We start from the raw sequence: 56,631 nt of genomic DNA on the forward strand, positions 1-56,631 counted from the left end.
GAACCACTCGCGCAGGTCGTCGATCGTGACCCGATCGAAGAGGTACCCGCAGCCGAGCAGCAGCCCGGGGTGGTCCAGCCGGGCACGGACGTTCCGCACCAGGGCGGGCAGGCCCGCGCGGATCGGGTCGCCTGCGGGCAGTTCGGCGTACACGGTCGGTACGAGTGCGGCCAGGTCCGCCAGCAACGCCACCATCCGATACGGCGCGGTGACCGAGCCGGTGGCGTCGACGAGCCCGATGCCACCGTCGTGCGGGGCGTTCGGCCAGGTGTCGAGGTTCTCGGCGAGCAGCGGGTGGGCGGCGGAGTCGGCCATCGCCTCGCATAGTTCGGCCACGGGCGACTCCGGCTGCCGCTCGGCGATCAGCGCGCGCGAGGTATCCGGGATCGGGAGCTGTCGGCCGTGGCGTTCGTGCCACGCGGCGGCGATCCGCTCGGCCAGCAGGCGCGGGGCGTCCGGCGCCCACAGGTCGGCGGGGTCCGCCGGGAGCACCTGTGCGAGCAGGCCGAGCCAGCCCGCGGGGCCGAGCCGGGCCGACTCGACCCGGGCCGGATCGACCTCGCCGGCCTTCAGGCCCAGCACCCGACGCTCGTCGGGGTCCAGGAACGGCTTGCGGAACATGGCCGTCCCGGGCGTGCCGGCCAGCGCGAGCGCGGCGGCGGCGCGGGACATCCCGGTGTCGGCGGCGAGTCGCGCCACCGCGTCCGAATCCCACGGCATCGGCCCGCGCTCGCGCACCAGGGCGACCAGTTCGCGCAGTTGCCGGGCGCTGCCCCAACCGCCGTGCGGCAGGTCGGTGGGTTCCTCGATCGGGCCCAGCGCGGGTGGTTCGGCGTCCCCGGTGCGCACTTCGAGCACGTTGGCGCCGTCCCGGACGTGGCCGACCAGGAGAGTGGCGCCGCGCTCGTCCCGGACGGCGCCACGCTGCGGCTCGCGCACCGTGCCGACGCGCATCCGCACCGTCGGGTCGACGAACACGCCGTCCGCCCAGATCTCCAGCAGCGCGAGCAGCCGTTCGCGGCGTTCGGGCCGGGTCGACGGCGCCGCCGCGCGCAGCGCGAGCGCGCCGGTTCGACCGATGAACCCGGTCCACTGGCCGCCGCCGACCCGCGCCGGGGCGTCCCGCCCGGCGGGCGGGTCCGCGCGGCCGGCCAGGTAGGCGCCGATGTGTTCGAGCCCGGCGAGCGCGCCGGGCTCCCAGTAGAGGAAGTGCTCGATGAATCCGCAGAGGGCGGGCGGGACATCCCGGTCGTCGAGCGCGTCGAACCTTGCTGTCATGTGCTCTTCGTATCGCCCCGCGACGACATCACGACGACCGCCCCCCGTCATCAACTTTTGTTGACGAGCCGATCTGCCATCAACTAAAGTTGATACGTGATCGAGGCCAAAGACGTTCCCTCGCCCGAGCATCCCGAGGATGCGTTCGCGGCCGTGGTCGCACTGCGCAACCTCGCGGCCGCGCTGGAGCGATCCGCAGTGGACCACGCACTCGCCCAGGGCTGGACCTGGAACCACATCGGTCAGGCCCTGGGCATGAGCGCCCAGGCCGCCCACAAGCGACTGTCACCGAACCGACGAGCCCCGGAACAGGACCGGTAACCCACCGGACCAGGCAAGGAGAACCCACGTGGGCATTCGAAGCGCGATACACGACATGGGTGCGATGAAGCGCCTGCTCACCGGCACCGAGGAGGAGGCCCGCACCCTCGGCGAGGAATCCCCCGGCCCCGAACACCTGCTGATCGCCGCCCTCACCGTGCCGGACGACTCCGCCCGCACCGCGCTGGCCGGCGTCGGCGCCGGCGTCGAGGACGTGCGCCGCGCGCTCGCCGAGTGCCATGCCGCGGCGCTGCGTTCGGTCGGCATCGACGCCGACGCGCTCCCCGCCGCCCCACCCGCCCCCGCCCCGCGCGGGCCCTACCGCGCCACCGGCAGCGCGAACGAGGTGTTCCGGCGCGCCGTTTCCCTCGCCAAGGCCGAACACCCCGGGAAACTGCGCACCGCACACGTGCTGATCGCCGTCGCCGAACTCGAACACGGCACGGCCACCCGGGTGTTGCGCAACCTGGCGATCGACCGTCCGACGCTGATCGAGGCCGCCCGCGCGAGCGTTCGCGACGCCGGCCGCACCGGCCGGTGAGCCCCCGATGACCACCGTGCATCGCGAGACCTTCCGCCTCGTCCCCAAGCCGTGGGACTCCATGGCGTGGGTGCGAATCCCCGACGGACTGGAATTCACCCTGTACGCGATCACCCGACTCGAAGGACGTCATCCCGTCCTCCCCGCCGATCCCGACGAGGAGGCCCGTTGGTGGTGGGCCCACGACGGCTTCGAGAAGGAACTGAAGGCCGCCCAGTCCGAGGTCCGCCTGGCCCACGGGATCCGCACCAGGCCCGGCTTCATGGTCGACGTCCGCACCGTACGGTTGCGCCGCTACGACCTGATCCCCGGCCGCGGCCGACGCTCCCGACGCGCCTGGGAGCACTGTGCGGCCCGGATGCACGCCGCCGACGCCGCCTATCGCCCGGTCCGCGAGGAGATCGAGGCCCGCCTGGCCCGCGTCGCCGGCCGCGAGCCCTGAACCGCTCCGGCGCACACGCCGAAGGCCGCCCTCTCTCCGGGCCGGGGAGGGCGGCCTTCGGCCTTCGGTGCGAGCATCCGGGTCAGCCGCGCAGGCGGGCCATCCAGGACTCGATCTCGTCGGCCGCGCGCGGCAGACCGGCCGACAGGTTCCGGTTGCCGTCCTCGGTGACCAGGATGTCGTCCTCGATCCGCACGCCGATGCCGCGGTACTCCTCGGGCACCGTCAGGTCGTCGGCCTGGAAGTAGAGCCCGGGCTCCACGGTCAGGCACATGCCCGGCTCCAGCGCACCGTCCACGTACGACTCGGTCCGCGCCACCGCGCAGTCGTGCACGTCCAGACCGAGCATGTGGCCGGTGCCGTGCAGCGTCCAGCGGCGCTGCAGGCCCAGTTCGAGCACCCGCTCCACCGGCCCCTCGACGATGCCCCAGGCCACCAGGTGCTCGGCGAGCACCCGCTGCGCCTCGTCGTGGAACTCGCGGTACTTGGCGCCGGGGCGCACGGCGGCGATACCCGCCTCCTGCGCGGCGAACACCGCGTCGTAGATGCGCCGCTGGATCTCGGTGAACCGGCCCGTGATCGGCAACGTCCGGGTCACGTCCGCCGTGTAGAGGGTGTGCGTCTCCACGCCCGCGTCCAGCAGCAGCAGGTCGCCGGCGCGCACCGGGCCGTCGTTGCGGACCCAGTGCAGCGTGGTCGCGTGCGGTCCGGCCGCGCAGATCGAGCCGTAGCCCACGTCGTTGCCCTCGACCCGCGCCCGCAGGAAGAAGGTGCCCTCGATGTAGCGCTCGGAGGTCGCCTCGGCCCGGTCCAGCACCCGTACGACGTCCTCGAAGCCGCGCACCGTGGAGTCCACCGCGGCCTGGAGTCGGCCGATCTCGAACTCGTCCTTGACCAGCCGCGCGTCGGCCAGGAAGACCCGCAGTTCCTCGTCCCGCTCGACGTTCGACCGCTCGCCGAGCGCACGCTCCAGCCCGGCGTCGTGCCCGCGCACGATGCGCACGTTCGCGCCGTCCCGCGCCACCTCGGTCGCGGCCTCGCGCACGTCGCGACACGGCAGCCCGTACAGCGCCTCGCCCTCGCGCAGCCCCGGCCGCCGGCCGACCCACAACTCGCCCTGGCCGTCCAGCCAGAACTCGCCGTTCTCCCGGTTCGACCGCGGCAGCAGGTACAACACCGCCTCGTGTCCGTCGGCGACCGGTTCCAGGACCAGGACCCCGTCCTGGGTCAGGTCGCCGGTCAGGTAGGCGTACTCGCTCGACGCCCGGAAGGAGTATTCGGTGTCGTTGGATCGGGTCTTGAGGTTGCCTGCCGGGATCACCAGGCGCTCGCCCGGGAAGCGGGCCGACAGCGCGGCCCGGCGGCGGGCGGTGTTCGGGGCCTGTTCGATCGGCGCGAGGTCGTCGCGCGCGGTGTCGGCCCAGCCGGCGCGCATGTTCGCGGCCAGTTCCTCCGAGACACCCCGGTACAGGCCGTTCTTGCGCTGCTTGATCGGCTGCGCCTGCTCTGCGGACTGCCCGTTCTCGGCACCCACGCCTGCCTCCTCGGCTCGACTCTCGGCTACGTTGCGATCGTGCGTGCGTCGTGTGCACTTCGATCGTGTGTACGCGCCCATTCTTGCCGACCCTGGTTCGGCGGCGGGCACGGCGGGGCGAACGATCACGCCGCGGTCGGTTCGGCGGCGGCAACTCCCGGTACCGGCCGACCCGATCGGAGCACACCCGCGCGCCGCCGGCACGCGGTCGACCGGCCCGCCGACCGCGATCGAACGAATGTCCTGGTTCGGATCGGGCCGGGAATGGGCACCAGACGCCGCCATGGGCTGTGTGGAATCGATGACGTCGCGCTCGCGTCGAGTGCTCACCCGCTGCGGTGTCGCGCTGGGCCTGTGCCTGTGCCTGGCCACCGCCGGATGCGCCGACTCGGCGACTCCGGTCGAGGCGGCGCGGCCGGCCCCGCAGCGACCGCAGGCGGCGGGTGGCATGGCGCCGGAACGGGCGGCGGCCGAGTTGCCGGCGCAGGAAGGCGCACAGGGCCGGGGCACACGTCCGGACCTGGCCCAACGCGAGGCGGCCGCCCGCCGCGAACGGGCCGGCGTGGTCGCCGCCGCGCGCAGGTGGGGCCTGGCCGACGCCCCGATCGCCGCGCCCGCGCCGCCCGCCACCCGGCCGGTGTTGCGGCCCGGCCCCGGGGTGAGGTTCCACGGCGACCTGCCGGCCGTGGTCCATCGGGTGCCCACCGACGAACGGGTGGTCTTCCTCACCATCGACGACGGCGCGGAGAAGGACCCGGACTTCGCCCGGATGGTCCGCGAACTCAAGGTGCCGTTCAGCGCGTTCGTCAGCGGCTACCTGGCGCGCCAGGACTACGGCTACTTTCGCGGGCTGCACGAACAGGGCGTGTCGGTGAACAACCACACGCTCAACCACCCGGATCTGCGCACGCTCGGCTACGCCCGCCAGCAGCAGGAGATCTGCCGCCAACAAGACGAGCTGACCCGCGAGATCGGCGAGACGCCCCGCCTGTTCCGGCCGCCGTACGGCGAGTTCAACGAGGACACCCTGCGCGCCGCGCGGTCCTGCGGGATCGTCGCCTTCCCGATCTGGAACCAGGAAGCCTTCCCGGATCACCTGGAGTATCGCTACGACCACGTCTTCAAGCCGGGCGACATCATCCTCACCCACTTCCGCGGCCCCGGGCAGTGGAAGGGCGACATGACCCAGATGCTCCGCCGGGTCCTGGACGCGGTCACCCGCGAGGGCTTCGCCCTCGCCCGCCTGGACGACTACCTGTAGTCGACGACCGCGTGGCCTCGGCGCGGCTCCGGACGGATCCGCCCTCGGGGGCACCGTCGAAGCGGTTCACCGCGCCCGGTGCTCACACCGCGGTCACCACGACGCCCGCCTGTTCGATCGCGGCCAGTTCCTCCGGTGCGGCGTCCCGGTCGGTGACCAGGTGGCCGATCCGGCTCAGCGGGCAGATCCTGGCCAGCGTCACCTTGCCGATCTTGGAGTTGTCCGCCACCACGACGGTGTGGCTGCTGCGGTCGGTGAAGACCCGGTCGGTGGCGGCTTCGAGCTGGTCGTGGGTGGTGCAGCCGTGCGCGGCGCTGATGCCGTCCACGCCCAGGAAGGTCACGTCGGTGAAGTAGTCCGCGAGGGTCTTCTCGGCGATCGGGCCGACCAGCTCGTAGCTTTCGTTGCGCGCGGTGCCACCGATGACGACCAGGGTGACGTCCTTGTGCAGGACCATCTCGGCCGCGATGTTCACCGCGTTGGTGACGATGGTGACGGGACCCCGGTCGGCGAGGATGCGGGCGATCTCGGTCGCGGTGGACCCGCCGGTCAGTCCGACCACGGCCTTGTCCGGCACCAACGCGGCGGCGGCTCGGGCGATGGCCAGCTTCTCCGGTCGGCGGCGCTCGCTGCGGTACTGCATCGGCGTCTCCAGGCCGATGTTGCCCACGGAGGCACCGCCGTGGGTGCGGCGCAGCAGGTTCATCGCGTCCAGGTGCTGGAGGTCGCGCCGCACGGTGGCTCCCGAGACCGCCAGGGTCTCGGCCAACTCCTCGACGCTCACGCTGCCTTTCGCACAGACGTGTTCGAGAATGCGCGCATGACGCTCGGTTCTCAACATGTGCGCAGCATATCCATGCGCATTCGCGCAGTCACGGGTTCGCGAAACGGGTTCGCAAAACAGGTTCGACAGCCGCTATTTCGGCGTCGGAGCGGACATCTCCGGTGCGCACCCCGCGCACGGATGGTCTCTTGACATGACGAAAGTTGCTCGATTTACTGCTGCGACGCCGAGGGCAGTGCAATCGGCGTCAAAGGTACGCCCAGCCGGTAGGCGGCGGAAGCCGCAAGCCCGGACAATGTCGCCAGGACGCCCGCGAACCCCGCGGACCTCCGAGGCGGGGACGTATCCTCCGCATCTGGAGTTCGATGATGAACACCTTCCTCCCGCGCAGATCGGCCCGACGCCTCGCCGCGCTCACGGCGACCACCGCGGCGATCGCGGGCACCCTGTTCCTCTCGACGTCCGCCGACGCGAGCAACGACCCGGGCGCCGGCACCCGGGCGGCCGGCGCGGCGAGCACGACCACCGCCGCGAACGCGAACGCCGGCGCGATCACCCTGCCGCCGACACACGCCGGCTTCGACTACCAGATCGGCGGCGCCTACGCCCCGCCGACCGGGGTCCGGGTGGTCACCCGCGACCACGGCGCCACGCCGGCCCCCGGGCTCTACAACATCTGTTACGTCAACGCCTTCCAGGCCCAGCCCAAGGCGGAGGGCGACTGGCCGGCCGACCTGTTGCTGCGCCGCTCGGACGGCTCGATCGTCTACGACGGCAAATGGAAGGAAGCCCTGCTCGACCTGCGCACCCCCGACAAGCGCACCGCGGTCGCCGCGAAGGTGAACGCCCTGGTCGACGAATGCGCGAGCAAGGGCTTCCAGGCCGTCGAGCCGGACAACTACGACAGCTACACCCGCTCCGAGGGCCTGCTCACCGACGACAACGCCCGCGACTACATCACGCTGCTCTCCGCCCACGCGCACCGACGCGGCCTGGCGATCGCGCAGAAGAACACCTCCGACCTGGCCGAGCACCGCACGGCCCTGGGGCTCGACTTCGCCGTCGCCGAGGAATGCGGCGAGTGGAAAGAGTGCAACGACTACACGAAATACTTCGGCAACAACGTGATCGTGATCGAGTACACCGCCAAGGGCATGGCCAACGCCTGCTCGAAGTGGGGCGGGCAACTGAGCATCGTGCGCCGTGACCTCGACGTCAGTCCGATCGGGGCCGGCAAGTACCTGCGCAAGACCTGCTGACCCCGCACCGCCCGCGGCCCGGCGCACCGTTCGTTCGCCCTTCGGCGCCGGGCCCGCGGGTCCGGTCCGCCGCGCGCACCCGTCGCGAGTGTGCCCCGCCCGTCCGGTGTCGGCAACCCGCGTCCCGGGGCCGGCCGTGCCCGCCGCTTCCCCACGCGGCCCCGCCTGCATCCGTATCCGCCCCGGCGTGAGTGGCCCCTTCCCTCACCCGGTGCGCGCCCGCGCGCACCGCGGGGTCCGCCTCGCACGTTTCGAAGTCTCCTGGAGGTCCAGTGGTTTTCGGCCGACACCATCCCGCGGGTCTCTCCCGCCGCAGCGTGCTGCGCGTCGGCGCCGGTGCCGCGGCCGCCGCGGCGCTGTCCGCGTGCGCCGGCACGAACGACGGTGTGGGTGCCGACGGGCGCGTCACCATCGAGATGTGGCACGGCCAGACCGACACCGGCCTCGCGGCCCTGAAGACCCTGGTGGACAGGTTCCACCTCGCCCAGTCGGGCATCCGGGTCGACCTCGGCGGCGGGGCGCCGGCCGACGCGATGTTGCAGAAGATCACCGCCGCGCTCGCCGCCGGTTCCTACCCGGACATCGCCTACATCTTCGGTTCCGACCTGGCCGGGGTCGCCCGCAGTCCCAAGGTGGTCGACCTGAGCGAGAGCGTGCACTCCTCCCCCACACCGTGGGACGACTACTGGGAACCGGCCCGGGCGGCCGTGACGATCAACGGCAAGGTGCGCGCGGCCCCGGCCGTGATGGACGCGCTCGCGATCATCTGCAACAAACGCCTGTTCCGTGACGCCGGCCTCCCGCTGCCGCAACCGGGCTGGACCTGGAACGACTTCCTGGCCACGGCGCAGCGGTTGACCGACCTGCGGCGCGGCGTGTTCGGCACCGGCTGGCCGGGCGTGGGCGACGAGGACACCGTGTGGCGGTTGTGGCCGATGGTGTGGGACCTGGGCGGCGACGTGGTCGCCGCGGACGGGCGCAACATCGGCTTCAAGGACGTCGGGGTGCGCGCGCTGGAGACCGTGGAGGCGCTGGCCCGGAGCAAGAGCGTCTACCTCGACCCCAAGCCCGGCAGCGAGCAGATGTACCAGGTCTTCGCGTCCGGCCGGATGGGCATGGTGGCGACCGGCCCGTGGCAGATCCCGGACATCACCCAGGCGGAGATCGACTACCACGTGGTGCCGCTGCCCAGCTACAGCGGACGGCCGATGACCATCTGCGCGCCGGACACCTGGACGGTCTTCGACAACGGCAACGCCCGGGTGCGGGCGGCACGCACGTTCGTGTCCTGGTTGGCCCAGCCGGATCAGGACGTGATCTGGGACGCCGAGGTCGGCAGCCTGCCGCTGAGTCGGACCGCCGAGGCGCGGCCCGAGTGGCGCGAGCACTCCGCGGGGACCGAGGGCCTGGCCGTGTTCACCACCGCCCTGGAGACCGCCCGCGTGCGTCCCGCGCATCCCGCCTACCCACAGATCTCGATGGCGCTGGGCGAGGCCATCGTCTCCGTGCTGCTCGGCAAGAGCAGTCCGACCCGGGCATTGAACCGCTGCGCCGCCGCGGCCAGGGCCGCCCTCGTGATCCCGCGTTGAGGAGCCTTCCATGTCATCACTGCCCGCTCCACTCACGCTCTCGGACCAGGACCGACAACGGCGCACGCTGCGCCGCAGACGCCGGCGCGAGTCGGCGACCGCCTGGACGTACATCCTTCCGGCCGTCGTGGTCATCCTGGGTCTGAGCGTGGTGCCCTTCGTCTGGTCGCTGCTGCTCTCCTTCCGGGCCGACGACCTGGTCACGCCCAGCCGCTGGGTCGGTCTGGACAACTACGACGCCCTGACCCAGGATCCGAACTTCGGCCAGGCCGTGCGCAACACGCTGCTGTACACGGTGTTGTACGTACCGCTGAGCATGGCCTTCGGGCTGTTCCTGGCCCAGGTGCTGAACCGGCGGATCCGGCTGGTGGGCGTGTATCGCACGCTGATCTTCGTGCCGTTCGTCATTTCGGCCACGGCCCAGGGGGTGTTGTTCTCCTTCATCCTGGATCCGGAGTTCGGCGCGGCCAACTCGGTCCTGCACGAGTTGGGGATCGGGCGGCAGGGCTTCCTCACCGACCCCGGGCAGGCCCTGTTGGTGCTGGTGGCGATCTCGGTGTGGAGCGGTACCGGATTCTGCGTGGTGATCTACCTCGCGGCGCTCCAGGACGTGCCGCCGTCACTGCTGGAGGCGGCCCGTCTCGACGGCGCCGGGCGATGGCAACTGCTGCGCCACGTGGTGCTGCCCACGCTCACCCCGGTCACCGTCTTCCTGTTGTTGTGGCAGACCATCCAGGCGCTCCAGGTCTTCGACCTGGTCTATGTGACCACCAAGGGCGGGCCGTTGGGCTCGACCACCGTCATCGTCTACTTCATCTGGGAGCAGGCGTTCAAGAACTTCACCGCCGGCTACGGCGCGGCGGCGGCCTACGTGCTCGCCGTCGCCCTGTTGGTGATCGGGGTGGGCATGCGGTTCGTGCGCGGCCGCAAGCCCGTCACCGTCGAGGGGGCGACACGATGACCGCAACGACCACCGCACCCGTGGAGGCGACCCGGGCGCGCGACACCGCGCGGCCCACGCCGGGCCGGCGCCGACTGTTGCCGTTCAGCCCGTGGCATCTGCTGCTCGCGCCGTTGTCCCTGCTGTTCGCGTTGCCGCTGGTGTGGCTCGCGCTCAGTTCGGTGATGACCAACGCGGAGATCAACCGGTTCCCACCGGCGTTGTGGCCCTCCGGGATCCATCTGGGCGGCTACCGCTACGTCCTGGGCAACGCGATGTTCCCGCGCTGGTTCATGAATTCGCTGATCGTCTCGGCGGTCGCGGTGGCCTCGAACCTGGTCTTCGGGGCGTTGGGCGGCTACGCGTTCGCCAGGATGCGCTTCGCGGGTTCGCGCACCCTGATGGTGGCGATGCTGGCCACGATGGCGATCCCGTTCCAGCTCACCATGATCCCGACCTTTTTGATCATGAAGCGGCTCGGGTTGATCGACACCCTCGGCGCGCTGATCATCCCGTCCCTGGTGACGCCGTTCGCGGTGTTCATGCTGCGGCAGTTCTTCCTGTCGCTGCCCCGGGAGTTGGAGGAGGCCGCCTGGATCGACGGCTGTTCCCGGTTGCGGGTGCTGATCCTGATCGTATTGCCGCTGTCCCGGCCCGCGTTGAGCACCGTCGCCGTGCTCACCTTCCTGACCACCTGGAACGACCTGACCTGGCCGCTGATCGCGATCAACCACGACACCCAATACACCCTGCAACTGGGCCTGACCACCTTCCAGGGCCAGCACCACACCCAGTGGGCGGCGGTGATGGCGGGCAACGTGATCACCGTGTTCCCGGTCCTGCTGGCCTTCCTGGGCGCGCAGAAGGCGTTCATCCAGTCGATCACCTCCAGCGGGCTCAAGGGCTGACGCCGTCACGGGAGTTCGACCCTCCCGGGGACAGCCGCCGCTCGCCTGCGGATCGACCCACCCCGCTCCACCGACAGGAAGCCCGATGTCGCACACCTTCGACCTGCTGGTCATCGGCGACGCCAATCCCGACGTCGTCCTCGGTCCCCTCGACGAGCCGTTGGCCTTCGGGCAACGCGAACAACTCGTGCCCACCGGCCTGCTCACCCTCGGCGGATCCGCCGCGATCACCGCGTGCGGCGCGGCCCGACTCGGGTTGCGCGTGGCCATCGCCGGCCGGGTCGGCGACGACGACGCGGGCCGTTTCGTGCGCGCCGCGCTGACCGCCCGGGGCGTGCACACCGACGCACTGCGCACCGACCCGCACCTGGCGACGCCGTTGACCGCGGTGCTCACCCGCGGCGACGGCGACCGCGCCATCCTCACCGCCGCCGGCACCCTGGCCGACACCGGACCCGAGGACGTACCCGAGGAGTTGCTCACCCACAGCAGACACGTACACGCCGCGTCCTACTTCCTGATGCCCCGACTCGCGGCGGCGCTGCCCGAGTTGCTGGGCATCGCCCGCGCCCACGGCGCCGGCACCTCGCTGGACACCAACGACGACCCGACCGGTCGCTGGGACCCCACCGGGCTCGCCGCCGTCCTGCCCGTCGTCGACATCCTGCTGCCCAACGCCCAGGAGGCGAGGGCGCTGGCCCGACTCGGCGCCGACACCGGCCCCGACGCCACCGAGGAGGCCGCCGCGCGACTGGCCGCGCACGGACCGTCGGTGGTGGTCAAGGACGGCGGCGCGGGCGCCTTCGTGCACGACGGTCGCCGCGTGCTGCGCACCGCGGGCATCGCGGCCCGGCCGCTGGACACCGTCGGCGCCGGCGACAGCTTCGACGCCGGCTACCTGGCCGCCCTGCTCGCCGGCGAACCGCCCGCCCGAGCCCTCGAATTCGCCGCCGCGTGCGGCGCCCTGTCCACCCGGGCGCACGGCGGCACCCCGGCCCAACCCACCTGGGACGAGGCTGTCGCAGCCCTCGCCCGCAACGGAAAGAACCAGTGATGACCCGCACCAAGATCGTTTTCGTCGGCGCCGGCAGCGTCGTGTTCACCCAGGGGCTGCTCGCCGACCTGTTCGCCTTCCCCGAGTTGCGGCAGGCACACATCGCGCTGCACGACATCGACCCGGAGCGGCTGGCCACCGCGCAGGGCGCGGCCCGGCTGATCGCCGTCGAGCGCGGCGCGGACCCGCGGATCAGCACCCACCTCGACCGCCGCGAGGCGCTCGCCGGCGCCGACTTCGTGATCAACATCATCCAGGTCGGCATGCGCGAGGCCACCCGCACCGACTTCGAGGTGCCCGCCCGCTACGGACTGCGCCAGACCATCGGCGACACCCTCGGCATCGGCGGCATCTTCCGCGCCCTGCGCACCTTCCCGGTGCTCCGGGCGCTCGGCGAGGACATCGCCGAGATCTGCCCGAACGCCTGGCTGCTGAACTACACCAACCCGATGGCGATGAACGTCGGTTACCTCACCCGCGCCACCGGCCTGACCCGCGTGGTGGGCCTGTGCCACTCGGTCTACTGGACCATGCAGGGCCTCGCGGACCTGGTCGGGATCCCCTACGAGGAGATCGACTACCGCGCCGCCGGCGTCAACCACCAGGCATGGGTGCTGCGCTTCGAACACGACGGCACGGACCTGTACCCGAAGCTGGACGAGCTGATCGCCCGGGACGGCGAACTGCGGCGCCGGGTACGGGTGGACATGTACCGCCGGCTGGGCTACTACCCGACCGAGACGAGCGAGCACTCCAGCGAGTACGTGCCCTGGTACCTGGGTCACGACAGCGAGATCACCCGACTGCGGCTGCCGGTGGGCGCCTATCTCGGCATCGTGGACGAGAACATGGCCGCCTACGAGGAGACCCGCCGGGCGCTGGCGGCCGGCGACCCGGTCCCGGTCGAATCCACCATGGAGTACGCACCGCAGATCATCCACAGCATCGTCACCGGCACCCCGCGCACGGTCTACGGCAACGTGCCCAACCACGGCCTGATCGACAACCTGCCCACCGACGGCGTGGTCGAAGTCCCGTGCCTGGTCGACGCGTTGGGGGTACAGCCGACCCGGGTCGGCGCGCTGCCGGCACAGTGCGCCGCACTCAACCGCGCCTACCTGAGCATGAACGACCTGGTCGTGCGCGCCGCCCTCGAGGACGATCCGCGACACATCCGGCACGCCGCGATGGCCGACCCGGCCACCGCCGCCGCGCTGCCGGTCGAGCGCATCTGGGACCTGTGCGACGACATGGCCCGCGCCCACGGCGACCTGCTCCAGCCCGCGCTGCGCGCCACGCTCGGGAACTGATCCGATGAGCGAACTGCGCGTGGGCGTGGTCGGGGTCGGGCAGCGGGCCGCCCTGGCCGTCGAAGCGCATCGGCCGGGTCGGTCGCGGGTGGTCTCCTGCGCCGACCCCGCCGCGCGCGGTCGGGCGTACGCCGTGGACCTGTTCGGGCCGGACGTCGCCGTGCACACCGACTTTCGACGGATGCTCGACGATCGACTCGACGCGGTCTTCGTGCTGACCCCGGACGATCGGCACGTCGAGCCCGCCCTGTTCTTCCTCGCCGCCGGCGTACCGGTGTTCGTGGAGAAACCGCTGGCCATCACGCTGTCCGACTGCGACCGACTGCTGCGCGCCGCCCGCGCGTCGCGGACCCGGTTGTACGTCGGGCACAACCTGCGCCATCTGCCGATGTTGCGGCGGATGCGCGAGTTGATCGACGAGGGCGCGATCGGCCGGGTCCGGTCGGTGTGGTGCCGGCACTTCGTCGGGCACGGCGGCGACTTCTACTTCAAGGACTGGCACGCCGAACGCGCGCGCACCACCGGCCTGTTGCTGCAAAAGGGCGCGCACGACCTGGACGTGATCCACTGGTTGGCCGGCGGCTGGTCCCGGGACGTGGTCGCGATGGGCGACCTGGCGGTGTACGGCGGCAACCCCCGGCGCGAGCCGGTGTTCGCCGGCGCCGGCCCGGACGCGGGCGGCCGGGTCGAGGAGGAGGTTCGGGCCCAGGACGGGTTCGCGCCCGAGGTGTGGCCGCCGACGGCGATGACCGGGCTCAATCCGATCGTCGATGTCGAGGACATCAGCATGATGCTCACCCGGCTCGACAACGGCGTCCTGGCCAGCTACCAGCAGTGCCACTTCACGCCCGACTACTGGCGCAACTACACGGTGATCGGCGACGAGGGCCGGCTGGAGAACTTCGGCGACGGCCTGGAGGACGCCCATCCCTCGATCAAGTTGTGGAACCGGCGCCGTTCCGGCTACCGGGCGGACGCCGACCGCAGCGAGTCGGTGCGCGGCGGCGGCCTGCACGGCGGCGCGGACCGGGCCCTGGTGGAGGAGTTCCTGCGCTTCGCGGTCGAGGGCGGGCCCACCCGCACGTCGCCGATCGCCGCCCGCGAGGCGGTGGCCGCGGGCGTCGCCGCCACCGCCTCGCTGCGGGCGGGGGGTGTGCGCACCGTGGTCCCGCCGTTGGATCCGGACCTGGTGCGCTACTTCACCGCGCATCAGAGCGAACCGCCCGGCCCGCCCTCGGGGGTGGCGGCGCCCCCCTGACCGGGGGCGTCGCCGCCGGTCCGCCCGGCCGATCCACGCGGGCGGGCGGACCGGGAACCGACGGCATCGCCGCGCGTGGGCTCAGTAGTCCTCGTGGGCGAACGGCAGCAGGTCCGTGCGCAGCGCCGCGTCCAGCCGGGCCGCCGCACCCGGGACGTGTTCCGCCACCAGTCCCGCCGCCACCAGCCGGGCCACCGGGGTGCCGCCGAGGTAGCCGGCCGAGAGTTCGCGTACGTCCAGGGTGAGTTCGGCCGGGTCCTCGGTCGGCGTGCAGGTCGCGCCGTCGGGGCCGGCGGTGAGGCGGAACCTGCCGTCGTTGCCGGGCACCGCCCCGTCGCGGACCTCCAGGACCAGATCGACCGGCGCCGCCCACGATCGTGCCGTCAGCGCGCCGCGCACGTCCACCAGCCGGATCCACAACGCCGGGAACTGCCTGGTCACCCGCACCTGGTCCCGATCCGCGGCGAACAGCAACAGCGGATCGTCCGGCGGTCGAACCCAGGCCGCCACCTTGCCGGTCAGGTCGATCGAGGCAAGGTAGTGCCACAGCGCGGCGGCCACCGGGGCGCTGTCCGCCTCCAGTTCCTGTACCTGGACCATACGCGGCGCATCGGTCGCGGCGTTGCCGGACTCGACGTGGTAGATGGCGTATCCGGCCGGGACGGCGCCGTCCTCGCCGAGCACCACGATCCGCACCGGCGAGTCGTCGTCGTCCTCGTCCCAGGCCAGTACGTTCTCGGCCCACCACTGTTCGGTCCGGGCGAAGCGACCCGGGCGCAGCGCGCGCGCCGCGTCGTAGACGGGACCCAGCAGGGCCGGTCCCTGTGCCGCGTCGACCAGCCGCAGCGGGCGCGGATCCGGGGCGATCCGCAGCGCGAGCGGGCGTCGGCTGTCGATCTCGACGGAGTAGCCCTCCGTCCCGGGCGCGTAGCCGAAGCGGCCGTAGATCGCGTTCTCGGAGGCCCACAGACAGGACAGCACCTGGCCGGCCTCGGCGCACCGGCGCCACTGCTCGGCCATCATCCGCGCGAGCAGCCCGCGCCGGCGGTGGGTCGGCGCGACGGCGACGAAGTCCAGCCCGGCGCAGGCCAGATCGCCGCCGGGCACGGACAGCTCGAAGCGATGTGCGGCGATCTGGCCGACCAGGGTGGCGCCGTCGTACGCACCGATGCGGTCGCAATCGGTGAGCACCTTGCGGTAGTGCTCGCGTTTGTCGGCCGACTCCTTCTCGTGGAAGGCCAGATCGGCCAGATCCAGTATCCGGTCCAGGTGCTCTTCGGGGATCTCCCGGATGTCGAGGCTCACCGTCGTGACGCTAATGCGGTCGTGGGCGCATGGCCATCGAGTTTCGGAGCGCCCGCTCGCCCGCGACCGGGACCGACCCGCGTTCGGGTGAACGTCGACACCGACCGGTTGCCCGCGCCGGTTCGCCTCGTTGCACCACGAGAACGCGCCGCATCCGGGCGGCGCGAGGTTCGATACGGAGATACCCAAGTGAGCTCGTTCAAGAAGGCAACCGTGCTGGCCGCCGGCACCGCCGCCCTGGTGATGGCCGGCGCCGGTGCCGCGAGTGCCGCCGCCGACGCCGACGGCGCCGCGGTGGGCTCGCCCGGTGTGGCGTCCGGCCTAAACGTGCAGATCCCGGTCCACGTGCCGGTCAACATCTGCGGCAACACCCTCGACATCGTCGGCATCCTCAACCCGACGTTCGGCAACTTCTGCGGCAACTTCGACGGCGACCACGGCCACGACCACGCCAAGGGCGGCCACCACGGCGCGGACCCGGCCGGCGGCCACCACGGCTGACCCGTCATACCCCGGTTCGGCCTCCTCCCCGACCGGGACCCGGGGGCTCCGCGTGTGTGTCCGCGGAGCCCCTGTCCGCTGTCCGAGCCCTGTCCGCCGTCCGAAACCGCCGGCGAGCGCATGGCCGCCGAGCGCACCACCGGATCACCGCGTCGGGCGAAGAGCGTGACCATCACCACACCCCGACGAGCGGCAGCGGCCGACCGACCCGTGCCGAGCTCGGCACGGCGCTGCGGCGCAAGCCCTCGGCCGCCCCCTCTCCGGACCCTCACCCGGCCGCCCTCCCCGTGCCGGCACCGCAACACCGCTCCGCCGGAAGGGCGTTCGTCCGCAGGCCACCGGGTCGGCCGAACAAGCGTGCCCGTCGCAACGGTTGACAGTGGAACCGAGATCACCTCTATTATTCTATCCGGAATCATATACGTTCCGAGATGGCATCGCTGATCCAAGGCGCAAAGGGGTGGCGGAGTGACGCATGACGCGGTGACCGCATCGACGGGACGGCGACCCGGCAAAGTGCTGGCCGTACACCTCAACTATCCCTCCCGCGCCCGGCAACGCGGGCGGGTCCCCGACCACGCCTCGTACTTCCTCAAACCGAGCAGCTCGCTCACCGGATCCGGCCCGGTCGAGCGGCCGACCGGGGTCGAACTGCTGGGCTTCGAGGGCGAGATAGCCCTCGTGATCGGCCGCGCCGCACATCGCGTGTCCCCCGCCCGGGCCTGGGCGCACGTCGGCTGGGTGACCGCGGCGAACGACCTGGGGCTGTACGACCTGCGCTACGCGGACCTCGGATCCAACGTCCGGGCCAAGGGCGGCGACGGGTTCACCCCGCTCGGGCCGACCCTGCTGCCGGCGGCCGACCTGCGCCCCGAGGCGCTGCGCGTGCGCACCTGGCTGGACGGGGCCCTGGTCCAGGAGGACACCACCGCGACGCTGCTGTTCGGCTTCGCCGAGTTGATCGCGGACCTGTCCCGGCTGCTCACCCTGGAGGTCGGCGACGTCATCCTGACCGGCACCCCCGCCGGTGCCTCGGTGGCCGAGGTGGGCCAGCGGATCGAGGTCGAGGTGGACAGCCTGGACCACCCCGCCCACAACACCGGCCGGCTGCGCACCGACGTGGTCGCCGGCCCCGTACTCCCCGCCTGGGGCTCCCCACCCAGGGTGGACCCGGCCACCCGCGCGGACGCCACCGGCATCCGCCCGGAATCGGCCGACGCCGCCGGGACCACCGCCCCCGGCGTGCTCACGGACGACCTGCGCGCCCGCCTCGCCCGCGTCGCCGTGGCCACGCTCAGCGTGCAACTGCGCGCCCGCGGCTTCGACACCGTCAGCATCGACGGCGTGCGCGCGCTGACCCCGGGCACCCGCCTGGTCGGCACCGCCCGCACGTTGCGCTTCGTCCCGTTCCGCAAGGACCTGTTCGCCACCCACGGCGGCGGCTTCAACGCGCAAAAACGTGCCGTCGACTCGCTCGAACCCGGCCAGGTCCTGGTGATGGAGGCCCGCGGCCGAACCGTCGCCGGCACGCTGGGCGACATCCTCGCGCTGCGCGCCAAGACCCTGGGCGCCGCGGGCATCATCACCGACGGCGCCGTGCGCGACAGCGCCGCCGTGGCCGCACTGGGCCTGCCCGTGCTGGCCGCCGGCACCCATCCCGCCGTGCTCGGCCGCCGGCACGTGCCCTGGGACACCGACGTCACGATCGCCTGCGGCGGCGCCACCGTCCAGGTCGGCGACGTCGTGGTCGCCGACGACGACGGCGCCGTGGTCATCCCGCCCGCGCTGGTCGCCGAGGTGGTCCGAGACGCCGAGGAGCAGGAGTCCCGCGAGCGGTTCATCGCCGAACAGGTCGCGGCCGGCGCCGGGTTGGCCGGCCTGTACCCGCTGGGTCCGGACTGGGAACCCGCCTACCGCGCGTGGGCCGCGACCGACCCCGAGCCCGTCTCCGCATCCATCGCCCCGACCACCCCTCGCGAGGAGCACCGATGAAGTACCGCGCCGACCCGTCCCTGATCTGCGGCTCGATCGCCCCGCTGGTCACCCCCTTCACCGCGACGGGCGCGGTCGACCACGCCGCGCTGCGCCGCCTGGTCCGCTGGCAGCTCGCGGCGGGCTCGCACGGCATCTCGCTCGGCGGCTCCACCGGCGAGCCGTCCGCACAGACCCTGGCCGAGCGCGCCGAGGCGATCCGGGTGGTCGCCGCCGAGATCGACGACCGGGTGCCGTTCCTGCCGGGCACCGGATCGACCAAGTTGGACGAGACCCTGGAGCTGACCGGGATCGCCCGGGACGCGGGCGCCGACGCGGTGCTGATCATCACGCCGTACTACGCGCGCCCCACCCAGGAGGCGCTGTTCACGTGGTACTCGACGGTCGCCCGCGAGTATCCGGACCTGCCCGTGGTGATCTACAACGTGCCGAGTCGAACCGCCGTGGAGATCGACCCGCAGACCGTGGCCCGACTCTTCCGGGCACACGAGAACATCGTCGGCATCAAGGAGACCACCAAGGACTTCGAGCACTTCTCCCGGGTGATCGAGGCGGCCGGTCCCGAGTTGCTGGTGTGGTCCGGCATCGAGCTGTTGTGTCTGCCGGTACTCACCCTGGGCGGCGCGGGCTTCGTCTCCGCACTCGCCAACATCGCCCCGCGCGCGGTCGCGGGGATGTACGAGGCCTACCAGGCGGGTGACCTGGGCCGGGCCCGCGAACTGCACTACGCGGTACAGCCGTTGGTGGACCTGCTGTTCGTCGAGACCAACCCGGCGCCGGCCAAGTGGTTGATGCACCGACGCGGCCTGATCGGCTCCGACTTCGTCCGGCCGCCGCTGCTGCCGCTGTCCGAAAGCGGCCGGGCGCGGGTGACCGCCCTGGCCGAGAGCCGACTCGAACTGCTGACCGACCCCGCCCTTGGAGAAGAAGCCATATGAGCACCACCACGACGACGCCCGTCGAGCACTCCGGGGTGCCCACCGCGCTGCCGACCCGGTTGCGCCACTTCATCGACGGCCGGCACGTCGACTCGTTGGACGGCGCCACCTTCGAGGTCTGCGCACCCGCGTCCAACCTGCCCTACGCCACCGCCGCGGCGGGCAAGGCCGCCGATGTGGACGCCGCCGTCGCCGCCGCCCGCCGTGCGTTCACCGCGGGGCCGTGGCCGCACCTGCCCGCCAAGGACCGGGCCCGGGTGCTGAACCGCATCGCCGACGAGGTCGAGCGCCGGGACGCGCGACTGGCCGAGTTGGAGACCTTCGACACCGGCCTGCCGATCACCCAGGCACTGGGCCAGGCGCAGCGCGCGGCGGAGAACTTCCGCTTCTTCGCGGACCTGATCGTCGGTCAGACCGACGAGGCGTACCAGGTGCCCGGTCGCCAGCTCAACTACGTCAATCGCCGGCCGATCGGCGTCGCCGGGCTGATCACGCCGTGGAACACGCCGTTCATGCTGGAGTCGTGGAAGCTCGCGCCGGCGCTCGCGTCCGGCTGCACGGTGGTGCTCAAGCCGGCCGAATTCACCCCGTTGTCCGCGTCCTTGTGGGCGGACATCCTGACCGAGGCGGGCCTGCCGCAGGGCGTGTTCAACCTGGTCGGCGGGATCGGCGAGGAGGCGGGCGCGGCCCTGGTCGAGCACCCGGACGTGCCACTGATCTCGTTCACCGGCGAGACCACCACCGGCCGGACCATCTTCGGCTCCGCCGCCCGGCACCTCAAGGGCCTGTCGATGGAACTCGGCGGCAAGTCCCCGGTGATCGTGTTCGCCGACGCCGACCTGGACGAGGCGATCGATGCCGCGCTGTTCGGCGTGTTCTCGCTCAACGGCGAGCGCTGCACCGCCGGTTCGCGGATCCTGGTGCAACGCGCCGTCTACGACGAGTTCGTCGAGCGGTTCGCCGCCCGGGCCGAGCGCATCGTGGTGGGCCCGCCGCAGGATCCGGCCACCGAGGTGGGCGCACTGGTGCACCCCGAGCACTACGAACGGGTCCTCGCCTACGTCGAGACGGGCCGACGCGAGGCGCGGCTGGTCGCGGGCGGCACCCGGCCCGCGCACCTGCCGGTCGGCAACTACCTGGCGCCGACCGTCTTTTGCGATGTGCCGGCCGACGCGCGGATCTTCCAGGAGGAGATCTTCGGACCGGTGGTGGCGCTGACCCCGTTCACGGACGAGGCCGAGGCGATCGAACTGGCCAATGCGGTCCCCTACGGCCTGGCCGGCTACGTATGGACCAACGATCTGCGCCGGGCGCACCGGGTGGCGCACAGCGTCGAGTCCGGCATGGTGTGGATCAACTCGCACAACGTGCGCGATCTGCGCACTCCGTTCGGCGGGATCAAGGCTTCGGGGCTGGGTCACGAGGGCGGCTACCGCTCGATCGACTTCTACACGTCCCAGCAGGCGGTGCACGTGGCCATGGCACCGCTGCACACCGCCCGGTTCGGTGCCGCGTGACGTGGCACCCCGTGCGCTCGAACCATAGCCCCGGCCCGGGGCCGGGCACTAGTTTCCGAATCGGACCCGGGTGACCGGGCCCGCCCGCGCCGGCCGGATCCGGTGCCTCGAACAGGAGGAGAGTCCGATGCCCACTCCGTCCGTTCCGCCCCTGCCGCCGCTGCCCACCACCCGCCCCGGCGGGTCCGCCCCCGAACCCGGACCGTTGCCGTGCCCGGACATCGTGCGCGCCGCGTACGCCGAGCTGGTGGTCACCGACCTGGCCGCGTCCCGGGAGTTCTACGTCGACCTGCTGGGGTTGGTGGTCACCCACGAGGACGAGGACGCGGTGTATCTGCGCGCCTTCGAGGAGTACCTGCACCATTCGTTGGTGCTCCGGCGCGGCGCGTCCGGCGCCCTGGCCGCGCTGGCGTACCGGGTGCGCGCACCGGGGGAGGTCGACGTCGCCGAGCGCTACTACCGGGCGCTGGGCGTGCCGGTGGAGCGCCGGGCGGCGGGCGCCACCCGGGGCATCGGGCCGGCCGTACGGGTGCTGGACCCGCTGGGGTTCCCGCTGGAGTTCTTCTACGAGGCCGAGCACGTGCCACGCCTGCATCAGCGCTACGACCTGCACGGTGCGGGCGCGATCGCCCGGCTGGACCACTTCAACATCGTGGTGCCGGACGTGGCGCGGGCCGAACGCTACTACCGCGACCTGGGTTTTCGGGTGACCGAGGACATCCGCGGCGAGGACGAGACGTTGTACGCGTCCTGGCTGCATCGCAAGGACACCGTGCACGACATCGCGCTGACCGGCGGCGACGGGCCGCGGCTCCACCACATCGCGTTCAGCACGCACGAACGCGGCCAGGTGCTGCACGTGTGCGACCTGCTCGGCGCGCGCCGCCGGTCCGCGCACATCGAGCGCGGACCGGGGCGGCACGGGGTCTCCAACGCGTTCTACGTCTACGTGCGCGATCCCGACCTGCATCGGGTGGAGATCTACACGACCGACTACTACACGGGAGACCCCGACCACCCGGTGTTGTCCTGGGACGTGCGGGACAACCAGCGCCGGGACTGGTGGGGCAACCCGGTGGTGCCGTCCTGGTACGCCGAGGCGTCCCCCGTCCTGGACCTGGCCGGGAGCCCGCAACCGGTGTTGGCCCGGCAGGAGAACCACGAGGCGGACGTGACCGTCGGCGCCGACGGTTTCTCCTTCGCGCGGGACGCGGCCGGCGACGGATTCCGGATCGGGTCGCAGCTCTGAGTATTCGCCCCTGGTGTACGATCTGAAATCGTATCCGAAATAGCTGAGTGGAGAAGTAGGATGCGCCTGCGGCAGCCCCTCGCCGTCACCACCTATCCGAGCGCCGAGCGCTCCGAGCAGCCCCCCGTGCTGCTCGTGCACGGATTCTGTTCCAGCGCGCGCCGCACCTGGCTGGAAACCGGCCTCGTCCAGGCCCTGCTCGATGCCGGCCACACCCTGCTCGCGCCGGATCTGCGCGGCCACGGCGCCAGCCCGGCACCGACGAGCGCCGCGGAGGTGGACGCGGTCGCCTCCGCGCAGGACCTGTTGGCCGTGGTCGACGCGTACGGCGCGGACCGGTTCGACGTCCTGGCGTACTCGCTCGGCGCCCGCCTGGTCTGGGAGCTGGCCGAACTGGCTCCGGACCGGATCGGCCGGGTGGTGCTCGGCGGGTTGAGCCCGACCGAGCCGTTCGCCGCCGTGGACGTGCCGGAGCTGCGCCGGGCGGTGCACGACGAGGCCCACCCGCCCGCCGATCCGCTCACCGGGATGATCGCGGGCCTGATCCGGGCCGAGGGTGCGCGTGCGGACGGGTTGGTGACCTGTGTCGAGGGTCTGCGCAGCACCCCGTTCGCGCCGAAGGCGTGGGCCGGCGGCACGCCGCCGTGGTTCCTGGTCGGCGCGGACGACCTGATGGTCCACGGCTCCGAGGAACTGGTCGCGCTGGTCCCGGGAGCGCAACTCGTCTGCATGGCCGGCGACCACCACGGCGTGCTGGTCAACCCGTACTTCGGCGAAGTCGCCCTACGGGTCCTCCACCGCTGACCCACCGCGGCGCACCACGCCCACCGAACACGCCGGACCACGCCGGGCCGGGACGCCTCGTCCCGGCCCGCGACCGTGTCCGGTCCAGACTGAGGAGACCGTAGTTGAGTCCCGCAAAGGCAACCACCGCCGCGAGCAAGGCCGCCAAGGCGTCGAAGTCGGAGATGTGTTACGAGCTGCTGCGCAGCCGCATCCTCGACGGCACCTACGGGCCCGGGTATCGGCTGGTGTTCGACCAGCTCGCCCGGGAGGCGGGGGTCAGCACCATCCCGCTGCGCGAGGCGGTGCGCCGACTCCAGTCCGACGGCCTGGTGGAGATCGTGCGCAACGTCGGCGCCCGGGTGGCGGTCTTCGACCGGTCGCAGGTCGAGCACTCGCTGAACGTGCTGGCCCGTCTGGAGGGTTACGCGACGGCGATCTCGGCGCCGCTGATGAGCGCCGCGAACATCGCCGAGGCCCGGGCGATCAACGACCGCATGGTCGAGGCGCTGGCCGACTTCGATCCCACCGCGTTCACCGCGCTCAACCGGAAGTTTCACTTCTCGCTCTACGCGCATTGCCCCGACAAGCACCTGAACGCGCTGCTCGAATCGGAGTGGGCCCGGCTGGACCACATGCGCCGGTCGACCTTCACCTACGTGCCGGGGCGGGCGCGCACCTCGGTGCGCGAACACGAGAACCTGCTCGACCTGATCGGTGCGGGCGCCGACCCGCAGCTGATCGAGAAGGCCGCGTGCGCACACAAGATCGCCACGGCCGCCGCGCTGCACCAGGCCAAGGCGGGAACGCCGTAGCGACGACGGCACACGGGGAAGGGCGGGCTCGGTCGAGCCCGCCCTTCCGTGTCCGCGCCGGTCACCCTCCGGCGCCGCTCAGCCCAGCAGTTGGCCGCCGTCCACCGGTACCACCGTCCCGGTGATGTGTGCCGCGGCCGGCGAGGCCAGGAACACCGCGAGCGGCGCGACGTCCTCGGGCACCGCGATCCGGCCCAGCGGGATCCGCGCCTCCCAGACCTGCCGGGCCTGCGGGTCGGACATCAGGCCGGCGGTCATCGGCGTGTGCACCGGTCCGGGCGCGACGCCGTTGACCCGGATCCGGTGCGGGGCCAGTTCGATCGCGCCGGTGCGGGTGAGCGCGTCCACCGCCGCCTTGGTGGCCTCGTAGTGCCCCAGGCCCGCAGTGGGTTGGCGGGCGCCGATCGAGCTGATGTTGACGATGGCGCCACCCGCCCCCTCGGCGATCATCCGCCGGGCGGCGGCCGCCGTGACGGTGAAGGTGCCGCGCAGGTTGACCGCGACCACGGTGTCGAAGACCTCGATGGGGAGTTCGACGAGCAGGCCGCCGCCCGCGACCAGGCCGGCGTTGTTGACCAGCACCGCGAGCGGGCCGAGTTCGGCGACGACCCGGTCCAGGGCCGAGGCCACCGACGCGGGGTCGGTGATGTCCATCGCGACCGGGGTGCCGTCGAGTTCGCGGGCGACCTTCGCGGCCGCGTCGGCGTCCACGTCGGCGATCACCACCCGGTCGCCGTTCTCGGCGAAGGCTCGGGCGACGGCCGCGCCGATGCCGCTCGCGCCGCCGGTGACCACCACGACCCGGCCGGTGCTCATCGGGCCTCCGCCACGATCACCCGCGGGCTGCCCGGGAGTTCGAGCAGGTCCACCGGGTGCCAACCGGCCTCGACCAGCCACTCCTCGACCTCGCCGCGCGGGTAGACCGTGGTGCCGTCGATGACCAGGTACTCCCCCGCGTGCAGGCTGTCGATCAGCCGCGGTGTGCCGTCCGGCTCCAGGAAGAAGTCGAGCAGCAGCAGCCGGGCCCCGGGGGCGGCGGCCTTGCGCGCCGCCGCCACGATCCGCCGGTTGTGCTCGGCGTCGAAGCGGTGCACGACATGCTCCAGGAGCACCAGGTCGAAGCCGGTGGGCACCTCGTCGGTCAGCGGGTCGCCGGTGACCACCTCGACTCGTTCCTCGACGCCGGCTCCGGCCAGGGTCTGCTCGGCGTGGCCGACCAGATCGCCGCCGGACAGGAAGGTGGCCCGCAACTCGGGGTGCAGACGCAGCGCTTCGGCCAGGAAGGACCCGGACAGCCCGCCCAGATCCAGCACGCGTCGATGCGCGCCGAAGTCGTAGGCGTGGGCCAACTGCCGTGCGTGCAGGGCGTTGTAGGTCATCACGCCACCGAGGAAGACGCCGAACCGGTCGCCGCCAAGGTCGAGCGGGGCCGGCCGCGCGGTGCGCGAGGTCTCGGCGAAGCCGAGCCAGTGCGGGTAGCTGACGGTGTCCAGGAAGCTCAGGAACGGGCGCAGGTCCACATCCGATCCGCACCCGCCGAGGTGGCGCAGGGTGGCGGGCGAGTTGGCGTAGCCGTCCGCGTCGCGCTCCAGCAGCCCCAGGGCGACCATCGTGTCGGCCAGGATCAGCGTGGTCCGGGTGGGCAGTGCGATCCGGGTCGCGAGTTCTTCCAACGGGGTGCGGCCGTCGGCCAGCGCGGCGAACAGGCCCGCCTCGTTGGCCGCGAACAACTGCTTGGCGGCCATGTAGCCGATCGCGACATCGACGATGGGATCGGGGCCGACCTCGGCCTGGGCGTCCGAGGGAAGTGACATCGGATCTCCTCGCGGGACAGGAAGTTGGTATCTGGAATGCTATATGATTACCGATGCCGTCAACAATGGCGATCGATGGGGATCCGCCGATCCCGCCGATCAGGTCGACCCCCGCTTCCCAGGAGGACCCGTGGTGCACTCCCCCGCCGGCAGTCCGGTGCCCCGTCGTCGACTCGGCGCGCACGGTCCCGAGGTGCCCGTGCTGGGCCTCGGTTCGTGGAACACGTGGGACAGGATGAGCATGGCGGACGCCGTCGCGCTGATCCGCGACGCGCTCGCGCACGGCGTCGAACTCTTCGACGTGGCGCACTACGACATGGGCCCGCACGCGGAGAACGCGCGCACCGATCTGATCTTCGGGCAGGCGATCCGCGAGGCGGGCGTGGCCCGCGACCAGTACCTGCTGTGCGGCAAGTTGTGGTTGTGGGAGTACCCGAAGAAGGGCTTCGCCGAGCAGTTGGCCGTCTCGCTCGACCGGATCGGCACCGACCGGGCCGACCTGGTCGTGGTCGGCGACTTCTTCGGCGAACTGGACGTCCCCGCCGTGGTCGGCGACGTCGCCGAGCAGATCGCGGCCGGCCGGTTCACCGCGTGGGGCGTCAACAACTGGTCCGCCGCGGACGTGTGGCGGGCCCGGCGATTCGCCGCGGAGCAGGGGCTGACGCCGCCCACCTTCGCCCAACTCAAGTACAGCCCGGCCCGGCGGACCGTGCCCGAGGGCGAACCCTTCGCCGAACTGTTCGCCGACGGGCTGGCCATGCAGGCGTCCGACGTCCTGGAGGGCGGCATCCTGGCCGGCAACCTCCACCCGCAACGCAAGATCGGCGCCGACCCCGGCAACATCCGCGACCGCATCCGCGCCGCGTATCCCCTCGTCGCCAAGGTCGCCGCCGACTTCGACGCCACACCCGCCCAGGTGGCCATCGCCTTCTGCCTGGCCAATCCCACCGTCGCCACGGTCCTCTTCGGCGCCAGCCGCATGAGCCAATGGCAGGACAACCTGAAGGCCCTGGCCCTACTCACCCATCACGGAAGCGCCCTCCGCACGGCCCTGACCGACGCCTGGGCCGACAAGGACGTCATGGACCCGGCGGCCTCGGGAGCCTGACCGACACGGCCGCCTCGGCCCGGCCGGCACCGGAGAGCACCTCGGCCCGGCCGGCGTTCGAGACCCACCCCGGCCCGGCCGGCGCCGGAGGCCACCCTCCGCCCCGGCCGGGCGCGTGAGGCCGAATCAGCCCGACCGGCCTTCGAGGTCACCGCGCTGAGGCCCTCTCAAGGACCCGCGGGGTCCACTACACCCCCGTCCGCGAAGAACGGCACCAACCGCGCCCGCAACACGCTCGCCCCGACCCGGTCCAGCAGTCGCAACCCCCCGATGTTGTCCATCAGTTGCTCCCGCCGCGTCGCCCCGAACAACACGCTCGCGGTAGCCGGATGCGACAGCGCGAACGCCACACACACCTGCGCGGCGCTCGCGTCCAGTTCGGCAGCCACCGCCGCCAGGCCCGGCGCGGACGCGATGATCCGCTCCCGCACCCCACCCGGATCCCGCCCGATCTCCCGCGCCGGTGCGACCTTGCCGGCCAGGATGCCGCCCTCCAGGACGTCGGACGCCTGCATCGACAACCCGGCCGAGAACAACTCGGCGAACGGCGCCCCGTCCGCGATCGCCCGCCGACACGGGCTGTACTTGAGCTGCGCGACCTGCGGCCCCGGCGACCCCGCGATCAGCGCGTGCGCACGAATCGTGGTGATCGCCTGCGCCGACCAGTTGTTGACCCCCCAGTGCCCGATCAGCCCGTCCTTCTCCAACTCGGCCAGGTCGCCCGCGAGTTGTTCGAGATCCAGGTCGGCACTGCGAATGTCGCCCAGGATCGCCAGATCCGCGTACTCCGTCCCGGCCCGGAACATCGCCCGCTCCACCTGCTCGCGCAACGGCTGCGCCGGATAGCCCTCCAGCCACACCTTGGTCGACAACAGGTATTGCTCCCGCGCCAACCCCGCCGCCCGCACGATCGCCGAGAACAACACGTCGGTGAACACCGGCTTCTGTCCCGGAATCCCGTACACCGCCACGTCGAAGAGGTTGATCCCCGCCTCGACCGCGCAGGCCACCAGGTCGACCGCGTCGTGGAAGTCCATCCGGTCGTAGGTGTGCCACGAGCCCAGGGACAGCGCGGACACGGACGGGCCCTCGATCCCCAACCGGCGTCGCGGAACGATATTGCTGTCGATGTCACCCATCGAAGGTCCTCTCGGCATCGGGTATTGCGGATGGATCCGGCGCTGGAAAAGCAACCCGCGGGCTCACGGAAGCCATGGGTGCACGACGGCCTTGACCTGCTCCTGCCGCCCCATCGCGGCCAACGCCTCGCTCGCCCCCGACAGTCCGACCGGCTCGGCGAACAGCCGGTCCCAGTCGAAGCGTTGCCGGAAGTCGCGGAGAAACTCGACGGCCCGGTGATAGTCGCCCACATCACCGTTGAGCGAGCCGACGACATTGAGTTCCTTACCCATCACGGTCCCCAGCGGCAACCGCTCCGGGGTCGGTCCGGTACTGCCCACAATCACGAACGTGCCGCCGAACGCCGCGAGTTCGACCGCCTCGGCGCCCACCCCGGGCGCCCCGGCCAGGTCCAGGACCAGGTCCGCGCCGCGCCCTCGGGTGGCCGCCAGCACCTCCTCGCGCCGGGCGGCCGGGTCGCCGTCCAGCCCGATGGCGACGTCCGCGCCGAACTCCTCGGCCAGGGCCAGCCGGCCCTCGGGCCCGCCGATGGTGATCACCGTCCGCGCGCCGCTCGCCTTGGCCATCGCACCGGCCACCAGGCCCAGTGCCCCGGCGCCCTGCACCACCACCTCGGCGCCGGGCCGGACCCCGCCCGCCCGGTCGAAGGCGTGCAGCACGGTCTTGACCGCGCACCCCGCGCACGCGGCCCAGGTGTCGGGCACGTCGTCCGGCACGAGCACCTTCTCCGCCCGCGGCCCCACGTAGGCGAATTCGGCCAACCCGGCCGTGGCGTACGGCCATTGATCCGAGCGCTGCCGGAAGCCGTAGCCCCGGTCCGCGCACCCCACCGGCCGCCGCAACACCGTGCAGGCGTAACACGTGCCGCACGTCGACTCGGACCAGCCGATCCGGTCGCCGACCCGCAGCGTGCGGCCCAGCGCGTCGATCGCGCCCACCCCCACCGCCTCGATCACGCCGGTCATCTCGTGGCCGAGCACCATCGGCAACATGCCGGGAAAGCTCATCGCGCCGCGCCACAGGTGCACGTCGGTGGCGCACAGCGTGGCGCAGCCGATCCGGACCAACACGGCGCCGGGCTCGCACCGTTCGGGCAGCGCGATGTCCTCCAGGGTGAGCGGCTGGTCGTGCGCGCGCAGCACGGCGGCGCGGGTGGAGCCGTCCGGGGTGGAGCGGGTTCCCATGATCATCTGCGAACTCCGGTTCGTTGTCATCGACTGTGCGCGGTGTCCCAGATCTCGTGCCGGCTGCGCCACCACAGCAGCACCAGGATCACCAGGAACGGAATCACGCCGCGGTACTCGCGCACCGAATCCAGCGCGGCGGACATGCCTTCGAGGCAGCCGAGCAGCAGGCCGCCGGCCAACGTCAGCGGCAGGTTGCGGAACCCACCGACCATGGCCACCGCGAGCGCGGTGACGATCAGCTTGCCCAGGGTGGAGAAGTCGCCGCCCAGGCGCGGCGCGACCAGGATGATCACCAGCGCGGTGAGCGCGCCGATCGCCACCCATACCGCGGTGGCCAGGCGCGGCGCGGAGATGCCCACCACCTGTGCGGTGCCCGGGCGTTCGGACAGTGCCTGGAGCCGCAGCCCGACCAGGGTCTTGCGCAACATCAGTTCGACGCCGACGGTGATCAGCACCGCGAAGGCGATGGACACCAGCACGGCCTGGGAGACCACCACGTCGCCGATCCGGAACAGCGCCCCGTCGAAGGGCGCCGGGAAACGCCGCGCGCCGGTGGAGGTGGCGCCGAACAGCCGCAGCCCCACCGCCATCACCGCGACGTAGATGGCCACCGTGACGGCGGCCTTGGTGCGTTCGTTGTGCTCCCCGAACCAGCGGATCAGCACCGCGCCCAGGATGCCGGACAGGGCCGCGCTGACCGCGACACCGAGCACCAGCGCGGGCCATACGTTCAGACCGTCGTCGGTCAGGGACACCATCGTGAAGGCGCCCATCGCGCCGATCGCCGCCATCGCGAAGTTCACCACGGCCACCAGCCGATAGGTCAACACCACGCACAGGCCCAACAGCGCGTAGCCCCCACCGCTGCTCAGGCCCGCGATCACCGAGTTCAACATGCTTGTCGAGCACCTCCTGCTCCGGGGCGCCGACCGCGCCGACCGCGTGGGCGGTCGGCGACGGTCGGGCCGGGGTGGATCGGTCGCACCGCGGCCGGGCTACTTCCTGCCGGGCACGATGAAGCCCTCGGGCAACACCTGCCACTTGCCGTCGACGGCCTTGACGAAACGGCTGCCCTGGACCGGGTTGTGCTTGTCGTCGGGGCCGAACACCCAGGGCGAACCCACCATCGGGTAGTCGATCGGGCTCATCTTCTTGAACGCCTCGGTGACCGACTTGCGGGTGATGTCGCCCTTCATGCCCTTGAGCACCTGGACGAACACGTCGGCGGACATCACCGCCCCCTGGCTGAACGCGGTGCGCTGGATGCCGTGCTTGTCCATCAGTTGCGCCCAGCGCTCGTTGCCGGGCAGCGTCACGTCGGTGTACGGCTGCCACTCGGTGCCGACGTAGGCCCGCATGCCCGCGGGCACCAGCTTGGCGTTCGCGTCGGTGTAGCTGTTGGCGCCCATGATGAAGTCGACGTTCTGCATGTCCTGCGTCTGCGCCTGGGCGAACCAGGGCCCGACCTGGGCGTTGTAGAGCACGGCCTGACAGCCGGCCTGCTTGGCGGCGATCAGGTGCGGTGTGGGGTCGCCCTCGCCGACGGCGGTGTCCTTGGCGGCGAGTTGCTTGCCGGTGAGGTCGCTCCACTCCTTGATCGCGTCGCTGATCCCGCCGCCGCTGCCGGGCAGGGTGGTGTAGTACAGACAGACCTTGTCGTGGTGCAGCGTCTCGGACGCGTAGTACAGCATCGCGGTGAGCAGCTTGAACGGGCCGGGGTTGACCGGCGCGATGTCGGGGCTGTTGAAGCACGCGGGGTCGACGCCGACGGCCGGGATGGAGACGATCTTCGCGCTCTTGTACGCGGCCCGGTTGACCCCGCAGTCGACCGCGCTGGAGGAGCCGACCAGGGCGACCACGCCCTTGGACTGCACGAGTTCCACCTCGTTCTCGGTGGAACGCTGCGGGTTCATCGCGTCGTCCTTGCTGATCAATTCGAGCTTGCGGCCGTTGATCCCGCCGGCCGCGTTGACCTCGTCGAAGACGGCCTTGACCGCCTGTGGGACCTCCGGGGTCTGGAACAGCCCGGTGATTCCGTTGATCGAGCCGACCTTGATGGCGCCGCTGGTGGAGCCGCCGTCGCTGCCGTCGCCGGCGCACGCTGTCGCGGACAGGGCGAGCGCGATGACGGCGACGGCCGTCCGGCTCACGAGGGAACGCTTCATGGGAACGTCCTTGTCATGGTGGATCGGTACGCAGTCGATCCGATCGAAGGCATGCCGGGGGAACCCGGGTCGGCGTCGAGGCACACGCGCGACGCGGGGGCGGTACGGGTGGATCGGGCCCGGTCGGGCGGTCAGCCGGTGGGGGTGACGATCGCGGTCGGGGGGACCGCGCCGTCGGGGGTGTCGGCGCCGCCGAGGTAGGCGGCGGACACCGCGGGATCGCGCAGGACGTCCTCGGTGGGGCCGGCGGCGATCACCTTGCCGAAGTCCAGCACGGTGACCTCGCGGCAGGCCACCCGCACCAGTTCCATGTCGTGTTCGACCAGCAGGATGGCCACTCCGTAGCGTTGCGGCACCTGGGCGAGTCGAGCTCCCAGGCGCAGCGATTCGGCGGCGGATTGGCCGGCGGCGGGTTCGTCGAGCAGGGCCACCGCAGGTCGCGCGGCGATCGCTGCGGCCACATCGAGCAACCGGCGGGTGCCGGCGTCGACGATCGAGATGGGCAGGTCACCCACCGGACAGCCGAAGAATTCCAGGAGTTCGTCGGCCTCGTCCCGTCCGAGCCGCCGACCCGCGCCGATGTCGAGGTATTCGTACTGGGTCAACTCGGGGGCGATCAGGGTGGTTTGGAAGGTGCGCCGCAGTCCCCGGGCCGCGCGGACCTGCGGAGCCAGGCGATCGATGGGTACGCCGTCCAGCCGGACCGAACCGGGGAGCCGGCCAAGGAAGCCGCCGACGGCGGAGATGAAGGTGGACTTGCCCGCGCCGTTGGGGCCGATCAGGCCGACCACGGTGCCGGCGGGCACGATCAGGTCGACCGCGTCCAGTGCGGTGACCGGGCCGTACTGCACCGTCAATCCGGTGACGGCCAGGGCCGGTTCGGTGCCCACTGGGCGGGCGGGAGCGCCCACGGTGCGCTCGGTCGGCGGTCCGGCGTCGGCGCGTTCGCGTTCGTCGTCGTCGGCGGTGGTGGCGGCGGCCTCCTTGCGGGCCTTGGCCAGGCGTTTGCGGTTGCGGGTGAAGTCGGTCTGGCTCATCCCGCTGCGCAGCGCGAAGATCGGTACGACGCCGAAGATGATGCCGCCCAGGTCCTGGGGCAGCTTGACCTTTTCCAGGATGGTCGCCGTCGCGGCACCGAACACCCCGCTCATCACCGCGCCTTCGGGGTGGTGCGGGCCGATCAGGATGGCGATCGCGAACAGCGTGACGGACTGACCCATGGCGAAGTTGCCGGAGACCACCAGGCCGAGTTGGCCGGCCATCAGTCCGCCGCCGATGCCGGCGATGAACGCGCTGATCGCGAAGGCGGCGAGTTTGCTGCGGGCCACCGAGATGCCGTGTGAGGCGGCGAGCCTTTCGGAGTGCCGCAGTTCGAGCCAGGAGCGGCCGAGCCGGGTCTTGTCCAGGGCGGCCAGGCCCAGCGCGATCACGGTGAAGACGATGACGACCAGGACGAAGTAGTCGGCGTTGCTGGTGAACGCGGCCGGTCGGGCCACGGTCACCAGTTCCTCGGTGCCGGGGAACTGCTTGGCGTTGAGCACGATGTCGGTGGACACCGCCGCGCCGAAGGTGATCACGGCGAGGTTGACACCGCGAACGCGCAGTGCGGGCAGGCCGATCAGCACGCCCACGGGTGCGGCGGCCAGCCCGCCGACGACCAGCCACACGAGCAGGCCGCCGGGGGCGTCGGCGAGGTTGAGCCGCATCACCACCCAGGCGCCGATGGCGGCGAAGGAGAGTTGGCACAGCGACATGACGCCGGCGCGGCCGACGATCACACCGTAGCTCTGCATGATCACGGCGCCGATCACGCTGGTGATGGCGAGGTAGAGCCAGTAGGGCGAGAGGATGTTGGGGATCGCGACGCAGGCCACGATCGCGAAGGCGATCATGCCGGTCGCGGAGCGCTTGTCGATCAGGTCCATGACGGTGGATTTCCGGCCGGCGGGGGTCTTGGTGGTGGAAGTCATCGGCTGCCACCGCCGATTCGGGCGGGCTCGGCGGCGGGGCCGGGTGGGTCGGTGGGTCGCGGTGCGGTGGTCGAGCCGAAGTAGTACTCGTGCAGAAGTTCGGGTTTGCCGCGCAGTTCGGCGCACGGTCCGTCGTGCACGATGCGGCCCTTGCGCAGGACGTAGGCGTGCGTGCCGACGCCGAGGGCGAGGTTGGCGAACTGTTCGATGAGCAGGATGGCCAGTCCCTCGGCGGCGAGTTCGCCGACCACGCGCATCAGCCGGTGGACCACCATGGGGGCCAGGCCGAGCGACATCTCGTCGACCAGGACCACCTTGGGGTCGGTGACCAGGGCGCGGCCGAGCACGAGCATCTGCTGTTCGCCGCCGGAGAGATGGCCGGCCTGGAGGGTGCGGCGGCGGGCCAGTTCCGGGAAGAGTCGGTAGACGGTGTCCGGATCGCCGGCGCCGGCGCGGGCGACCAGCAGGTTCTGTTCGACGGTGAGGGTGCGGAAGGTGGTGCGGGCCTGTTCGACGTAGCCGACGCCGGCCCGGGCGCGCTTGTGCACGGGCAGCTTGTGCACCGGGCGGTCGCCGAGTTCGATGGTGCCGGCCGTGGTGCGTACCAGGCCCGCGATGCCGTCCATCAGGGTGGTCTTGCCCGCGCCGTTGGCGCCCAGGAGCACGGTGACCGCGCCGGGGGCCACGTCCAGCGAGACATCGTGCACCACCGGGATCTCGTCCCGGGCGATGGCCACGCCCCGCAGCCGCAGCACGGCCGCGGTGTCCGCCTCGCGCGCCGGGCTCGCCGCGCTCATCCCGTCTTCCCGGCGAATGCGTCCCGCAGCGCCCCGACGACCAGTTCGTGCGCCCGCGCGGCATCGGTGAGATCGGTGGCGAGCAGCCCGAAGAAGCCGTGGATGAGCCCGTCGAAGCGCACCGTCCGGGCCGGGGTGCCGGCCGCGTTCAACGCCTTCGCGTAGTCCTCGCCCTCGTCGCGGAGCACGTCGTATTCGGCGCCCAGGACGAGTGCGGGCGGCAGCGCGGAGAGGTCGTCGGCGCGACTGGGCAGCAGGTACGGATCGGCCAGGTCGGCGGCGTCGCGCGGGTATTGGGTGAAGAACCAGTCCATGCTCGCCTTGGACAGGAAGTAGCCGTCGGCGAACTCCCGGTAGGAGGACCGCCCGTCGTCGGGATGGCCGACCACGGGCGACACGAGCACCTGGAGGGCGATCGGCGGGCCGCCCAGATCGCGGCTCTTGAGCGCGACCACGGCGGCCAGGTTGCCGCCCGCGCTCTCCCCGCCGACCGCGATCCGGGTGCCGTCCAGGCCCCACCGGTCGCCGTGTTCGTGCAGCCACCCCGGCACGGCGTAGCAGTCGTCGGCGGCGGCCGGGTACGGGTTCTCCGGCGCGAGGCGATAGTCGACCGAGACCACCGCGGTCTCGGCGCCGGCGCACACGACACGACAGGCGTACTCGTTCTCGTCGAGACAGCCGATGGTCCAGCCGCCGCCGTGGAACCAGACCAGGACCGGGAACGGCCCGGGACCCTCGGGGGTGTAGAGGCGGACCGGGATGTCGCCGGCCGGTCCGGGGATCGTGGTGTCGCGGACCGAGCCCACGCTCGGCAGTCGCTCCGGCATCGACCAGGCGAGGGCGAACCCGTCCCGCATGGCCTGGGCGTCCAGGGCGACGGGAGCGGGTCCGGAGGCGCCGATCCGAGTGCGCTCGATGATGTCCTGGGCTTCCGGATGCAGGGGCACCGTTGCCTCCCAATCGACTCGCAAATCGTATCTGATTGCGTGTACGGTATGGGCTTCCGGTGGGCCTGTCCAGATCCCAGGAGGAAATTAAGTGCGCGACCACGAATCGCCGAACACCACCCGCCCGGCCGACCTGGTGCTCACCGGAGGCCGCGTGCACACCTTCGACGCCCGGGACCGAACCGCGAGTGCGATCGCCGTCACCGAGGGCCGCATCACCCACGTGGGCGAGGACGCCGACACCACCCCGCTGATCGGCCCCGACACGCGCGTGATCCCCCTGCACGGCGGCGCGGTGCTGCCCGGGATCAACGACTCCCACCTGCACGGGGTGTGGCTCGGCGCGATGTGGCCGCACCTGCTGATGGACCGACTGAGCGGCGACGGACACCCGGATCCGGCGGACGCGCCCCCGGAGCCGGCGCTGCGTACGACGGCCGACCGGCAGGCCGCGATCCTGCGCACCCACGAACTTCTGGCCTCGCTCGGCGTGACCAGCTACACCGAACCGGGCCTGGGTCCCGGCGAGGACGACGGCGCGAGCGGCTGTTTCGGCTCCGCCGCACTCCGGGACTACGCCGCGTTGGCCGCGCAGGGTCGGCTCACCGCACGGGTCACCGCCCTGCTGCTCTTCGGCGAGCTGGACGGACCCAGCTCGGCGGACGCGTTCGCCGCCGGACTGCGCGGGTTCGCCGCGCCGGCCGAGGTGGCCGGCTGGTTCCGGGTGGCCGGGGTGAAGATCTTCGCGGACGGCATCCCGCCGATGCGCAGCGCCTGGGTGTGCGAGCCCTACCCGGACGGGTCACACGGCTCGCTGCTGATCGACGGCGACACGGCCGAGCGACGCCGGGAACGGCTGGCCGGGATGATCCGCGCCGCGCACGCCGCCGGGCACCAGATCGGCGTGCACTCCACCGGCGACCGCACCTCCGCCGCGGTGGTCGCCGCACTGCGCGCCGCCCTGGACGAGCACCCGCGCCCCGACGCCCGGCACTACCTCATCCACGGCGACCTGCTGCATCCGGACACGCTGGCCGAGATGGCCGCGGCCGGCATCGGCCTGAACACCCAGCCCGGCATCACGGTGGCCACCCGACACCTGCTCCACGACACGCTCGGCCCGCAGACCCTGGCCCGGATGTGTCCCACCCGCGAGGCGCTCGACGCCGGCATCGAGGTGTGCCTGAGTTCGGACGCCCCCGTCCTCACCCCCGACTGGCGCCGCGGCGTGGTCGCCGCCGTGACCCGCACCGGCGTCGACGGCACCGTGTGCGGCCCCGAGCAGCGCCTGGCCCTGCGCGAGGCGTTGCGCGCCTACACCGGCACACCCGCCCGCCAGGACGGCGCCGAATCGTGGAAGGGCTCGCTGGCACCCGGCATGGCGGCGGACCTGTGTGTCCTGGCCACCGACCCCTTCGCCACCGAACCCACCGCGCTCCCGGAAATCCCGATCACCCACACCGTGGTCGCCGGCCGGGTGGTGTATGAAAAGTCCTGAAGCCCCGCACCACCCCGACCGCCCGGCGCCGCCCCTCCCGGAACGACCCGGCCGGGCCCTACCCTCGCCAAGGACGCGTGATGACCCCAGGCCCCACCCCGCCGCCGTCCTCCCCGCCTCCCGACGGGCACGCCGAGGACCCGGTGCCGGGCCCGCACGGCACGAACGCCGGGACCGGCTTCCACCCGCACCTGCCCGACCCGGCCGGCGCCGGCTCGCCGCGACTGCGTCTGCACCACGTCCGCGCCGACGCCCTCGACGCCGACACGACCCAGACGAGCGGCATGCGCCGCTTCGCCGCCGTCAGCAGGCACACGGTCGGATCCGAAAAGTTGTTCATGGGTCAGACCCACGTGGCCCCGGCCACCTCGTCCGGCGATCACCACCACGGCGACTCCGAGACCGCGATCCACGTGATCAGCGGGCATCCGGTCTTCGTCTTCGCCGACGACTCCTCCGGCGAGGTCCGCGAGGTCCGCCTCCGGGCGAGCCCCGGCGACTACATCTTCGTCCCGCCGTTCGTCCCGCACCGCGAGGAGAACCCGGACCCCGACACCGAAGCGGTGGTCGTGATCGCCCGCAGCACCCAGGAGGCCATCGTGGTCAACCTCCCCGGCCTGTACGCCCTGCACGACGACCCGCCGAGGTAACGCCGCCCGTCGGGGCCGGGGTCGCGGTCAGGGCAGCCGCGAGGACCGCGAGGCCGAACCCGCCTGCCAGGTCGCGTCCGAGCGACCCCGGCCCACGCCGATCGCCGCAGCGGCGCCGATCAGGCCCAGCACGATCAGCACGATGCCGGCCAACACGGCCAACACCTTGGTGCTCGTCACCGGGGCGGCCATCAGCACGATGCCGGCGACGATGTCCACGAGCCCGAAGAACACCATCCAGCCCCGACCGGGCAAACCCGCGTTGGCCAGCGCGCCCACCAGTTCGGCGATGCCGCGAACGAGCCAGCAGATACCGATCCACACGGCCAACACGGTGACCGAGCGCGAGCCACCGCCCAGACACAGGATGCCCAGCACCACGGACAACAGGCCGCTGACGATCAGCACCGCCCGCACCCCGCCCGCGAACAGCGCGCCCGCCCCCAGCACGAGCTGGATCACGCCGCTGACCAGCAGATACAGCCCGAACAAAACGGCCACCACCTGCACCGTCCGGGTCGGCCAGGCCAGTACGACCACACCCAGGACCACCGAGGCGAACGCGAGCACGAGCAGCATCCGCGACACCCCCGCCGATCCCCATGCGGCTCCCGCCGACCGGTTCCCGACGCCACGAGAGATCGGGGACATGTTTCCTCCCGGTGATCGACGCTCGCGCCCACCCGGATCCGGCGAGCCGCTCGCGCGTACTCCCATCCACCGTCGCACGCACGCCGGCGGGACGCCGGCGCGCCCGCGCCCGCGATCCCGACCCGGCCTACGGAGCCGGCGGATGCGAGAGGCGACAGGAGTCGCAGCTGTACCTGGGTGCCGCCTGGGGCAGCTCGCGAGTGGTCCGAGCCCATTCCCGCACCAACGAATCGAACACCGGTGTCGCGCCCACCCCGATCGACCACATCTGCCGCGGCGCCCCGGGAGCACAGCCGAACGCTCCCGCACCCGGCCCGCACCAGCGCGTCACCGTCGAACTCGACTCGTCGTTCATGCCCTCCTTGATAGTTCCGAGGCAGGCCCCACTCGGTGCATCGGCGTGCGTTCCACTCGATCGGGTGACATATTGCGCCCCGGAGCGTGTGCATACGACGGGACCCGACCGAAGCCTCCGGCCGGGTCCCGCCGTACCGGGCCGGGCGGCGGGGAGGCCGCCGCCCGTCCGGGTCAGCCCAGCAGCTTGACCGCCTGGTAGTAGGTCCAGGCCGTGGCGTTGCAGGTGCCGCGCGGCACGTCGCCGTACCCGGCACACACGCGCTTGATCGTGGTCGCGCCGAGTCCGGCGGCGACCGCCATCGAGGTACCGGCGAGAATTGTGGTCAGTCGACGCATCGAGAACCTCCAGGATGCCGGCGTTCCCGTCCGGGACGCCGGGAGCAGGGGTGAGCGGCCGAACTCGCCCGTCGAACTCCCCCGGCACGAACCGGCGATGCGAATTCGTGGTGGGGGGCGGCGAAGGGCGGAATCCATCTCACCGGATGGACCGACCGCGCGTCCATGACCCGACGTCATCACGTGACCGGTCCCGGCGCCCCGGAACCGGCCGGCGAAGCGAGGTGTCCGGTCGGCGGGACGCCCGAACCCGCCGACGACGCACGCCACTTCCCGGCCGTCGCCGGCGCGGTGCGACCGTGATCCCGGCGGCCTGCCACCGCCGCGAGAGCGGGTGCCCCTCCCGCCTCGCCACCCTCGTTTGGTAGGTTCCGTCGACACGTGATCACGCGTGCTCGCCGCCGCGACAAGGGAGGTTGATGAATATGGCCCGCGCCGGGTTCCACCGTCATGCCCTTGTCCGGGTCGTGCGCGCGTAATTCACCGCGCCGCCACCGACCCGGTCGTCTCGAACGACTGGAGTTTCGCGTGTCCTTCCCTGCTCTTCCCGTCGGTACGGACCTGACCACCGAGCGCCTGGTGCTACGGCCGTGGTCCGCCGACGACATCGCCGCCGTGCTCGCCGACGTGCGATCGCCGCACTGGGCGGCCGACTTCCCCGCCGAGGGCGACCGCGTCATCGCCGGTGTCATCGCCGACTCGTGCGACGACCCGACGGCGTCCGGCCACCGGCTGATCATCGAGCGGGAGACCGGGCTGGTGATCGGCAGCATCGGCCTGATGTGGCCGCCGACCGAAGGTGACCTGGAGTTCGGCTACGGCGTCGTCGCGTCCCGGCGCGGCCGCGGCTACGCCACCGAGGCCACCCGCGCCCTGGTCGCCTACGCGCTGACCCTCCCCCCGGTGCACACCGTGTACGCCGAGGTGGAGTCGACCAACCCGGCCTCGGTCCGGGTCCTGGAAAAGGCCGGCCTACGACGCCGAAACGGTGACTCGGCCGGCACCCGCTTCGACACCGCGGGCATGGACCCGGGTCCGGATCGGGCGTAGCCCGGCAGGGCCGGCGGCGGTGCGTCGCCGCCGGCCCTGCCGGCTCCCGCCCCGGTGCGCCGACTCCCGGGCGGCGGGGGCGACTTGCCGGGTTCCGCTAGTGCTGCTCCGTGAGCCACTGGTCGAAGGTGGTCGGGGTGATGAGGGCGTCCTCGGCCGGGAGCAGGACGTCGCCGGCCATCGACGGGCCGAACAGGGACGACCAGGTCGGTACCAGCTTCACCGTGCGGCCGCGGGCCTGGTTCGTGCGGCGGGCCATGTCGACCAGGTCCTGGGTCTCGGGGCCGGCGATGCCGACATGGCGGCCTCGTGGCTCGCCGGTGGCGACGTCGGCGAGTACGTCGGCCACGTCGGCGGGGGCGATCGGCTGCACCAGCAGCGGCGCGATCGGGGCGACCCCGTCCTGCTCGGTCCAACTCACCACCGTGGCTGCGAAGTCGTGGAACTGCGTCGCCGGCACGATCGTCCACGGCACCGTGCCCTCGACGATCAAGCGCTCCTGCTCGCGCTTGCCGGCGTAGTGCGCGTTGCCCTCGACCCGGTCGATCCCGACGATCGACAGCAGCACGTGGTGGCGGACCCCGGCCCGCTCCTCGGCGGCCAGCAGGTTCCGGGTGGACGTGCCGAAGTAGGTCACCGTCCCGTCCCGGTCGGTCGCCGGTGCGCTGGTCGCGTCGACCACCGCCTCGACGCCGGCCAGTGCCTGGTCGAGGCCGTCGCCGGTGAGCAGGTCCACGCCCAGCGAACGGCTGATCCGCACCACGTCGTGGCCGTCCCGCTCCAGGGCGGCGACGGTGAGCGCGCCGATGTTTCCGGTCGCGCCGGCGATTGCGATCCGCATGATGATCTCTCCCTGTTCCGGTTCCACGCAGCCTTTTCCACGCAGCCTGTTCCACTCGGTCGCAGGCTCGATGCACCGCACGCTCGGTGCACTCGGGCTCGGTGCATCGCAGACACTATCACGGACTAAACAGGTCCATGATCTCTACGATAGACTGAGCCTCATGAAGTTGCCCGGGAGCACCGAATGGGTCCTGCACTGTGCCGCGTCGCTGGGCCAACTCGCCCCCGGGGCAAGTGCGTCGACCAACCAGCTCGCCGAGTACTACGACCTTCCGGCGCCCTATCTGGCCAAGCAACTGAAGGCCCTGGTCCGGGCCGGCCTGCTGGCGGCGACCACCGGCCCCAAGGGCGGATTCCGGCTCGCCCGACCCGCCGCGCGGATCACCCTGCTCCAGGTCGTCGAGGCCGTCGACGGCACGTCATCGCCCTACGAGTGCCGGGAGATCCGGCAGCAGGGCCGCGGCGCGCTGCCCCCCGAGGATTGCCAGGAGACCTGCATCCTGGCCGCGAAGATGGCCGAGGCGTACGAGGCTTGGCGCAGCAGCCTCGCCGGGGTCACCCTCGCCGACATCATCGCTTCGTTGCCGCCGACGGCACCGGCCCGCACCCGCGCGCGGCTGACCGGGGCAACCTGACGCACGGTATGCGCGGCCGGCGGGCGGCCTCGGTCGAACCGCTGTGCGATTCCCATCCGAGGCCGCCCGCGCGCTCAGCCGCTCGCGCGTGTCCCCCGCTCGCCCGCGCTCGCGGACGGGATCGGCGTACCCGCCTCCCGGACCAGCGTGATCGTGTCGATCTGCGCGCCCGTGGCGCTGAGCGTGCGGATCGTCATCGTGGTCTCCCGCCCGACGGCGGCCGGTCGTACGTCGACGGCGATGAACGCGTTGCCACGAAAGCGCACCCGCGACCACTCCACGGTCTCGTCCAGCTTGCCCGCCTTGGTGTGGAAGCCGCCCTTGACCGCGTCGGTGACATCGGCGGGGCCGCCCGCGTAGGTCTCCGGCGCGGAGAACTCGTAGCCGCTCTTCCCGCCGCTGCCCACGGTCAGATAGGTGGTGCCGTCCGTCGCCGGCCGGATCCGGTCGCCGATGTCGGCCCGCCGGGTGCGCACCCCGCCGCGCATCGGATCGGCCCGCTCGTAGACGTGGTTGTGCCCGTTGATCACCAGGTCGACCTGGTAGCGGTCGAACAGCGGGATCCATTCCTCCCGGATCGCGCCGTCCGAGACGTGGTCGGTCGCCGTGCAGTAGGCGCAGTGGTGGAAGAAGGCCACCACGAAGTCGATCCCGGGCGTGCGCCGTAGCTGGGCCAGATGCCCGGCCAGCCAGGTCGTCTGCGCGCCGGAGGTGTAGCCGCGGTTGTGCGGGATCTCGTGCGAGACGTCGTTGGCGTCCAGGCTGACCACCGCGACGTTGCCGTAGCGGAAGCCGTACGTGGCATGCGCGTTGCGCGGCCCGTTGCCGGGCAGGTGCCAGCGGGCGAGATGGCCCCCGTAGCCGTCCGGCGAGTACAACGCCTCCATGTCGTGGTTGCCCATCGCCACCATCCACGGCACCGACGCCGCCACCGGGTCGATCATTCGCAGGTATTCGTCCCACACCTCCGGCTGGAGCTTGTCCGCGCCATCGGCGCTGTGGTGGCTGGACGGCAGACCCGCGCCCGAGGCGGCATAGGAGATGTCGCCCGCGAGCAGGTGGAACACCGGGTTCTGGCGCACCATCAGCGTCTGGTTGGCGGCGGCGCCGAACTCCACGCCCTCGTCGCCGAACGCGGTGAAGGTGAACGGTTCCGGTACCCGGTCGGCCGCCGGCGCGGTGCGGAACGAGCCCACGGTGGCGGCGACCGAACCGGCGTCCAGGCCCTCGTGGCCCAGCGCGTAGTAGTAGCGCGTGCCCGGGTCGAGCCCGTCCAGCGCGGCGTGCAGGTGGTACTGGTCGTAGTCGAAGTAGGCCGAGGCGGGGTTGTCCGCGTACTCGATCAGGTGCGAGTGCAGGTGCCGGATCTCGGCCGGCACCACCTGGTCCAGTTGTTTGGGCGAGGTGCCCAGGCGCAGGAACGGACGACGCACCGGCTTGGGCACCTGCCAGCTCATCGCCGCCTGGCTGCGCGGGTCGGCGCCCAGGGCCAGGTGTCGGCCGGACGGCTTGAGCGCGTTCCCGTCGACGTAGTCAGTGCCCGAGAGCAACGACGGCGCCCGGCGCACGCCGGCCGACGAGGACGTACCGAACAGCGGAACGGCCGCGCCGCCGAGGCCGATCGCGGTGAGCACGCCGCGGCGCGAGAGGGTACGACGCCGACTGCGCAGGTACTCGTGTTGTTCGGCGATGCTCATCGTCGCGGCGAGCCGGTCGGGCACGCCCGAGCGGGGCAGGTGGGGGTTCCGGTCGGGGGCGGGGCTCATCGGGTGCTCCTGGAACGTGCGGCGAACATCAGGACGAGGCCGGCGCCGAGCGCGGCGGTACCGAGCAGGACGGGCAGGACCACATCGGCCCCGGTGCGCGACAGGCTGCCGCCGGCACCGGTGGCGGTCTCCGGGACGGTGCCGGGACGGGAGCCGCCGGTACCGGAGTTGCCCGAATCGCCGGAGCCGCCGGTACCACCGGTGCCACCGGAGCCACCGCCGTCCGAACCCGGGGGCGACGTCGAGGTGCCGCCGGATCCGGTCGGCGTGGAGGTGTGCGACGGCCCGCCGGAGGGTTCACCGGTGGGCGGCAGCGTGGGCGGCCCGGTCGGCGGCCGGGTGGTCGGCGGCGTCGTGGTGGGCGGCGCGCTCGTGGGCGGCGCCGTGGTCGGCGGCACGCTCGTCGGCGGCGTCGTCGGCCGCTCCTGCCCGAGCGCCCAGCAGCCGCCGGCCGGCTTGAGCGCCGCCTGCCTCGCCGGGTCGCCACCATGGTGGTCGGCGCTCAGCGCGACCAGGGTCCACCCGTTCGGCACGATCGCCGCGGCCTGCGCGGGCCGGGTGCCGACCACGTGCGCGGCGGGCCCGGCCGGCCACGGCTGCCCCCAACTCGGCCCGGCGCCGGTGGCCACCTCGTGCCGGGCCCCGGCCTCGTCGGCGAAGGTGAACACGGCCGAGTCGATCGCCGGAGCGCGCACCCCGCCGTCGCCCAGCACGGCCGTGAACACGGCGCGGTCGGCGGGGACTCGCCATTGGGCCGCCGTGACGCAGGACTCGGGCAGGTCGCCCACCCTGACCGCCGGGCCCTGCCAGGACGCGTGCCGTACCGGCCCCTCGTCGGTCGGGCTCGGCGGCGCCCCGGTCGTCGGGTCGGTCGATCCGGAGTCGCCGCCGCCGGGCGCGGGGAAGCTCCCGGCCTGCCCCTCGCCGTGGTCGCCGACCACCAGCACACCCTTGACGGGCGTCGCGCCCGGCGGCACGGCGAAGGTGAGCGAGGTGCCGTCGGCGGCCACGTGCAGCGCGTCGCCGGTGATCCGCTCGGGCGAACCGTCGACATACGCGCCGAGCCCGCCCGCGTCCAGGCCGGTCCCGGTCACCGTGACCGTGGCGCCCGGCCCGGCTCCGGGCGGGCCGAACCCGGTGACGGTGGTCGTGGGCAGCGCCGGGCGCCGGAACACCGCGGCCGGATCGCCCGCGGTCACCTCGGCGATCCGGGTGTCCAGGTAACGCTCGTTGCCGTCGATGCGCAGTTGCAGCGTGTCCCGGGCGTCGATGCCCACCCGCCACCGCATGTCGATGGTCACCCCCAGACCGGCCCGCGCGGAGTCGGGCGTGGTCGAGGTCAGGTCGGCGACCAGCACGGTCCAGGTCGCGTCCAGGAAGCCGGTGCCGTCGCCGAGCATGGCCCGGTACATCGCCGGATCGCCCTTGTACAGGCTCTTCATCACCAAGCCGTCGTCGTCGGTGCGGAAGTTGAGCGTGCGGGTGAGCAGGCCGCCCGGGATGCGTCCGTCCGGCAATTCGACGCGCTCCTCGCGCGGCGAACCGGGGAAGAAGGTCAGGCCGGTGACCGCGGTCGTGGCGCGCGGGGCCTCGGCGGCACCGGCCTGCGCCGGGGTGCTCGGCGCGCCGACCTCGGTGTGCACCTTGTCGATGTGCACCAGGGACGTCACCCCGACCACCTGGTCGAGTTCGCGGAACTGGTTGAGCGGATGGTCGAATCCGGTCACGTCCGACGCGGCGTTCAGGCTCTGCCCGGTACGCGAGACGTTCATCGTCGCCGACGCGATGGTGGGTGTGCGCTTGCCCAACGGTGTACCGGCCGGCACCGATCGTGTCGCCGCGGCGGTGCCGTCCGCCCCGGCGGCGGGCACGGTCAGCCAGTCCGCCGCGCGCGAGCGGGTGTCGCCGAAGCTCTCGTCGGGTCCGGAGGCCAGTTCGCTGTAGCTGCCGGATCGGGTGACCAGTCCGGGTGTCATGGCGCGCTGCTCACCGGTGAGGTGGTCGGCCCGCGCGGTGCGGGTCGGCGGCGACTCGGCGGCCGAGGAGATCATGGGGAAGAGCAGGACCAGCATTCCCAGCACGATCAGGGCGGCCGAGGCCCGTCGTAGCCGGAGAGCGCTGAGCAGGGGACGACTACGCGTTGTGCCCATGTGGAGGTGATGACCCGTCACTCATCCCGGCGCCGGCGGCTGCCCGTGGTGAGACCGTCGGGAGCGTGCTTGGGGTCGGGAAGCCGAAAGAACCGAACTCGACGAATTCCGGCCACGGAACGTCGACTTCGATCGTGAGTATGCAAGACGGGCGCGGCACGAATCCGGCTCGACGCAAACCTTCGACGGGAGTTGCGCCACCGTTCCCGCCCCATCGCTCCGAGGTTCACCGACCTGCGGCGATACTCGCAGGCCGACACCCGGGCGACTACACGGCGTAGCGATCGACGGGTCGGGATCGGCACATCGCCGCCCGGCGGACCGCCGACTCGGCACGGCGCACGCCGAACCGTCGGTCGGTCCGGCCGGCGGCGACCCGCCGTCCCGCGCCCGGCCGCGGGCGGCGCCCGAATGTGACCCACGTCATACAACCCGCCCCGACACCGGCCGTGTCACAGGGTTGTGAAGCGAACTCCTTGCGGGACCGAGCTGTCGGTCGTGATACCCGTGTTCAACGAGTCGCGGCGGCTGCCGGCGACGCTGGTGGCCGTCCTCGACCATCTCCGCAGCGCCGGGATCGTCTGGGAACTGATCGTCTCCGACGACGGATCCACCGACGATACGTACGACCTCGCCACCGCCGCGGCCGAGCACGACCCGCGGGTGCGCGTGGTGCGGCATCCGGTCAACCGGGGCAAGGGGCACGCGGTCCGCCGGGGTGTCGCGATCACGCGCGGCCGGCGGGTCCTGGTGTGCGACGCCGATCTGGCCACCCCGATCGCCGAGTTGGCTCGACTGCAAGCCGCCCTGGACGACGGCTTCGACGCGGCGATCGGCTCGCGCGGCGGGGCCTTCGCGGTGGATCGGCCGCCCGTGCGGCGGATGTTGTCCGATGTCGGCGGCCGGCTGATCCGGGCGGTCGCGCTGCCCGGGACGGTGGACACCCAGTGCGGGTTCAAGCTGTTCGACGGCGCCAAGGCGCGCGCCGCGTTCGCGCGGGCGTGTGTGGACGGCTGGGCGTTCGACATCGAGGTGCTCCGGCTGTTCCGCGCCTGTGGGTGGAGCTTCGTCGAGGTACCGGTCGCCTGGACCCACCAGAGCGGCTCGAAGTTGCGGCCCGGACACTGCCTGGAGGTGCTCACCGATCTGGCCCGGGTCCGCCTGCGGCACGGTCGCCCACAGCGGCCCGGCACGATGTCGGCCCGCGCGAACGGGGGTTCGGACGCCTCCCGGGACCCTTTCCGCGTCCCGCTGCCGCCGGGTCGGGCCGCGTGACCACCGCACGCGAGGCCGTCGCCGCCGCACGCGAGGCGGTCACCGCGCCGCGCGCGCTCGGACTCGCGCGCACCGGGCGGATCGCCGACACGCTCGCCTGCACCGCCTACCTGGTCGCCTCGCTGGTGCTGTATCGCGGTTTGTGGGCCGGTGGTCCGGCCGGGCGATACCTCGTGGACAGCGGTCAGGACCAGCACCAGTGGGAGTGGTTCTTCGCGGTGACCGCGCGCGCCGTGGCGCACGGCGAGAACCCGCTGACCACGACGCTGCAGAACCACCCCGACGGGGTGAACCTGATGGCGAACACCTCGATGCCGGGACTGTCCATCCCGCTCGCGCCGATCACCTGGCTGTTCGGGCCGGCCGCGACCTGGGCGATCGTGCTCACCGGCGGGCTGGCCGCGACGGCCGCCGCCTGGTACTACCTGATCTCCCGTCACCTGGTCGTCTCGCGACCGGCCGCCGCCCTCGGCGGGGCCTTCTGCGCGTTCGCCCCGCCGATGGTCTCGCACGCCAACGCGCACCCCAACCTGGCCGTGCTGTTCGTGCTCCCGCTGATCATCGACCGGCTGATCCGCCTCGCCGCCGGCCTGCGTCCGATCCGCGACGGCATCCTGCTCGGCCTGTTGACCACGTATCAGATCTTCCTCGGCGAAGAGGCGCTGCTGCTGGCCTCGACCGGCATCGCGCTGTTCGCGCTGACCTACGCGTGTGTCGCGCCGGCCGCCGCCCGCGCCGCGCTGCGCCCGCTGGCTCGCGGACTCCCCATCGGCGTGGCACTGTGCGGGGTCCTGATCGCCTATCCGCTGTGGTGGCAGTTCACCGGCCCGCAGAGCTACACCAACCTGCTGCACGGCCCGGCCGGCAACGACCTCGCGGCGCTGACCGCGTACGCCGACCGATCGCTCGCCGGCGACATCGACGTGTCCGCACGGCTGTCGATGAACCGCACCGAGGAGAACGCGTTCTTCGGCTGGCCCCTGTTGATCCTGGCCGGCGCGATCGCCGCCGCGCTGTGGCGCCGGGCCCTGACCAAGGCCCTCGTGGGCGTGCTGGTCGGCGCCGCGCTGTGCTCGCTCGGCCCGGAGATCATCCTCGACGGCGAGCCCACCGGCATCTCCGGACCGTGGCGTTGGCTCGGGCAACTCCCGCTGTACGAATCGGTGTTGGAGAGCCGGTTCACCATGGTGTGCGTGCCCGTGCTGGGCATCCTGCTCGCGCTGGCCGCCCAGGCGGTGCGGGACGCGGGCGATCGGCGGTTGTGGTTGTTGTGGTGCGTCGCGGCGCTCCAGGCGCTGTTGCCGCTGCTGCCCCAGCCGCTGGCCTCCGCGCCGCGCGAGCCGACCCCGGCGTTCTTCGCGGACGGGACGTGGCGCCGCTTCACCGGCCCCGGCCGGGCCATCGTGGCCGTACCGCTGCCGGATCCCTCCGACGCCCGCGCGCTGGGCTGGCAGGTCGACGCGGGGCTGGGCTTCCCGCTCGCCGAGGGGTACTTCGTCGGCCCGTTCGGACCGGACCGACTCGGCGGCTACGGCGCGGTCACCCGACCCACCTCGCAACTCCTGCGCGAGGTACGCGACGGCGGCGCGGTGCCGGAGGTGACCGACGACGAACGGGCCCAGGCCCGCGCGGACCTCGCCTACTGGCGCGCGGACGTGGTGGTGCTCGGCCCGCACGCCAACCGGGAGGCACTGCGCGCGACCCTGGACCGCCTGCTCGGCCCGGGCGTACCGATCGACGGGGTGTGGTTGTGGGACGTGCGGACAGGGGGTGCGGCCCGTGCCGGCTGAGCAGGCGGCCCCGTACCGTACCGAGGAGTTCACCGGGACGGACACGGGACCGGCGGGCACCCCGGCAGGTGTCGGGGCACACATGGAGGGTGGTCGGGTGCGGCGCGGCGACGAGCACGCGTATACCGAATACGTGACCGCCCGCCTGCCCGCCCTGCGCCGGGTCGCCCGCCTGCTCTGCGGAGATCCGCACCATGCCGACGACATCGTGCAGAACACCATCACCCGGTTGTACGTGCACTGGCGGCGCGCGGCCGCGGCGAACGACCTCGACCGGTACGTACACCGGATGCTGGTGCGCGCGTTCCTCAACGAGCGCCGCCTGGCCTGGGCCCGGGTGCGGCTGATCGGCGCACCGCAGGAGACTCCGGCGCTGCCGGCACTGCCCGGGCCCGACGTGGAGACCCGGGACGCGGTCCGGATCGCGCTGTCCCGGGTGCCGCCCAGGCAGCGGGCCGTGCTGGTGTTGCGCTTCCTGTGCGATCTGCCGGTCGCCGAGGTGGCCGAGATCCTCGGCTGCTCGCAGGGCACGGTGAAGAGCCAGACCGCGCAGGGACTCGCACGACTGCGCGCACTGCTGGACGGGCCGGTCGTGGCCCGCTGGGAAGGGGAGTAGACCGGCCATGGACACCGACGAGCACGAGGGCGCCCGACTACTGGCCGGGCTGCGCGAAACGCCGCAGACCGCGCCCGACGAACCCGGCGTCAACGTGGCCCGCGCGATCCGGGAGGGCCGGCGCATGGTCCGGATCCGGCGCGCGCTCGCGGTGACGGGCGGCGCCGTCGCGGTGGCACTGGTGGTGCTGGTGACGGTGTTGATCGCCGCGCCGTTGCACAACGGTGCGACCGGTCCGGCCGCCGGCGGCACGTTCGACGTGCGGCAGCGGGCCTTCCAGGTGGGGTCGGCGGGCGGCTTCACGCCGGTGATCTACGAGACCGGCAAGTACCGCCAGCGGGTGATCCTGGGTCCGGAGAAGCCGGGTGGGGCGCCGGACGTGGCGGCCACCCGGGGGACGGTGACGATGTACGCGCCGGACCGGCTGCCAGGTGGCGAGGGCGGCCTGGGCGCGCCCGCCCCCTCGGTGAACGGGCACCCGGCCGCGTGGTTGACCGGACCGGCTCCGGTCGACGGCCGGATCGAACTGGCCTGGCAGTGGACGTCGGGCGGCTGGGGGGTCGCCTCGTTGGCCGGTCCCGCCGCCGACGCCGCCCGGGTGCACCGGGTCGCCGAGAGCGTGGCCACGGGCAGCCGCCGCCCGACCGGTGTGCCGGTGCAGTTGGACGAGGGCCTGCTGGCCCCCGGCGAACACCTGATCTCGCTGGTGGCCTCGGTCGGCGCGCAGGCCCAGGACGCGGTGTACGCGCTGCGCTTCGGCACGGTGGACCCGCCGAATCTCGACGGCACCGACCCGCCCTGGTTCGCCGTGGGCGTCGGCAAGGCACCGGCCGGCTTCGACGAGCGCCGGCCCGCACGGGTCACCCGCGCGGACGGGGCCTTCGTCGAATCGGACCCGCTCCTGGACAAGGCCCGGCTCACCGCGATCCTGGCGGGCATCCGGGCGGACGGGTATCCGTCGGCGGGCCCGACCGCGCCGACGAACATCCCGAGCACGGGCGATTCCCAGTCACCGCCCGCCTCCGCTCCGGAGAGCGAGGCGACGGCCACGGGACCGGCCACCACGATGGGCGCGGACCTCTCGACCGACGGCACCCCGAGCACGAGCAGCACGGGCCCGAGTTCGACCTCGCCCCCCACGGGTTCGGCGACGACCGCCGCCCGGTGAGCGCCGGGCCGGCGGACGGCGGCCGAGGCGCGTGCGGCGCGTACCACTCAGGTCGCACCCGGGAACCTCTCCCGCCCCCATCCGCCCCCTTCGCCGCCGCCCAGATCGTGGAAGTCCTCCTCCCAGCGGTTGCGCGTGTAGCGCCGGCCGACCGGGGTCTCCCACCACAGGAGGTCCTTCGCCAGGCGCACGTGGTCGAGGGTGATGCGCCGGCGGTGGAGTTCGGGCATCAGGGTGCTCAGCCGCGCGACGAGTTCGCTCGTGTCGGCCGCCTCGACGGCCGCGTCGAAACCGGTGCGCCCGCGCCGTTGTACGAGGGTGCCCTCGGGCGCGATCAGCAACGACAGGTCGCGGCAGGCCGCGCCGATCGAGGTGCCGTCCGGACGATGCGGCGACGTGGCGGTCCGTCCCTGGTGGATCAGGTACAGCCTGACCGCCTGCGTGACGGCCCGCGTCGCGCGCCGGCGTTCGAGCGTGTGCGGCAGGTGCACGGTGACCGCCTCCAGGGCCGAGGCGCAGCGTCCCGCGTCGTTGTCGGCAAAGCGCGCCGCCAAGGCCCGATCGCCGTGGACCCGGACCAGGAACACGTGCAACGCGTGCTCCCAGGGCGCCCAGTAGGCGGAGGCACGCTGGATCGACGGCGCCGTCATCGGGCGCACTCGGTCGGAAACGGCATGACGTGGTCCTCACTGCTGTCGTCGACGGACGGATGCACCGCGACATCGAACCCGGATCGATGCCACTCCGTCGTGAACATGACGAACCACGACCGCCTTTTGTGACCACGGGTCCTTCCCCGGACCCGGACACCCGCACCCCGGGACACGCCGCACCGCGACCGTCCACGAAGGTGCGACCCGCCGCCTAGAATGGGAGATATGACCGATTATGGGCGTCCGTTGGAGTTCGGTGTCTTTCCCACCCCGGACAGCTCACGGGTCGACGAGATCCTCGCGCTCGCGAGCATGGCCGAGCGTGAGGGTCTCGATCTCGTCGGTGTGCAGGACCACCCCTACCAGAGCCGATTCCTGGACACCTGGTCGCTGATGGCCGTGATCCTGGCGAACACCCGGCGGGTGCGGGTGTTCCCGGACGTGGCGAATCTGCCGCTGCGGCCGCCGGCGGTGCTGGCCAAGGCGGCGGCCAGCCTGGATGTGCTCTCCGGTGGGCGATTCGAACTGGGCCTGGGGGCGGGCGCGTTCTGGGAAGCCATCGGGGCGATGGGTGGCCCCGCGCGTACCCCGGGTGAGGCGGCGAGCGCGCTGGAGGAAGCGGTCGACATCGTCCGCCTGATGTGGTCCGCGGAGCGCTCGGTGCGCTACACCGGTCGGCACTACCAGCTCGCGGGCGTGCATCCCGGGCCGCGCCCGGTGCACCCGATGGGCATCTGGCTCGGCGTGCTGGGCCCGCGCCTGCTGGACATGCTCGGGCGCAAGGCGGACGGCTGGTGCCCCTCGAACAGTTATGCGACGCCCGAGAAACTGCCCGACATGCAACGCCGCATCGACGACGGCGCGGCCGAGGCCGGGCGCGATCCCGCCGACATCCGACGCGTCTACAACGTCTTCGGGGCGATCACCGACGGCCCCTCCAACGGCTTCCTGGTCGGCCCGCCCCGCCAGTGGGTCGAGGAACTCACCGCGCTGGTGCTGCGATTCGGCATGGACACCTTCATCTTCGGCGCCGAATCCGACGATCCCGCCCAACACCACCGCTGGGCCGCCGAGATCGTCCCCGCCGTCCGCGACTCGGTGACCCGCAACCGCGGCAACACCCCCTGACCGACCGGTCGAACCCGCCCCGCCGACGCGCACCGGATCAGGACGGCACGATGCCGAGCCAGGCGGCGACGGCGGCGAAGTCGTCGTCGGTCAGACCCCGGCGCGGGTCGACACGATGCAGCAGCGCGGCACCCTCGTGATGCACGGCGACCCACGCCCGATCGACATCGGTGATCTCGTCGTCCACCCAGACGAACGCCCGGCCCCCCGCCCGACCGACCAGTGCGCGGGTCTTCCAATGCAGCCCGGCCCGCTCGTCGCGGTCGTCGACCTCGGTCTGTTCCGGCCAGACCACCACGTCCAACGCCGGCAGACCCAGCCGCGGGGCGATATGGGTGTTCGCCTCCTCCATCCAGGCCGTGGCCCACACCAGGTCGCACGGCAGCCGCGACAACCGGAGCCCGTGCCCGGGGTCGAGCCTGGCCAACAGCGGATTCGCGTCGGCATCGCACGCCTCGGGATCGGCGCCATGGTCGGGATACTCGGCCGCCCCGAACGGAAGCAGCGGCCCGTCGACGTCGAGAAACAGCAGCGGACGTTGCATCGGCACCGACATCACCCGGCCCCGGAGGAGGTGATGGTCCGCGACGTGGACAGTGTGCACGGGATCCGCATGGTCACCCGGGTCGGACCGCCGGGTGGGCTGGTCACGGTCAGCACCCCGTCGAAGGGGGCGAGCCGGCGCTCGATGCCGCGCAGGCCGCTGCCCCGGCCGGGGTCCGCGCCGCCTCGGCCGTCGTCGGTGATCTCCATCCGGAGCAGCCCGAGATCGTGGCCGATCTCGATCCGGACCCGGTCGGCCCCCGAGTGCTTGGCGGCGTTGGTGAGCACCTCGGAGACGGCGAAATAGGCGGCCGACTCCACCGGTGCCTCCGGCCGCCCCGGCAGGTCGATGTCGACCTGTGCGTCGAGCGGGCAGATCATGGCGAGCGAGCGCACCGCGTCGCCCAGGCCCCGGTCGGCCAGGATCGGCGGGTGGATGCCGCGGACCAGGTCGCGCAGTTCCTCCAGCGCCTTCGACGAGGACTCACGGGCCTCCACGAGCAGTTCGCGTACGGCGGCGGGATCGCGTTCCAGCAGGTGTTCGGCCGCGCCGAGCGTCATGCCCATCGCGACCAGACGGGCCTGCGCGCCGTCGTGCAGGTCGCGCTCGATTCGCCGGATCTCGGCGGACTGCGTGTCGGCCGCCTCGGCGCGGGTCGCGGTGAGCCGCTCGATCCGGGACGCCATCTGCGCCTTCTCGCTCGGCGCGAGCACGGCCCGGGTGTAGCGGGCGTGCAGGCGCACCGAACGCGGCGCCAGCCACAGCGCCGCCGGCAACTGCAACACGCCCAGGAGCGCGGCGAGGGTGGCCGTGGTCTGGTCCCGGACGGGGATGAACAGATACCGAAGGCCCTCCCACTCCTGCGACAACGGGACGCCGTAGAACCCCAACCCGATCGCCCAGCAGCCGCCGAGGAGCAACGCGGCCGGCCCGATCGCGAGCGCCGCGCCGACGATCGGGTCGATCGCCAACCAGAGCCAGTCGCGCCACGTCTGCGGATCCCGGACGATCCACCGCAGCCGCGCGAGGAAGCCGCGTTCACCGGGCGCCGGCTCGGGCAGGTAGCTCACCGGGATCCGCACGTCCGACCACCGATACGCCAGCGCGCGTTGCCGATCCGCGAGCCCCCGCACCGCCCGCACGACCGGTGCCACCAGGACCAGCCCCAGGCCGGTGCCGAGCAACAACACCACGACGGACACCGCGAGCGACAACAGCGCCGCCACGAAGGACAGCCCCCACAACGCGAGCGACCGCCCCAACGCCACGAGCCCGCCCGAGAAGGAGAAGCCCCCACCCCTCGCCCGCATTCGCGCCCCACCGCCCGAACCCGCATTTTCCATCCGTCCCGCGCCCTTCCCCAGGGTTTCGGTGCATCGGCCGCACGGGCCCCTCGCCAGTATGCGACGAGCAAACCGGCCGAGTCGGTGGAGCTAGACCCCCTCTTGTCGCCCGATCGACAAGCATTACGAAGCTTTACACCGATTACCCGAATTGTTTGTCTCATCCCGATACACCCATGCCGGATGGGCCGGCCATGGACAAGGAAGCGCCGTCGTCGACGTCGGTGAACTTCTCGGACCCGCCGGCCCGCGAAGCGGCCGCCACAGTCCTCGGACTTGAGGATGCCACCCCGCGCACCCCGCCCGCGCACCCCGCCCGCGCGGGCCGGCCGGGCGGGTGCGAAGCCGCTCGGCGCGAGGCTCCGGGCGAGGCCGGGCACCCGGCCGCCACCTCGGCAGGTTCCGGCTCACCCGCAGGAGTCGGCGCGCCGGCACCCGCCGTGCCCGCGACCCGCGGCGCGATGTTCCACGTCGATCCGGCACCCGGTGGCACCGGACTTGTCCGACGGGCGACGAGTTCGAGCCACAGGGCCTATCCTCGAACACATGTCCGAACGCTTGCCTGATCGCACGCCCGACCCACTGCCCGAACACCTGCTCCCGCTGCTCGACGTCCAGCTCGGGTTCGAGCGTGCGCACCTCGCCTGCCTGCGCGCCGCCGAGGTCGGCGACGAGGACGCGCTCCATCGGGGCCGGGCCGCTCGGCTGTCCGCGATGCGGGCGCTGATCACCGCCCGGGCCGCCGCGGGTGCGGACGGCGCGCCCGATCGCGACCTGCTCAAGCTGGCCGCCCTGGACGCCCTCGCCCGGGAGTCGACGGACCCCGCCTGATCGCCGCGGCCGACCGCGGCGGCGATCTTCAGCCGGTCTTCCGGCGCGGCCGGGTGCTCGTACTCTTCTTCGCCTCTGCGCGGCTGCTCGTACTCTTCTTCGCGGCGGCACGGCCGCTCGTGCTCTTCGCCGCCGGCCGGCTCCTCGTCGTCGTCCGCGTCTTGCCGTCCGTCTCCTTCGCCGGCTTGGCGTGGCCCTTCTCGGCGGCCTTCACGCTCGCGGTGAGCACGGACATCAGGTCGACCACGTTGCTCTCGCCCTCGTCCCGAACGACCTCCTCCGCCTCGGGATGCCCGCCGGTGGCCTTTGCCTCGACCAGGGCGTCCATCGCGCGCTGATAGTCGTCGTGCACCTCGTCCAGGTCGAAATCCTCACTGAGGGTGTCCATCAACGAGGCGGCCATCTTCAGCTCCTGCGGGCGGATGATGACCTTCTCGGTGGGGGCGATGCCGTCGGGCGCGCGGAGTTCGTCGGGCCACAACATCGTCTGGAGGGTCAGGATCTCGCCCTGGGCGCGGACCAGCGCCAGGCTCTCGCGCGTGGAGAGGGTGATCTTCGTGACCGCCGCCCGGGACCGACCGGCGAGCGCCTCGCGGATCAACACGTACGGCTTGGCCGCCGCCGACGACGCGGGCCCCAGGTAGTAGGGCTTGGACAACATCAACGGATCGATCGCGGCCTCGTCCACGAAGGCCAGTACGTCGACGATCTTCTTGCTCGGCAGCGGCAGCTCGGACATGTCCTCGTCGGTGAGGACGACCTGGGTCCCGTCCGCCGCCTCGTACGCCTTCGCGATGTCGGCGAAGACGACCTCCTCGCCGTCCAGCTCGCACACCCGCTTGTAGCGGATTCGCCCGCCGTCGCCGCGATGCACCTGATGCCCCGGCGACCGATGCTCGGACGTGGCCGGATAAAGCTGGACCGAGATACTCACCAGTCCGAACGAGATTGCGCCCTTCCATGTCGCCCGCATACCAACCCCTGACCGATTTGATATGAAATAACCATCTCCAACGGTAGGTCACCCCGGCACCGCACGCCTCGGACGCCCACCCGGTCCGATCCCCGGGGGAGGGGGGTGAATGCGCTCGGCCGACGGCGGGGCGGACGGTGTGCCGCGATGAGTTTCGGGGTGATGGAGAGTCCCCTCAGATGACCGCTTGCCCCGACCCGACCCACGCCCGAGGAGAGCACGATGACGGCCAACGCCCCCACCGGCGGATACGCCCCGGTGAACGGCATCGAGATGTACTACGAGTTGCACGGCGACGACGGTCCGCCGCTGGTCGTGCTGCACGGTGGCGCGCAGACCGTCGGCCTGAGCTTCGCCGCGCTGCTGCCCTCGCTCGCCGCGAACCGTCGGGTGATCGCGGTCGAGTTCCAGGGGCACGGCCACACGGCGGACGGCGAGCGCGCGATGTCGTTGGAGGTCTTCTCCGACGACGTCGTCGCGGTGCTGGACCTGCTCGGTATCGAACGTGCCGACTTCCTGGGCTACAGCCTCGGCGGCCTGGTCGCGCTGCGGACGGCCGTACGGCACCCGGAACGGATCGACCACCTCGTCCTGCTCGCGACGCACTACCGACACGACGGCTATCACGCGGAGATCACCGCGCCCGAGCAGACCTCCCCACGACTGCCGACCGAGGCCGACTTCGCGGCGATGGTCGACGCCTACACCCGGGTCGCCCCCGATCCCACCCACTTCGAGGCCACCCTGGCCAAGCTCCAGCCACTGGCCCACGGCTTCGTCGAGTGGACGGAGGACGAGCTGCGTGCGATCGCCGCCCCCACGCTCCTCGTGCTCGGCGACACCGACTTCATCCGCATCGAGCACGCCGCACGCATGCACGAACTGATCCCCGCCGCCCAGTTGGCCATCCTCCCGGACACCACCCACATGGCCGTCCCCCGGCGCACCCACCTCCTCAGCCCCATGCTCGACACCTTCCTCCCGGAGCCATGACCCCGCCGCCGCACCGCCGGGCCCACCCGGCAGGGCGGGCGACCGGCCGGGCCCCCGGCGGGCCCGGCGCGCACGGGCGGCACAGACGAGCGCACGGCGCGGCGCGGCGCAGACGGTACCCGGGGCGAGTTGCGCGGCGAGCCGTATCCGCCGAGCACGACCGGTCCGTCCCGGGCGCCGGGCGAATCGAACCGGATCAGCGCGGCCTCGCGCGGCAGCCCGACCCCGGCACGCGCGGCCCGCCCGCATCCGCGCCCCGCCCCGCCCGGCGGTCCCGGTGGGGCCGGCCCCTCGGGTCGGCCCCGGACGGCCGCAGCTCGCCGCCCCCTCCGCGGTCCCGTCGCCCGGCCGTTCACGCCGCCGGCCGGACGCAGCCCCGGGACGGGGGTTGTGCACGACAATGTCCGGGGTCGGTCGTCGGGGTGTTCGGGGCACGGGGGCGGTGGGGTTGGTTTTGACCTCTTTGCGGGTTGGGGCGGCCGATGGAAGGGGTGGGTGCCGGTGAGGCACGGACGGGTCGGAGTCCGGAGTTCGCCGGATCCCGCTGTCTCGGGGCCGGCCGGCCCCGCCGTCGAGGACTGCCGGCGGGGCCGGTTGCGGGTCTATCTCGGTGCGGCGCCCGGGGTGGGCAAGACGTACGCGATGCTCGACGAGGCACGGCGCGGACTACGGCA

At 72.3% G+C, this 56,631-nt stretch carries 53 protein-coding genes (2 of these 53 running past the window's edge); 31 read left to right on the forward strand and 22 right to left on the reverse strand.

The window, feature by feature from the left end; translation table 11 throughout:
- On the reverse strand, positions 1–1,278 hold the 5' portion of the coding sequence (locus ABZ374_RS18775; protein ID WP_360312296.1) for a hypothetical protein. 720 nt of this gene lie to the left of the window's left edge; only the first 1,278 of its 1,998 coding nucleotides appear in the window; its start codon is at positions 1,276–1,278; its stop codon lies beyond the left edge, outside the window.
- 96 nt (positions 1,279–1,374) lie between these two features.
- Between ABZ374_RS18775 and ABZ374_RS18780 the strand changes: the two genes are divergently transcribed.
- Genes ABZ374_RS18780 through ABZ374_RS18790 form a run of 3 tightly spaced genes read left to right on the forward strand, consistent with a single transcriptional unit; the run spans position 1,375 to position 2,582 of the window.
- On the forward strand, positions 1,375–1,599 hold the full coding sequence (locus ABZ374_RS18780; RefSeq protein WP_360312298.1) for a helix-turn-helix domain-containing protein: 225 nt from the start codon (positions 1,375–1,377) through the stop codon (positions 1,597–1,599).
- Positions 1,600–1,627: 28 nt separating this feature from the next.
- Complete coding sequence (locus ABZ374_RS18785) at positions 1,628–2,140, forward strand: Clp protease N-terminal domain-containing protein (RefSeq protein WP_360312300.1); 513 nt, start codon at positions 1,628–1,630, stop codon at positions 2,138–2,140.
- Between the two features lie 7 nt (positions 2,141–2,147).
- The gene (locus ABZ374_RS18790; protein WP_360312302.1) at positions 2,148–2,582 is read left to right on the forward strand and encodes a hypothetical protein; all 435 of its coding nucleotides are present in this window, start codon (positions 2,148–2,150) and stop codon (positions 2,580–2,582) included.
- Positions 2,583–2,664: 82 nt separating this feature from the next.
- Here ABZ374_RS18790 and ABZ374_RS18795 read toward each other — a convergent pair whose 3' ends face one another.
- Positions 2,665–4,116: an aminopeptidase P family protein gene (locus ABZ374_RS18795; protein ID WP_360312304.1), complete on the reverse strand. Its 1,452-nt coding sequence runs from the start codon at positions 4,114–4,116 to the stop codon at positions 2,665–2,667.
- A gap of 301 nt (positions 4,117–4,417) precedes the next feature.
- Here ABZ374_RS18795 and ABZ374_RS18800 point away from each other — a divergent pair, with 301 nt between their 5' ends.
- Positions 4,418–5,377 (forward strand): polysaccharide deacetylase family protein, encoded by a 960-nt coding sequence (locus tag ABZ374_RS18800; RefSeq protein WP_360312472.1) that lies wholly within the window; start codon positions 4,418–4,420, stop codon positions 5,375–5,377.
- An 82-nt stretch (positions 5,378–5,459) separates the two neighbouring features.
- Here the strand turns inward: ABZ374_RS18800 and ABZ374_RS18805 are convergent, their stop codons facing one another.
- Positions 5,460–6,218 carry a DeoR/GlpR family DNA-binding transcription regulator gene (locus ABZ374_RS18805; protein ID WP_360312306.1) on the reverse strand — a complete coding sequence of 253 codons (759 nt, stop codon included), beginning with the start codon at positions 6,216–6,218 and terminating at the stop codon, positions 5,460–5,462.
- Between the two features lie 311 nt (positions 6,219–6,529).
- Here ABZ374_RS18805 and ABZ374_RS18810 point away from each other — a divergent pair, with 311 nt between their 5' ends.
- The 7 genes from ABZ374_RS18810 to ABZ374_RS18840 all read left to right on the forward strand — a co-directional run bounded on the left by ABZ374_RS18810 (position 6,530) and on the right by ABZ374_RS18840 (position 14,479).
- Positions 6,530–7,420 (forward strand): endo alpha-1,4 polygalactosaminidase, encoded by an 891-nt coding sequence (locus ABZ374_RS18810; protein WP_360312474.1) that lies wholly within the window; start codon positions 6,530–6,532, stop codon positions 7,418–7,420.
- 272 nt (positions 7,421–7,692) lie between these two features.
- Complete coding sequence (locus ABZ374_RS18815; protein ID WP_360312308.1) at positions 7,693–9,009, forward strand: extracellular solute-binding protein; 1,317 nt, start codon at positions 7,693–7,695, stop codon at positions 9,007–9,009.
- 10 nt (positions 9,010–9,019) lie between these two features.
- Positions 9,020–9,970: a sugar ABC transporter permease gene (locus ABZ374_RS18820; protein ID WP_360312310.1), complete on the forward strand. Its 951-nt coding sequence runs from the start codon at positions 9,020–9,022 to the stop codon at positions 9,968–9,970.
- On the forward strand, positions 9,967–10,857 hold the full coding sequence (locus ABZ374_RS18825) for a carbohydrate ABC transporter permease (protein ID WP_360312312.1): 891 nt from the start codon (positions 9,967–9,969) through the stop codon (positions 10,855–10,857). Before ABZ374_RS18820 ends, ABZ374_RS18825 begins: the two co-directional genes overlap by 4 nt.
- A gap of 85 nt (positions 10,858–10,942) precedes the next feature.
- Positions 10,943–11,911 (forward strand): carbohydrate kinase family protein, encoded by a 969-nt coding sequence (locus ABZ374_RS18830; RefSeq protein ID WP_360312314.1) that lies wholly within the window; start codon positions 10,943–10,945, stop codon positions 11,909–11,911.
- The gene (locus ABZ374_RS18835; protein ID WP_360312316.1) at positions 11,911–13,221 is read left to right on the forward strand and encodes an alpha-glucosidase/alpha-galactosidase; all 1,311 of its coding nucleotides are present in this window, start codon (positions 11,911–11,913) and stop codon (positions 13,219–13,221) included. Before ABZ374_RS18830 ends, ABZ374_RS18835 begins: the two co-directional genes overlap by 1 nt.
- A 4-nt stretch (positions 13,222–13,225) precedes the next feature.
- Positions 13,226–14,479, forward strand: coding sequence for a Gfo/Idh/MocA family oxidoreductase (locus tag ABZ374_RS18840; protein WP_360312317.1), 1,254 nt, complete (start codon positions 13,226–13,228; stop codon positions 14,477–14,479).
- Positions 14,480–14,560: 81 nt separating this feature from the next.
- Here ABZ374_RS18840 and ABZ374_RS18845 read toward each other — a convergent pair whose 3' ends face one another.
- The gene (locus tag ABZ374_RS18845) at positions 14,561–15,784 is read right to left on the reverse strand and encodes a GNAT family N-acetyltransferase (RefSeq protein ID WP_360312319.1); all 1,224 of its coding nucleotides are present in this window, start codon (positions 15,782–15,784) and stop codon (positions 14,561–14,563) included.
- 189 nt (positions 15,785–15,973) lie between these two features.
- Here ABZ374_RS18845 and ABZ374_RS18850 point away from each other — a divergent pair, with 189 nt between their 5' ends.
- The 7 genes from ABZ374_RS18850 (at position 15,974) to ABZ374_RS18880 (ending at position 23,579) form a co-directional block, all read left to right on the forward strand.
- Positions 15,974–16,285, forward strand: coding sequence for a chaplin (locus ABZ374_RS18850; RefSeq protein WP_360312321.1), 312 nt, complete (start codon positions 15,974–15,976; stop codon positions 16,283–16,285).
- 483 nt (positions 16,286–16,768) lie between these two features.
- Positions 16,769–18,277 (forward strand): fumarylacetoacetate hydrolase family protein, encoded by a 1,509-nt coding sequence (locus ABZ374_RS18855; protein WP_360312323.1) that lies wholly within the window; start codon positions 16,769–16,771, stop codon positions 18,275–18,277.
- Positions 18,274–19,215 carry a 4-hydroxy-tetrahydrodipicolinate synthase gene (dapA, locus tag ABZ374_RS18860; protein ID WP_360312325.1) on the forward strand — a complete coding sequence of 314 codons (942 nt, stop codon included), beginning with the start codon at positions 18,274–18,276 and terminating at the stop codon, positions 19,213–19,215. The genes ABZ374_RS18855 and dapA overlap by 4 nt, the downstream gene beginning before the upstream one ends.
- Entirely contained in the window at positions 19,212–20,732 is a 1,521-nt protein-coding gene (hpaE, locus tag ABZ374_RS18865; protein WP_360312327.1) for a 5-carboxymethyl-2-hydroxymuconate semialdehyde dehydrogenase, read from the forward strand. Before dapA ends, hpaE begins: the two co-directional genes overlap by 4 nt.
- Positions 20,733–20,859: 127 nt before the next feature.
- Positions 20,860–21,981 carry a 3,4-dihydroxyphenylacetate 2,3-dioxygenase gene (gene hpaD / locus ABZ374_RS18870; RefSeq protein WP_360312329.1) on the forward strand — a complete coding sequence of 374 codons (1,122 nt, stop codon included), beginning with the start codon at positions 20,860–20,862 and terminating at the stop codon, positions 21,979–21,981.
- Between the two features lie 60 nt (positions 21,982–22,041).
- Positions 22,042–22,785: an alpha/beta fold hydrolase gene (locus tag ABZ374_RS18875; protein WP_360312331.1), complete on the forward strand. Its 744-nt coding sequence runs from the start codon at positions 22,042–22,044 to the stop codon at positions 22,783–22,785.
- Between the two features lie 104 nt (positions 22,786–22,889).
- Entirely contained in the window at positions 22,890–23,579 is a 690-nt protein-coding gene (locus ABZ374_RS18880; RefSeq protein ID WP_360312334.1) for a GntR family transcriptional regulator, read from the forward strand.
- A 78-nt stretch (positions 23,580–23,657) separates the two neighbouring features.
- Here the strand turns inward: ABZ374_RS18880 and ABZ374_RS18885 are convergent, their stop codons facing one another.
- Together ABZ374_RS18885 and ABZ374_RS18890 are read right to left on the reverse strand one after the other, a co-directional pair.
- Positions 23,658–24,395 carry an SDR family NAD(P)-dependent oxidoreductase gene (locus ABZ374_RS18885; RefSeq protein ID WP_360312336.1) on the reverse strand — a complete coding sequence of 246 codons (738 nt, stop codon included), beginning with the start codon at positions 24,393–24,395 and terminating at the stop codon, positions 23,658–23,660.
- Positions 24,392–25,393: a methyltransferase gene (locus ABZ374_RS18890; RefSeq protein ID WP_360312338.1), complete on the reverse strand. Its 1,002-nt coding sequence runs from the start codon at positions 25,391–25,393 to the stop codon at positions 24,392–24,394. The genes ABZ374_RS18885 and ABZ374_RS18890 overlap by 4 nt, the downstream gene beginning before the upstream one ends.
- 130 nt (positions 25,394–25,523) lie before the next feature.
- Between ABZ374_RS18890 and ABZ374_RS18895 the strand changes: the two genes are divergently transcribed.
- Positions 25,524–26,501, forward strand: a complete 978-nt coding sequence (locus ABZ374_RS18895) for an aldo/keto reductase (protein ID WP_360312340.1) — start codon at positions 25,524–25,526, stop codon at positions 26,499–26,501.
- A gap of 167 nt (positions 26,502–26,668) precedes the next feature.
- Here the strand turns inward: ABZ374_RS18895 and ABZ374_RS18900 are convergent, their stop codons facing one another.
- The 7 genes from ABZ374_RS18900 to ABZ374_RS18930 all read right to left on the reverse strand — a co-directional run bounded on the left by ABZ374_RS18900 (position 26,669) and on the right by ABZ374_RS18930 (position 34,707).
- Positions 26,669–27,640 carry an aldo/keto reductase gene (locus ABZ374_RS18900; protein WP_360312342.1) on the reverse strand — a complete coding sequence of 324 codons (972 nt, stop codon included), beginning with the start codon at positions 27,638–27,640 and terminating at the stop codon, positions 26,669–26,671.
- A gap of 63 nt (positions 27,641–27,703) precedes the next feature.
- Positions 27,704–28,831, reverse strand: a complete 1,128-nt coding sequence (locus ABZ374_RS18905) for a zinc-binding dehydrogenase (protein ID WP_360312344.1) — start codon at positions 28,829–28,831, stop codon at positions 27,704–27,706.
- A 20-nt stretch (positions 28,832–28,851) separates the two neighbouring features.
- Positions 28,852–29,724: a branched-chain amino acid ABC transporter permease gene (locus ABZ374_RS18910; RefSeq protein ID WP_360312346.1), complete on the reverse strand. Its 873-nt coding sequence runs from the start codon at positions 29,722–29,724 to the stop codon at positions 28,852–28,854.
- Between the two features lie 99 nt (positions 29,725–29,823).
- Positions 29,824–30,993 carry an ABC transporter substrate-binding protein gene (locus ABZ374_RS18915; protein WP_360312348.1) on the reverse strand — a complete coding sequence of 390 codons (1,170 nt, stop codon included), beginning with the start codon at positions 30,991–30,993 and terminating at the stop codon, positions 29,824–29,826.
- Positions 30,994–31,124: 131 nt separating this feature from the next.
- Positions 31,125–32,963 (reverse strand): ATP-binding cassette domain-containing protein, encoded by a 1,839-nt coding sequence (locus tag ABZ374_RS18920; protein WP_360312350.1) that lies wholly within the window; start codon positions 32,961–32,963, stop codon positions 31,125–31,127.
- The gene (locus ABZ374_RS18925) at positions 32,960–33,760 is read right to left on the reverse strand and encodes an ABC transporter ATP-binding protein (protein WP_360312352.1); all 801 of its coding nucleotides are present in this window, start codon (positions 33,758–33,760) and stop codon (positions 32,960–32,962) included. The genes ABZ374_RS18920 and ABZ374_RS18925 overlap by 4 nt, the downstream gene beginning before the upstream one ends.
- A complete protein-coding gene (locus ABZ374_RS18930) occupies positions 33,757–34,707 on the reverse strand; it encodes an alpha/beta hydrolase (protein WP_360312354.1) in 951 nt (316 codons plus the stop codon). Before ABZ374_RS18930 ends, ABZ374_RS18925 begins: the two co-directional genes overlap by 4 nt.
- A gap of 91 nt (positions 34,708–34,798) precedes the next feature.
- Here ABZ374_RS18930 and ABZ374_RS18935 point away from each other — a divergent pair, with 91 nt between their 5' ends.
- Positions 34,799–36,205, forward strand: coding sequence for an amidohydrolase family protein (locus ABZ374_RS18935; RefSeq protein ID WP_360312356.1), 1,407 nt, complete (start codon positions 34,799–34,801; stop codon positions 36,203–36,205).
- An 80-nt stretch (positions 36,206–36,285) separates the two neighbouring features.
- On the forward strand, positions 36,286–36,855 hold the full coding sequence (locus ABZ374_RS18940) for a cupin domain-containing protein (protein WP_360312358.1): 570 nt from the start codon (positions 36,286–36,288) through the stop codon (positions 36,853–36,855).
- 27 nt (positions 36,856–36,882) lie between these two features.
- Here ABZ374_RS18940 and ABZ374_RS18945 read toward each other — a convergent pair whose 3' ends face one another.
- Complete coding sequence (locus ABZ374_RS18945; protein WP_360312360.1) at positions 36,883–37,434, reverse strand: DUF308 domain-containing protein; 552 nt, start codon at positions 37,432–37,434, stop codon at positions 36,883–36,885.
- Between the two features lie 600 nt (positions 37,435–38,034).
- Positions 38,035–38,199, reverse strand: a complete 165-nt coding sequence (locus ABZ374_RS18950) for a hypothetical protein (protein ID WP_360312482.1) — start codon at positions 38,197–38,199, stop codon at positions 38,035–38,037.
- Between the two features lie 528 nt (positions 38,200–38,727).
- Between ABZ374_RS18950 and ABZ374_RS18955 the strand changes: the two genes are divergently transcribed.
- Positions 38,728–39,249 carry a GNAT family N-acetyltransferase gene (locus ABZ374_RS18955; protein ID WP_360312362.1) on the forward strand — a complete coding sequence of 174 codons (522 nt, stop codon included), beginning with the start codon at positions 38,728–38,730 and terminating at the stop codon, positions 39,247–39,249.
- Positions 39,250–39,346: 97 nt separating this feature from the next.
- Here ABZ374_RS18955 and ABZ374_RS18960 read toward each other — a convergent pair whose 3' ends face one another.
- Positions 39,347–40,090 (reverse strand): NAD(P)H-binding protein, encoded by a 744-nt coding sequence (locus ABZ374_RS18960; RefSeq protein WP_360312364.1) that lies wholly within the window; start codon positions 40,088–40,090, stop codon positions 39,347–39,349.
- A gap of 163 nt (positions 40,091–40,253) precedes the next feature.
- On the opposite strand from ABZ374_RS18960, the gene ABZ374_RS18965 reads away from it, so the two are divergent.
- Positions 40,254–40,727 carry an Rrf2 family transcriptional regulator gene (locus ABZ374_RS18965; RefSeq protein ID WP_360312366.1) on the forward strand — a complete coding sequence of 158 codons (474 nt, stop codon included), beginning with the start codon at positions 40,254–40,256 and terminating at the stop codon, positions 40,725–40,727.
- A 74-nt stretch (positions 40,728–40,801) separates the two neighbouring features.
- On the opposite strand, the gene ABZ374_RS18970 is transcribed toward ABZ374_RS18965, so the two are convergent.
- Together ABZ374_RS18970 and ABZ374_RS18975 are read right to left on the reverse strand one after the other, a co-directional pair.
- Entirely contained in the window at positions 40,802–42,493 is a 1,692-nt protein-coding gene (locus ABZ374_RS18970; RefSeq protein ID WP_360312368.1) for a metallophosphoesterase family protein, read from the reverse strand.
- Positions 42,490–44,643, reverse strand: a complete 2,154-nt coding sequence (locus tag ABZ374_RS18975) for a hypothetical protein (RefSeq protein WP_360312370.1) — start codon at positions 44,641–44,643, stop codon at positions 42,490–42,492. The genes ABZ374_RS18970 and ABZ374_RS18975 overlap by 4 nt, the downstream gene beginning before the upstream one ends.
- A gap of 507 nt (positions 44,644–45,150) precedes the next feature.
- Between ABZ374_RS18975 and ABZ374_RS18980 the strand changes: the two genes are divergently transcribed.
- From ABZ374_RS18980 to ABZ374_RS18995, 4 genes are read left to right on the forward strand one after another with little or no spacing between them, the layout of a single operon-like run.
- Positions 45,151–45,918, forward strand: a complete 768-nt coding sequence (locus tag ABZ374_RS18980) for a glycosyltransferase (protein WP_360312372.1) — start codon at positions 45,151–45,153, stop codon at positions 45,916–45,918.
- Positions 45,915–47,708 (forward strand): glycosyl transferase, encoded by a 1,794-nt coding sequence (locus ABZ374_RS18985; RefSeq protein WP_360312374.1) that lies wholly within the window; start codon positions 45,915–45,917, stop codon positions 47,706–47,708. The genes ABZ374_RS18980 and ABZ374_RS18985 overlap by 4 nt, the downstream gene beginning before the upstream one ends.
- Positions 47,698–48,324, forward strand: coding sequence for a SigE family RNA polymerase sigma factor (locus ABZ374_RS18990; protein WP_360312376.1), 627 nt, complete (start codon positions 47,698–47,700; stop codon positions 48,322–48,324). The genes ABZ374_RS18985 and ABZ374_RS18990 overlap by 11 nt, the downstream gene beginning before the upstream one ends.
- 7 nt (positions 48,325–48,331) lie before the next feature.
- Entirely contained in the window at positions 48,332–49,492 is a 1,161-nt protein-coding gene (locus ABZ374_RS18995) for a hypothetical protein (RefSeq protein ID WP_360312378.1), read from the forward strand.
- A 47-nt stretch (positions 49,493–49,539) separates the two neighbouring features.
- Here the strand turns inward: ABZ374_RS18995 and casB are convergent, their stop codons facing one another.
- Entirely contained in the window at positions 49,540–50,142 is a 603-nt protein-coding gene (gene casB, locus ABZ374_RS19000) for a type I-E CRISPR-associated protein Cse2/CasB (RefSeq protein WP_360312380.1), read from the reverse strand.
- Positions 50,143–50,370: 228 nt separating this feature from the next.
- Here casB and ABZ374_RS19005 point away from each other — a divergent pair, with 228 nt between their 5' ends.
- Positions 50,371–51,273 (forward strand): LLM class flavin-dependent oxidoreductase, encoded by a 903-nt coding sequence (locus tag ABZ374_RS19005; protein WP_360312382.1) that lies wholly within the window; start codon positions 50,371–50,373, stop codon positions 51,271–51,273.
- A gap of 37 nt (positions 51,274–51,310) precedes the next feature.
- On the opposite strand, the gene ABZ374_RS19010 is transcribed toward ABZ374_RS19005, so the two are convergent.
- On the reverse strand, positions 51,311–51,829 hold the full coding sequence (locus tag ABZ374_RS19010) for an HAD domain-containing protein (protein ID WP_360312476.1): 519 nt from the start codon (positions 51,827–51,829) through the stop codon (positions 51,311–51,313).
- Positions 51,829–53,127: a sensor histidine kinase gene (locus tag ABZ374_RS19015; protein WP_360312384.1), complete on the reverse strand. Its 1,299-nt coding sequence runs from the start codon at positions 53,125–53,127 to the stop codon at positions 51,829–51,831. Before ABZ374_RS19015 ends, ABZ374_RS19010 begins: the two co-directional genes overlap by 1 nt.
- Positions 53,128–53,706: 579 nt before the next feature.
- Between ABZ374_RS19015 and ABZ374_RS19020 the strand changes: the two genes are divergently transcribed.
- Positions 53,707–53,991 carry a hypothetical protein gene (locus ABZ374_RS19020; RefSeq protein ID WP_360312386.1) on the forward strand — a complete coding sequence of 95 codons (285 nt, stop codon included), beginning with the start codon at positions 53,707–53,709 and terminating at the stop codon, positions 53,989–53,991.
- 28 nt (positions 53,992–54,019) lie between these two features.
- Here ABZ374_RS19020 and ABZ374_RS19025 read toward each other — a convergent pair whose 3' ends face one another.
- Positions 54,020–54,964: a Ku protein gene (locus tag ABZ374_RS19025; protein WP_360312388.1), complete on the reverse strand. Its 945-nt coding sequence runs from the start codon at positions 54,962–54,964 to the stop codon at positions 54,020–54,022.
- Positions 54,965–55,186: 222 nt separating this feature from the next.
- On the opposite strand from ABZ374_RS19025, the gene ABZ374_RS19030 reads away from it, so the two are divergent.
- Both ABZ374_RS19030 and ABZ374_RS19035 read left to right on the forward strand, forming a co-directional pair.
- Entirely contained in the window at positions 55,187–55,957 is a 771-nt protein-coding gene (locus ABZ374_RS19030) for an alpha/beta hydrolase (RefSeq protein WP_360312390.1), read from the forward strand.
- 642 nt (positions 55,958–56,599) lie between these two features.
- Positions 56,600–56,631 carry the start of an ATP-binding protein gene (locus ABZ374_RS19035; protein ID WP_360312478.1) on the forward strand. It continues 2,443 nt past the right edge of the window, so only the first 32 of its 2,475 coding nucleotides appear in the window; it begins with the start codon at positions 56,600–56,602; its stop codon lies off the right edge, out of view.

Origin of the sequence: Embleya sp. NPDC005971, assembly GCF_040629175.1 — a bacterium.
GTDB lineage: Bacteria > Actinomycetota > Actinomycetes > Streptomycetales > Streptomycetaceae > Embleya.

Bases quoted from the DNA above. Each gene is read 5' to 3' on its own strand.
- ABZ374_RS18790 (WP_360312302.1), top strand. From the start codon at position 2,148: ATGACCACCGTGCATCGCGAGACCTTCCGCCTCGTCCCCAAGCCGTGG.
- ABZ374_RS18800 (WP_360312472.1), top strand. From the start codon at position 4,418: ATGACGTCGCGCTCGCGTCGAGTGCTCACCCGCTGCGGTGTCGCGCTG.
- ABZ374_RS18805 (WP_360312306.1), bottom strand. From the start codon at position 6,218: ATGTTGAGAACCGAGCGTCATGCGCGCATTCTCGAACACGTCTGTGCG.
- ABZ374_RS18810 (WP_360312474.1), top strand. From the start codon at position 6,530: ATGAACACCTTCCTCCCGCGCAGATCGGCCCGACGCCTCGCCGCGCTC.
- ABZ374_RS18820 (WP_360312310.1), top strand. From the start codon at position 9,020: ATGTCATCACTGCCCGCTCCACTCACGCTCTCGGACCAGGACCGACAA.
- ABZ374_RS18825 (WP_360312312.1), top strand. From the start codon at position 9,967: ATGACCGCAACGACCACCGCACCCGTGGAGGCGACCCGGGCGCGCGAC.
- ABZ374_RS18830 (WP_360312314.1), top strand. From the start codon at position 10,943: ATGTCGCACACCTTCGACCTGCTGGTCATCGGCGACGCCAATCCCGAC.
- ABZ374_RS18835 (WP_360312316.1), top strand. From the start codon at position 11,911: ATGACCCGCACCAAGATCGTTTTCGTCGGCGCCGGCAGCGTCGTGTTC.
- ABZ374_RS18840 (WP_360312317.1), top strand. From the start codon at position 13,226: ATGAGCGAACTGCGCGTGGGCGTGGTCGGGGTCGGGCAGCGGGCCGCC.
- dapA (WP_360312325.1), top strand. From the start codon at position 18,274: ATGAAGTACCGCGCCGACCCGTCCCTGATCTGCGGCTCGATCGCCCCG.
- hpaE (WP_360312327.1), top strand. From the start codon at position 19,212: ATGAGCACCACCACGACGACGCCCGTCGAGCACTCCGGGGTGCCCACC.
- hpaD (WP_360312329.1), top strand. From the start codon at position 20,860: ATGCCCACTCCGTCCGTTCCGCCCCTGCCGCCGCTGCCCACCACCCGC.
- ABZ374_RS18875 (WP_360312331.1), top strand. From the start codon at position 22,042: ATGCGCCTGCGGCAGCCCCTCGCCGTCACCACCTATCCGAGCGCCGAG.
- ABZ374_RS18885 (WP_360312336.1), bottom strand. From the start codon at position 24,395: ATGAGCACCGGCCGGGTCGTGGTGGTCACCGGCGGCGCGAGCGGCATC.
- ABZ374_RS18890 (WP_360312338.1), bottom strand. From the start codon at position 25,393: ATGTCACTTCCCTCGGACGCCCAGGCCGAGGTCGGCCCCGATCCCATC.
- ABZ374_RS18900 (WP_360312342.1), bottom strand. From the start codon at position 27,640: ATGGGTGACATCGACAGCAATATCGTTCCGCGACGCCGGTTGGGGATC.
- ABZ374_RS18905 (WP_360312344.1), bottom strand. From the start codon at position 28,831: ATGATCATGGGAACCCGCTCCACCCCGGACGGCTCCACCCGCGCCGCC.
- ABZ374_RS18910 (WP_360312346.1), bottom strand. From the start codon at position 29,724: ATGTTGAACTCGGTGATCGCGGGCCTGAGCAGCGGTGGGGGCTACGCG.
- ABZ374_RS18915 (WP_360312348.1), bottom strand. From the start codon at position 30,993: ATGAAGCGTTCCCTCGTGAGCCGGACGGCCGTCGCCGTCATCGCGCTC.
- ABZ374_RS18920 (WP_360312350.1), bottom strand. From the start codon at position 32,963: ATGACTTCCACCACCAAGACCCCCGCCGGCCGGAAATCCACCGTCATG.
- ABZ374_RS18925 (WP_360312352.1), bottom strand. From the start codon at position 33,760: ATGAGCGCGGCGAGCCCGGCGCGCGAGGCGGACACCGCGGCCGTGCTG.
- ABZ374_RS18940 (WP_360312358.1), top strand. From the start codon at position 36,286: ATGACCCCAGGCCCCACCCCGCCGCCGTCCTCCCCGCCTCCCGACGGG.
- ABZ374_RS18945 (WP_360312360.1), bottom strand. From the start codon at position 37,434: ATGCTGCTCGTGCTCGCGTTCGCCTCGGTGGTCCTGGGTGTGGTCGTA.
- ABZ374_RS18950 (WP_360312482.1), bottom strand. From the start codon at position 38,199: ATGCGTCGACTGACCACAATTCTCGCCGGTACCTCGATGGCGGTCGCC.
- ABZ374_RS18960 (WP_360312364.1), bottom strand. From the start codon at position 40,090: ATGCGGATCGCAATCGCCGGCGCGACCGGAAACATCGGCGCGCTCACC.
- ABZ374_RS18965 (WP_360312366.1), top strand. From the start codon at position 40,254: ATGAAGTTGCCCGGGAGCACCGAATGGGTCCTGCACTGTGCCGCGTCG.
- ABZ374_RS18970 (WP_360312368.1), bottom strand. From the start codon at position 42,493: ATGAGCCCCGCCCCCGACCGGAACCCCCACCTGCCCCGCTCGGGCGTG.
- ABZ374_RS18975 (WP_360312370.1), bottom strand. From the start codon at position 44,643: ATGGGCACAACGCGTAGTCGTCCCCTGCTCAGCGCTCTCCGGCTACGA.
- ABZ374_RS18995 (WP_360312378.1), top strand. From the start codon at position 48,332: ATGGACACCGACGAGCACGAGGGCGCCCGACTACTGGCCGGGCTGCGC.
- casB (WP_360312380.1), bottom strand. From the start codon at position 50,142: ATGACGGCGCCGTCGATCCAGCGTGCCTCCGCCTACTGGGCGCCCTGG.
- ABZ374_RS19005 (WP_360312382.1), top strand. From the start codon at position 50,371: ATGACCGATTATGGGCGTCCGTTGGAGTTCGGTGTCTTTCCCACCCCG.
- ABZ374_RS19010 (WP_360312476.1), bottom strand. From the start codon at position 51,829: ATGTCGGTGCCGATGCAACGTCCGCTGCTGTTTCTCGACGTCGACGGG.
- ABZ374_RS19015 (WP_360312384.1), bottom strand. From the start codon at position 53,127: ATGCGGGCGAGGGGTGGGGGCTTCTCCTTCTCGGGCGGGCTCGTGGCG.
- ABZ374_RS19020 (WP_360312386.1), top strand. From the start codon at position 53,707: ATGTCCGAACGCTTGCCTGATCGCACGCCCGACCCACTGCCCGAACAC.
- ABZ374_RS19025 (WP_360312388.1), bottom strand. From the start codon at position 54,964: ATGCGGGCGACATGGAAGGGCGCAATCTCGTTCGGACTGGTGAGTATC.
- ABZ374_RS19030 (WP_360312390.1), top strand. From the start codon at position 55,187: ATGACGGCCAACGCCCCCACCGGCGGATACGCCCCGGTGAACGGCATC.